General features: G+C 72.6%; 56 protein-coding genes and 2 tRNA genes (2 of these 58 running past the window's edge). 31 read left to right on the plus strand and 27 right to left on the minus strand.

All coding sequences use genetic code 11. The features are described 5' to 3' along the window. The 3 genes from ACIBST_RS19015 to ACIBST_RS19025 all read right to left on the minus strand — a co-directional run. Positions 1 to 833, minus strand: partial view of an FtsX-like permease family protein gene (locus ACIBST_RS19015; RefSeq protein WP_397173544.1) — the 5' end (the start) only. 1,480 nt of this gene lie to the left of the window's left edge; only the first 833 of its 2,313 coding nucleotides appear in the window; it begins with the start codon at positions 831 to 833; the stop codon falls past the left edge of the window. Beyond that, on the minus strand, positions 830 to 1,564 hold the full coding sequence (locus tag ACIBST_RS19020) for an ABC transporter ATP-binding protein (protein WP_397173129.1): 735 nt from the start codon (positions 1,562 to 1,564) through the stop codon (positions 830 to 832). The genes ACIBST_RS19015 and ACIBST_RS19020 overlap by 4 nt, the downstream gene beginning before the upstream one ends. Before the next feature lie 177 nt (positions 1,565 to 1,741). Further along, a complete protein-coding gene (locus ACIBST_RS19025; protein ID WP_397173131.1) occupies positions 1,742 to 3,139 on the minus strand; it encodes a glutamate decarboxylase in 1,398 nt (465 codons plus the stop codon). On the opposite strand from ACIBST_RS19025, the gene ACIBST_RS19030 reads away from it, so the two are divergent. Beyond that, entirely contained in the window at positions 3,138 to 3,620 is a 483-nt protein-coding gene (locus ACIBST_RS19030; protein WP_397173132.1) for a hypothetical protein, read from the plus strand. The genes ACIBST_RS19025 and ACIBST_RS19030 overlap by 2 nt on opposite strands. A gap of 315 nt (positions 3,621 to 3,935) precedes the next feature. Here the strand turns inward: ACIBST_RS19030 and ACIBST_RS19035 are convergent, their stop codons facing one another. Then, positions 3,936 to 4,397: a hypothetical protein gene (locus ACIBST_RS19035; protein WP_397173134.1), complete on the minus strand. Its 462-nt coding sequence runs from the start codon at positions 4,395 to 4,397 to the stop codon at positions 3,936 to 3,938. Between the two features lie 29 nt (positions 4,398 to 4,426). Beyond that, positions 4,427 to 4,996: a DinB family protein gene (locus ACIBST_RS19040; protein WP_397173135.1), complete on the minus strand. Its 570-nt coding sequence runs from the start codon at positions 4,994 to 4,996 to the stop codon at positions 4,427 to 4,429. 59 nt (positions 4,997 to 5,055) lie between these two features. On the opposite strand from ACIBST_RS19040, the gene ACIBST_RS19045 reads away from it, so the two are divergent. Continuing rightward, positions 5,056 to 6,036 (plus strand): helix-turn-helix transcriptional regulator, encoded by a 981-nt coding sequence (locus ACIBST_RS19045; protein WP_397173137.1) that lies wholly within the window; start codon positions 5,056 to 5,058, stop codon positions 6,034 to 6,036. On the opposite strand, the gene ACIBST_RS19050 is transcribed toward ACIBST_RS19045, so the two are convergent. Both ACIBST_RS19050 and ACIBST_RS19055 read right to left on the minus strand, forming a co-directional pair. Next, complete coding sequence (locus ACIBST_RS19050; protein ID WP_397173139.1) at positions 6,020 to 8,512, minus strand: bifunctional copper resistance protein CopD/cytochrome c oxidase assembly protein; 2,493 nt, start codon at positions 8,510 to 8,512, stop codon at positions 6,020 to 6,022. The two genes, ACIBST_RS19045 and ACIBST_RS19050, sit on opposite strands and share 17 nt — an antisense overlap. A gap of 174 nt (positions 8,513 to 8,686) precedes the next feature. Then, positions 8,687 to 10,303, minus strand: coding sequence for an AMP-binding protein (locus ACIBST_RS19055; RefSeq protein WP_397173140.1), 1,617 nt, complete (start codon positions 10,301 to 10,303; stop codon positions 8,687 to 8,689). 86 nt (positions 10,304 to 10,389) lie between these two features. Here ACIBST_RS19055 and ACIBST_RS19060 point away from each other — a divergent pair, with 86 nt between their 5' ends. The 3 genes from ACIBST_RS19060 to ACIBST_RS19070 all read left to right on the plus strand — a co-directional run bounded on the left by ACIBST_RS19060 (position 10,390) and on the right by ACIBST_RS19070 (position 12,445). After that, on the plus strand, positions 10,390 to 11,265 hold the full coding sequence (locus tag ACIBST_RS19060; protein ID WP_397173142.1) for a LuxR C-terminal-related transcriptional regulator: 876 nt from the start codon (positions 10,390 to 10,392) through the stop codon (positions 11,263 to 11,265). Positions 11,266 to 11,333: 68 nt separating this feature from the next. Continuing rightward, complete coding sequence (locus tag ACIBST_RS19065; protein ID WP_358289818.1) at positions 11,334 to 11,711, plus strand: DUF2255 family protein; 378 nt, start codon at positions 11,334 to 11,336, stop codon at positions 11,709 to 11,711. Positions 11,712 to 11,779: 68 nt separating this feature from the next. Continuing rightward, a complete protein-coding gene (locus tag ACIBST_RS19070; protein ID WP_397173143.1) occupies positions 11,780 to 12,445 on the plus strand; it encodes a flavin reductase family protein in 666 nt (221 codons plus the stop codon). On the opposite strand, the gene ACIBST_RS19075 is transcribed toward ACIBST_RS19070, so the two are convergent. Genes ACIBST_RS19075 through ACIBST_RS19085 form a run of 3 tightly spaced genes read right to left on the minus strand, consistent with a single transcriptional unit; the run spans position 12,442 to position 14,623 of the window. Beyond that, complete coding sequence (locus ACIBST_RS19075; protein ID WP_397173145.1) at positions 12,442 to 12,948, minus strand: NUDIX hydrolase; 507 nt, start codon at positions 12,946 to 12,948, stop codon at positions 12,442 to 12,444. The two genes, ACIBST_RS19070 and ACIBST_RS19075, sit on opposite strands and share 4 nt — an antisense overlap. Positions 12,949 to 12,957: 9 nt before the next feature. Beyond that, positions 12,958 to 13,701: an ABC transporter permease gene (locus ACIBST_RS19080; RefSeq protein WP_397173147.1), complete on the minus strand. Its 744-nt coding sequence runs from the start codon at positions 13,699 to 13,701 to the stop codon at positions 12,958 to 12,960. Next, positions 13,682 to 14,623: an ATP-binding cassette domain-containing protein gene (locus tag ACIBST_RS19085; protein ID WP_397173148.1), complete on the minus strand. Its 942-nt coding sequence runs from the start codon at positions 14,621 to 14,623 to the stop codon at positions 13,682 to 13,684. The genes ACIBST_RS19080 and ACIBST_RS19085 overlap by 20 nt, the downstream gene beginning before the upstream one ends. Before the next feature lie 251 nt (positions 14,624 to 14,874). On the opposite strand from ACIBST_RS19085, the gene ACIBST_RS19090 reads away from it, so the two are divergent. The 3 genes from ACIBST_RS19090 to ACIBST_RS19100 are packed head-to-tail and all read left to right on the plus strand — an operon-like array spanning position 14,875 to position 19,711. Further along, positions 14,875 to 15,885: a lysozyme gene (locus ACIBST_RS19090; protein WP_397173150.1), complete on the plus strand. Its 1,011-nt coding sequence runs from the start codon at positions 14,875 to 14,877 to the stop codon at positions 15,883 to 15,885. Positions 15,886 to 15,938: 53 nt separating this feature from the next. Further along, positions 15,939 to 16,469, plus strand: coding sequence for a C40 family peptidase (locus ACIBST_RS19095; RefSeq protein WP_397173152.1), 531 nt, complete (start codon positions 15,939 to 15,941; stop codon positions 16,467 to 16,469). A gap of 32 nt (positions 16,470 to 16,501) precedes the next feature. Beyond that, the gene (locus ACIBST_RS19100) at positions 16,502 to 19,711 is read left to right on the plus strand and encodes a BTAD domain-containing putative transcriptional regulator (protein WP_397173153.1); all 3,210 of its coding nucleotides are present in this window, start codon (positions 16,502 to 16,504) and stop codon (positions 19,709 to 19,711) included. 15 nt (positions 19,712 to 19,726) lie between these two features. On the opposite strand, the gene ACIBST_RS19105 is transcribed toward ACIBST_RS19100, so the two are convergent. Then, positions 19,727 to 20,362, minus strand: coding sequence for a hemerythrin domain-containing protein (locus tag ACIBST_RS19105; protein WP_397173155.1), 636 nt, complete (start codon positions 20,360 to 20,362; stop codon positions 19,727 to 19,729). 133 nt (positions 20,363 to 20,495) lie between these two features. On the opposite strand from ACIBST_RS19105, the gene ACIBST_RS19110 reads away from it, so the two are divergent. From ACIBST_RS19110 to ACIBST_RS19120, 3 genes are all read left to right on the plus strand, one after another. After that, complete coding sequence (locus ACIBST_RS19110) at positions 20,496 to 20,726, plus strand: transposase (protein ID WP_397173156.1); 231 nt, start codon at positions 20,496 to 20,498, stop codon at positions 20,724 to 20,726. A gap of 40 nt (positions 20,727 to 20,766) precedes the next feature. Beyond that, positions 20,767 to 20,839, plus strand: a tRNA-Thr gene (locus tag ACIBST_RS19115). Positions 20,840 to 20,978: 139 nt separating this feature from the next. Continuing rightward, complete coding sequence (locus ACIBST_RS19120; protein WP_397173158.1) at positions 20,979 to 21,158, plus strand: hypothetical protein; 180 nt, start codon at positions 20,979 to 20,981, stop codon at positions 21,156 to 21,158. A gap of 57 nt (positions 21,159 to 21,215) precedes the next feature. Here the strand turns inward: ACIBST_RS19120 and ACIBST_RS19125 are convergent, their stop codons facing one another. Further along, a complete protein-coding gene (locus ACIBST_RS19125; protein WP_397173160.1) occupies positions 21,216 to 21,440 on the minus strand; it encodes a hypothetical protein in 225 nt (74 codons plus the stop codon). 224 nt (positions 21,441 to 21,664) lie between these two features. Further along, the gene (locus ACIBST_RS19130; protein ID WP_397173161.1) at positions 21,665 to 22,231 is read right to left on the minus strand and encodes a hypothetical protein; all 567 of its coding nucleotides are present in this window, start codon (positions 22,229 to 22,231) and stop codon (positions 21,665 to 21,667) included. Positions 22,232 to 23,807: 1,576 nt separating this feature from the next. Here ACIBST_RS19130 and ACIBST_RS19135 point away from each other — a divergent pair. The 8 genes from ACIBST_RS19135 to ACIBST_RS19170 all read left to right on the plus strand — a co-directional run bounded on the left by ACIBST_RS19135 (position 23,808) and on the right by ACIBST_RS19170 (position 29,417). Continuing rightward, complete coding sequence (locus ACIBST_RS19135; protein ID WP_352355753.1) at positions 23,808 to 24,128, plus strand: hypothetical protein; 321 nt, start codon at positions 23,808 to 23,810, stop codon at positions 24,126 to 24,128. A gap of 527 nt (positions 24,129 to 24,655) precedes the next feature. After that, positions 24,656 to 24,729, plus strand: a tRNA-Met gene (locus ACIBST_RS19140). 71 nt (positions 24,730 to 24,800) lie between these two features. Further along, entirely contained in the window at positions 24,801 to 24,965 is a 165-nt protein-coding gene (rpmG, locus tag ACIBST_RS19145; RefSeq protein ID WP_019632658.1) for a 50S ribosomal protein L33, read from the plus strand. 340 nt (positions 24,966 to 25,305) lie between these two features. Further along, positions 25,306 to 25,755 (plus strand): MaoC family dehydratase N-terminal domain-containing protein, encoded by a 450-nt coding sequence (locus ACIBST_RS19150; RefSeq protein WP_397173163.1) that lies wholly within the window; start codon positions 25,306 to 25,308, stop codon positions 25,753 to 25,755. Between the two features lies 1 nt (position 25,756). After that, entirely contained in the window at positions 25,757 to 26,185 is a 429-nt protein-coding gene (locus ACIBST_RS19155; RefSeq protein ID WP_397173165.1) for a MaoC family dehydratase, read from the plus strand. 150 nt (positions 26,186 to 26,335) lie between these two features. Next, on the plus strand, positions 26,336 to 27,178 hold the full coding sequence (locus ACIBST_RS19160; protein ID WP_397173167.1) for a hypothetical protein: 843 nt from the start codon (positions 26,336 to 26,338) through the stop codon (positions 27,176 to 27,178). Between the two features lie 261 nt (positions 27,179 to 27,439). Beyond that, a complete protein-coding gene (locus ACIBST_RS19165; RefSeq protein ID WP_397173168.1) occupies positions 27,440 to 28,624 on the plus strand; it encodes a UDP-N-acetylmuramate dehydrogenase in 1,185 nt (394 codons plus the stop codon). Positions 28,625 to 28,850: 226 nt separating this feature from the next. Beyond that, the gene (locus ACIBST_RS19170; RefSeq protein ID WP_397173170.1) at positions 28,851 to 29,417 is read left to right on the plus strand and encodes a TMEM165/GDT1 family protein; all 567 of its coding nucleotides are present in this window, start codon (positions 28,851 to 28,853) and stop codon (positions 29,415 to 29,417) included. A gap of 46 nt (positions 29,418 to 29,463) precedes the next feature. On the opposite strand, the gene ACIBST_RS19175 is transcribed toward ACIBST_RS19170, so the two are convergent. After that, the gene (locus tag ACIBST_RS19175; protein ID WP_397173171.1) at positions 29,464 to 30,129 is read right to left on the minus strand and encodes a hypothetical protein; all 666 of its coding nucleotides are present in this window, start codon (positions 30,127 to 30,129) and stop codon (positions 29,464 to 29,466) included. Positions 30,130 to 30,158: 29 nt separating this feature from the next. After that, positions 30,159 to 31,088: a deoxyribose-phosphate aldolase gene (deoC, locus tag ACIBST_RS19180; RefSeq protein WP_397173173.1), complete on the minus strand. Its 930-nt coding sequence runs from the start codon at positions 31,086 to 31,088 to the stop codon at positions 30,159 to 30,161. 209 nt (positions 31,089 to 31,297) lie between these two features. Between deoC and ACIBST_RS19185 the strand changes: the two genes are divergently transcribed. The 4 genes from ACIBST_RS19185 (at position 31,298) to ACIBST_RS19200 (ending at position 36,933) form a co-directional block, all read left to right on the plus strand. Further along, positions 31,298 to 31,444: a hypothetical protein gene (locus tag ACIBST_RS19185; protein WP_397173174.1), complete on the plus strand. Its 147-nt coding sequence runs from the start codon at positions 31,298 to 31,300 to the stop codon at positions 31,442 to 31,444. A gap of 105 nt (positions 31,445 to 31,549) precedes the next feature. Beyond that, positions 31,550 to 34,405 (plus strand): AAA family ATPase, encoded by a 2,856-nt coding sequence (locus ACIBST_RS19190; RefSeq protein ID WP_397173176.1) that lies wholly within the window; start codon positions 31,550 to 31,552, stop codon positions 34,403 to 34,405. 84 nt (positions 34,406 to 34,489) lie between these two features. After that, entirely contained in the window at positions 34,490 to 35,908 is a 1,419-nt protein-coding gene (locus tag ACIBST_RS19195) for an aldehyde dehydrogenase family protein (RefSeq protein ID WP_364326765.1), read from the plus strand. Positions 35,909 to 36,087: 179 nt separating this feature from the next. Further along, positions 36,088 to 36,933: an aldehyde dehydrogenase family protein gene (locus tag ACIBST_RS19200; protein WP_397173178.1), complete on the plus strand. Its 846-nt coding sequence runs from the start codon at positions 36,088 to 36,090 to the stop codon at positions 36,931 to 36,933. A 12-nt stretch (positions 36,934 to 36,945) separates the two neighbouring features. Here ACIBST_RS19200 and ACIBST_RS19205 read toward each other — a convergent pair whose 3' ends face one another. From ACIBST_RS19205 to ACIBST_RS19215, 3 genes are read right to left on the minus strand one after another with little or no spacing between them, the layout of a single operon-like run. Beyond that, a complete protein-coding gene (locus ACIBST_RS19205) occupies positions 36,946 to 38,385 on the minus strand; it encodes an amidase (RefSeq protein ID WP_397173180.1) in 1,440 nt (479 codons plus the stop codon). A 19-nt stretch (positions 38,386 to 38,404) separates the two neighbouring features. Then, on the minus strand, positions 38,405 to 38,578 hold the full coding sequence (locus ACIBST_RS19210) for a hypothetical protein (protein WP_357706347.1): 174 nt from the start codon (positions 38,576 to 38,578) through the stop codon (positions 38,405 to 38,407). Beyond that, positions 38,571 to 39,401 (minus strand): SPFH domain-containing protein, encoded by an 831-nt coding sequence (locus ACIBST_RS19215; RefSeq protein WP_397173182.1) that lies wholly within the window; start codon positions 39,399 to 39,401, stop codon positions 38,571 to 38,573. Before ACIBST_RS19215 ends, ACIBST_RS19210 begins: the two co-directional genes overlap by 8 nt. A gap of 57 nt (positions 39,402 to 39,458) precedes the next feature. Between ACIBST_RS19215 and ACIBST_RS19220 the strand changes: the two genes are divergently transcribed. Continuing rightward, a complete protein-coding gene (locus ACIBST_RS19220; protein ID WP_397173183.1) occupies positions 39,459 to 40,637 on the plus strand; it encodes a pyridoxal-phosphate dependent enzyme in 1,179 nt (392 codons plus the stop codon). A 14-nt stretch (positions 40,638 to 40,651) separates the two neighbouring features. Here the strand turns inward: ACIBST_RS19220 and ACIBST_RS19225 are convergent, their stop codons facing one another. From ACIBST_RS19225 to ACIBST_RS19235, 3 genes are read right to left on the minus strand one after another with little or no spacing between them, the layout of a single operon-like run. Beyond that, positions 40,652 to 41,341, minus strand: a complete 690-nt coding sequence (locus ACIBST_RS19225; RefSeq protein ID WP_397173185.1) for a hypothetical protein — start codon at positions 41,339 to 41,341, stop codon at positions 40,652 to 40,654. Then, a complete protein-coding gene (hrpB, locus tag ACIBST_RS19230; protein ID WP_397173186.1) occupies positions 41,338 to 43,725 on the minus strand; it encodes an ATP-dependent helicase HrpB in 2,388 nt (795 codons plus the stop codon). The genes ACIBST_RS19225 and hrpB overlap by 4 nt, the downstream gene beginning before the upstream one ends. Further along, on the minus strand, positions 43,712 to 44,029 hold the full coding sequence (locus tag ACIBST_RS19235; protein WP_397173188.1) for an ArsR/SmtB family transcription factor: 318 nt from the start codon (positions 44,027 to 44,029) through the stop codon (positions 43,712 to 43,714). Before ACIBST_RS19235 ends, hrpB begins: the two co-directional genes overlap by 14 nt. 89 nt (positions 44,030 to 44,118) lie before the next feature. Between ACIBST_RS19235 and ACIBST_RS19240 the strand changes: the two genes are divergently transcribed. After that, the gene (locus ACIBST_RS19240; RefSeq protein WP_397173190.1) at positions 44,119 to 45,270 is read left to right on the plus strand and encodes an MFS transporter; all 1,152 of its coding nucleotides are present in this window, start codon (positions 44,119 to 44,121) and stop codon (positions 45,268 to 45,270) included. Here the strand turns inward: ACIBST_RS19240 and ACIBST_RS19245 are convergent. Further along, positions 45,219 to 45,833 (minus strand): TetR family transcriptional regulator, encoded by a 615-nt coding sequence (locus ACIBST_RS19245; protein WP_397173192.1) that lies wholly within the window; start codon positions 45,831 to 45,833, stop codon positions 45,219 to 45,221. The genes ACIBST_RS19240 and ACIBST_RS19245 overlap by 52 nt on opposite strands. Positions 45,834 to 45,903: 70 nt before the next feature. Here ACIBST_RS19245 and ACIBST_RS19250 point away from each other — a divergent pair, with 70 nt between their 5' ends. Beyond that, positions 45,904 to 46,869 carry a hypothetical protein gene (locus ACIBST_RS19250; RefSeq protein WP_397173193.1) on the plus strand — a complete coding sequence of 322 codons (966 nt, stop codon included), beginning with the start codon at positions 45,904 to 45,906 and terminating at the stop codon, positions 46,867 to 46,869. A gap of 80 nt (positions 46,870 to 46,949) precedes the next feature. Beyond that, positions 46,950 to 47,636 (plus strand): hypothetical protein, encoded by a 687-nt coding sequence (locus tag ACIBST_RS19255; protein ID WP_397173195.1) that lies wholly within the window; start codon positions 46,950 to 46,952, stop codon positions 47,634 to 47,636. On the opposite strand, the gene ACIBST_RS19260 is transcribed toward ACIBST_RS19255, so the two are convergent. Both ACIBST_RS19260 and ACIBST_RS19265 read right to left on the minus strand, forming a co-directional pair. Then, a complete protein-coding gene (locus ACIBST_RS19260; RefSeq protein WP_397173197.1) occupies positions 47,633 to 48,463 on the minus strand; it encodes an undecaprenyl-diphosphate phosphatase in 831 nt (276 codons plus the stop codon). The two genes, ACIBST_RS19255 and ACIBST_RS19260, sit on opposite strands and share 4 nt — an antisense overlap. A gap of 142 nt (positions 48,464 to 48,605) precedes the next feature. Continuing rightward, entirely contained in the window at positions 48,606 to 49,418 is an 813-nt protein-coding gene (locus ACIBST_RS19265; RefSeq protein ID WP_397173198.1) for an NAD(P)H-binding protein, read from the minus strand. 75 nt (positions 49,419 to 49,493) lie between these two features. Between ACIBST_RS19265 and ACIBST_RS19270 the strand changes: the two genes are divergently transcribed. The 4 genes from ACIBST_RS19270 (at position 49,494) to lipB (ending at position 51,904) form a co-directional block, all read left to right on the plus strand. After that, positions 49,494 to 50,414: an AraC family transcriptional regulator gene (locus tag ACIBST_RS19270; RefSeq protein WP_397173200.1), complete on the plus strand. Its 921-nt coding sequence runs from the start codon at positions 49,494 to 49,496 to the stop codon at positions 50,412 to 50,414. After that, positions 50,411 to 50,920, plus strand: a complete 510-nt coding sequence (locus ACIBST_RS19275) for an HAD domain-containing protein (protein ID WP_397173202.1) — start codon at positions 50,411 to 50,413, stop codon at positions 50,918 to 50,920. Before ACIBST_RS19270 ends, ACIBST_RS19275 begins: the two co-directional genes overlap by 4 nt. A 62-nt stretch (positions 50,921 to 50,982) precedes the next feature. Continuing rightward, positions 50,983 to 51,171: a PspC domain-containing protein gene (locus tag ACIBST_RS19280; RefSeq protein ID WP_352325923.1), complete on the plus strand. Its 189-nt coding sequence runs from the start codon at positions 50,983 to 50,985 to the stop codon at positions 51,169 to 51,171. A 97-nt stretch (positions 51,172 to 51,268) separates the two neighbouring features. Further along, entirely contained in the window at positions 51,269 to 51,904 is a 636-nt protein-coding gene (gene lipB / locus ACIBST_RS19285; protein WP_352355707.1) for a lipoyl(octanoyl) transferase LipB, read from the plus strand. Positions 51,905 to 51,908: 4 nt separating this feature from the next. Here lipB and ACIBST_RS19290 read toward each other — a convergent pair whose 3' ends face one another. From ACIBST_RS19290 to ACIBST_RS19300, 3 genes are all read right to left on the minus strand, one after another. Beyond that, positions 51,909 to 52,463 (minus strand): TetR/AcrR family transcriptional regulator, encoded by a 555-nt coding sequence (locus tag ACIBST_RS19290; RefSeq protein ID WP_397173204.1) that lies wholly within the window; start codon positions 52,461 to 52,463, stop codon positions 51,909 to 51,911. Beyond that, the gene (locus tag ACIBST_RS19295; protein WP_397173206.1) at positions 52,456 to 53,292 is read right to left on the minus strand and encodes an alpha/beta fold hydrolase; all 837 of its coding nucleotides are present in this window, start codon (positions 53,290 to 53,292) and stop codon (positions 52,456 to 52,458) included. The genes ACIBST_RS19290 and ACIBST_RS19295 overlap by 8 nt, the downstream gene beginning before the upstream one ends. Positions 53,293 to 53,407: 115 nt before the next feature. Next, positions 53,408 to 53,701, minus strand: the 3' end of a protein-coding gene (locus ACIBST_RS19300; RefSeq protein ID WP_397173208.1) for an amino acid permease. It continues 1,236 nt past the right edge of the window; only the last 294 of its 1,530 coding nucleotides appear in the window; the start codon falls outside the window, past its right edge — the gene reads right to left on this strand; it ends in the stop codon at positions 53,408 to 53,410.

The following is a 53,701-nucleotide window of genomic DNA, read 5'->3' on the forward strand; positions in this document are numbered from 1 at the left end:
ACCAGCTTGCGCACCTGCCGGGGGGTGGCCGCCACGGCGCGCAGCAGGGCCAGCTCGCGCTGCCGCTGCTGGATGGACAGCGCGAACGTGCCCACCACGACCAGGATCGCGACCAGCAGCGACGTGCCGGCCAGCGCGCCGCCCATGCTGATCAGCTTGACCCGCGCCTGCTCGGCGTCCAGGAACTCCAGCCTGCCGCGCTCGTCGCCCGTGTAGACCACCGCGCCCTCGGGCGCCCGGTCCAGGCCGGGGAACACGCCGACCGCGCTGACCCGGCCGGGGTGACCGGCCAGGCGGCGGGCCTCGGCGGTGCTGAAGAACACGGTGTCCTGGCTCGGCAGCGCCTGCGCGGTGACGCCCACCACGCGGTGCCCGCGCAGCTCGGCGCCCACGTCGAGGCCGGCCCGCGCGTCGACGACGACCTCGCCCGCCGACCTCGGCTCGCGTCCCTTCGCGATGGTGAACGGGGTGAGCGCGGCCGACTCCCAGCCGTGCCCGGTGAAGCCGCCGAAGGGGAACGTCACCTCGGGGACCACCTTGTCGGCCCGGATCGCCGCCACGACGGACTCGGGCAGCCAGGCGCGTTCCGTCAGGGGCTTGGCCTTGGTCTTGCTCTCGCCGTCGCCCTTGTCGACGGTCTGGCGCACGTACTGGTCGGCGGCCACGATCGCGGGGGCGCCGGCGTACCGCTCGGGGGCGACGCCGCCGCGCAGGCCGGTCTCCAGCAGCATCAGGCACGCGCACACCAGCGCGGCGGCGCACAGCAGCGCGAAGAACGCGCCCGCGAAGGCGGCCTTCCGGTGCCGCAACGTCCTCAACGCCAAGGTGATCATCGCGTCCACGCTCCCAGCCTGGTCATGCGCTCGGCCACCTTGTCGGCGGTCGGCGAGGTCATCGCGTCCACGATCCGGCCGTCGGCCAGGAACAGCACGGTGTCGGCGTAGGAGGCGGCGACCGGGTCGTGCGTCACCATCACCACCGTCTGGCCCAGGCCGTCCACCACCTCGCGCAGCAGCCGCAGCACGTCGCGGGCGGTCATCGTGTCCAGGGCGCCCGTGGGCTCGTCGCCGAACACCACCTCCGGCCTGGTGACCAGCGCCCTGGCGATGGCCACCCGCTGCTGCTGGCCGCCCGAGAGCTGCGCGGGCCGGTGCCCGGTCCGGCCCTCCAGGCCGACCCTGCGCAGGATCTCCGCCAGCCAGGCGCGGTCCACGCGGGCCTTGGCCAGGCGCAGGGGGAGTGTGATGTTCTCGACGACGTCCAGCGCCGGGATCAGGTTGAACGCCTGGAACACGAACCCGATCCGCTGCCTGCGCAGCTCGGTCAAGCCGGTCTCGTCCATGCCCGACAGTTCCGTGCCGCCGAGCCGCACCGAGCCGGACGACGGCACGTCCAGCCCGGCCGCGCAGTGCAGGAACGTGCTCTTGCCCGACCCCGAGGGGCCCATCACGGCGGTGAACGACCCTTGCGGGATGCCCACCGACACCTCACGCAGGGCCGCCACCGCGCCCTGGCCCTTGCCGTACACCTTGCTCACGGCGTCCAACCGCACCACGTCCGTCATGAGGACAAGCCTGCTGGCCTGCGCGTACGCGGACCAGAGACGCGATCACCGATCGCTCATGACGTCCTCATGATCCGGACATCTGACCACATATCCCCTGTGCGGCATGGACGGCTGCCAACGAGAAGGGCGACCCCCAGGTCGTCCTGGGGATCGCCCTTCAGCGGGACCGCCGGCTCATCTGCCGGTCGGCACTCCCGGCTGCTCGGCGGGCGTCCTCGGCCGCGGGACCCGGTTGTCGCGCAGGTACTCGACCTCGGTACGCAGGTTCGCCAGCAGCTTGGCCGCGATGTCCTGGCTGAAGCCGTTGCGGATGACGAAGCGGATGACGGCGATGTGCTCCAGGTTGGGCGGCAGGTAGTACGTCGGGGCCTGCCAGCCGTGCATCTTCAGCCGTTCGGCCAGGTCGAAGACGGTGAAGCCGTCGAAGCCCGGCGCGGTCCGGACGGCGAGCACCGGCAGTTCCGAGCCGTCGGCGATGAGCGAGAGCTCGGGCAGCTTGGCGATCTCGTCGCCGAGGTAGGTCGCCACGTCGCGGCAGGTTTGCTGGACGGCGCGGTAGCCGTCGAAGCCGAGCCGCAGGAAGTTGTAGTACTGGGCGACGACCGGCGCGCCCGAGCGGGAGAAGTTGAGCGTGAAGGTGTCGATGTTGCCGCCGAGCAGGTCGCAGGAGAGCACCAGGTCTTCGGGCAGCGCGTCGGGCTCCTGCCAGACGATCCAGCCGACGCCCGGGTACACCAGGCCGAACTTGTGCCCCGAGGTGTTGATCGACTGCACCCGAGGAAGCCGGAAGTCCCACACCCGGTCGGGCTCCAGGAACGGGGTGATGAAACCGCCCACGGCCGCGTCGACGTGCAGCGGGATCTTCAGGCCGCGCTCGGCCTCCAGCCGGTCGAGCTCGGCCGACATCTGCTCGATCGGGTCGTACTTGCCGCACTGCGTGGAGCCGAGCACGCCGACGACGCCGATGGTGTTCTCGTCGCAGAACTCCCTGAGCCGGGAGGCCGACAGCGTGTAGGCCGGCTCCTCGATCGGGATCCAGCGCGGCTCGACGTCCCAGTACTGGCAGAACTTCGGCCAGCAGGTGTGGACGGCGGTGCCCATCACGAGGTTGGGCCGGTCGACGGGCAGCCCGGCCGCCCGGCGCCGCGCGCGCCACTGGAACTTCATCGCCAGCGCGCCGAGCATGGCCGCCTCGCTGGAGCCGCCCGTGGAGCAGCCGACGCTGACGCCGTTTGGATCGTTCCACAAATGGTCGAGCATGTTGACGCAGCGCGCCTCGATGTCGGCCGTCTGCGGGTACTGGTCGTGGTCGACGATGTTGCGGTCGAGGGTCTCGGCGATGAGCTCGCGGGCCTGCGGCTCCATCCAGGTGGTGCAGAACGTGGCAAGGTTGAGCCGGGCGTTGCCGTCGAGAAGGAGCTCGTCACGGATGAGAGCCTGGGCCGCGCTGGGGTTCATCGGGCTGGCCGGCATCTTGAAGCGGGGCACGCCGCCCTCGGGCACCAGCCCGTTGTAGAGGGGGTTGACATCGAGCGCTTCCTGCCACCGGTCGGATTCGACTCGTCTGAGCATGAGCTTCACCTTCTCGATGAGTTCTGTGATGTCGAGCACTCACAGTAGGCAGGTTTTTACTGTCAGTCAACGCCTGTTTTGCCGAGAGCGAGGAGCGCCGGTGTTCGTGCGGTTCCAGAGCCCCACCCCGAACGGCCGCGGGACGTACCCGGGCGTGTTCGGGCTGGTCAACAACCTCGCCGAACAGGGTCTCCTCTCGGATGAGGAGGAGGCCTTCAGGCGCGAGAACAACGCCTGGTACGAGGCCAACTTCACCGACCCGACGACCGTGGATCCCGACGTCTACCGGCGTGACGTCAACCCGGCGGCGGCGGCGTGGTTCAAGGCGTCGGCCGGTCGGCACGTCGAGCGGGTGCCGGGGTATCTGGCGATCCTCGCCGCGCACGATGTGGAGTGTGTACGCCTCGAATCGGCGGATCCCGGAAGGATCATCTACGAAGACGACGATCAGGTGGTCGCCGTCCCTTGGGTGAGCGGCTAGGGCGACTTTCAAGGGCATGGCGGCGTGCGGCATGGTCTGGGCGGCCCGATCGGGGCTTATGACGGGGTGCACCTGGATCTCACCCGGCTGACCGACCCGCCGATGCACGCCCTGCGGGACCGGGTCGACGTGCGCACGGCCAAGACCGACCAGCGCCCGGCCGACGTGCTGCTGATCCCTCCGGACGCGCACGTCGCCTGGCTGGCCGGCCCGGACGCGCACGTCGCCTGGCCGGCCGGCCCGGACGCGCACGTCGCCTGGGCGGCCGGGCCGGACGAACCGGCCGGCACGGCGGCCCGGGGGCCATGCGGGCGCTCAGTCGAACCAGACGACCAGGCGCACGCCATCGGCCCCGAACCGGCGCGCCAGCGCCCGCATCACCCCGAAGACGGGCGCCCACCCGGTCCCCGGCCCCAGCACGTCGAGGCGGGTCATAGGGGCGGACCCGGTCGCGGGGCGTGCCGTCAGGTCCACGTCGCGCAGTTCCGCCCAGGAGACCCAGGTGCACCCGTGCACGGCGGGGTCGAGGCGGGCGGTGTCCTCGTAGTCGGCGCGGACCGGTCCCGACACGTCGTCCGGCAGCCCGCGACCGGCCGCGACCGGCGGCCACCCCAGCCGGTCGCGGATGCCGAACAGGCAGGAGAACGACTCGTGGTCCCGGCCGTCGTAGAGCGGATACAGGGGGATGGACACGGCCGTCCAGGGGTCGCCGTCGAACCAGTCCTCGTGCGCGAGCGGGTGACGGGCCTCGATGAAGCCGTAGATGTCGGTGCTCATGGGGAGAGGGTAGGAAACGACGTCTGGGGTCAGGGGCGGTGGGCGTGGAGGTGGAGGTCGCGCAGCAGGCAGACCTCCGACAGGTGATGGATGAGCTCGCGGTTGACGTGCAGGACCAGGTCGGCCATCGGGGCCTCAGGGAAGGGCTCCCCGTCGCCCATGGGGGCTCGCAGGCCGTCCTCGCCGAGGTCGCGCACGCCCGCCAGCCACCGCTCGGCCTCCGTGTCGAGCTGGTCGAGCGCCGCCGCCGCGCCGCCGGCGTACTCCCAGGTCTCGTACGAGGCCGGCGGCCCCCCGAAGTGCACCGCGTTGCGGGCGGCCAGCACGCCGACGATGACGTGGCCGAGCCGCCAGGCGATCGTGGTGAAGGGCGGGGGCGCCGGCTGGGGGAAGGCGAAGTCGATCGTGTGGCCGCCCGCGCCGGCCTGCACGGGCGCCGTGGAGGTGCCGCGCGGCCGTACGCTCCAGGCGTCCGGCACCGGTGACCAGAAGTACTCCTCGTCGGTCAGGCCGTCGAGCCGGGCCCGGAGCTGGTGGTTCCAGTGGAACTCCCACTGCTCGCGCAACGCGCGGTTCCAGTCGAGTGTGTGTGCGTCCATGGAGACACGATCACCCCATCGGCGGACAGGATCGGTCCGCTTTCTGGCAAGGTGGCGGCATGGACGAGGCGGGCGGCGCGGAGCGGGGCACGACCGAGCGGGTGCTGACCCTGCTCGGCCTGTTGCAGCAGCGTCAGGTCTGGACCGGCCCCGAGCTGGCCGGACGGCTCGGCGTCACCTCGCGCACGGTCCGCCGTGACGTGGAACGGCTGCGCGCGCTCGGCTACCAGGTGCACGCCGGCCAGGGCATCGGCGGCGGCTACCGGCTCGGGCCCGGCCAGGACCTGCCGCCGCTGCTGCTCGACGACGAGGAGGCCATCGCCACCGCCGTGTCGCTGCTCGCCGGGGCCGACAGCGCGGTCGCGGGCGCGGGCGAGGCCGCGATCCGGGCGCTGGCCAAGCTCGACGCGGTGCTGCCCGCCCGGCTCCGGCACGAGGTGCGCGCGCTGTCCGGGGTGGTGGAGTCGTTCGGCGGAGGGCGCGCGCCGGTCGATCCCGAGGTGCTCATGACGCTGGCCAGGGCCTGCCGGGACGAGGTCGAGGCCGGCTTCGACTACCCGTCAGGAGGGCAGGTGGGACGGCGGCGGGTGGAGCCGTACCGGCTGGTGACCTCCGACCGGCGCTGGTACCTGCTCGCCTACGACCTCGACCGGGACGGCTGGCGCAGCTTCCGGGTGGACCGGATGGCCGGGGTGGCCGCGCGCACCTTCCGGTTCCGGCCGCGCCCGGCGCCGGACGCGGCGGCGTACGTGCAGGAGGGCGTGGCGAGCCGGGCCTACCCGCACCAGGCGCGCTTCCTCCTGCACGCCCCGGCCGCCACGGTGCGCGCGCAGGTCCCCGCGTCGGCGGCCGTCGTGCGGGAGCGGGGGAGCGACCGGTGCGAGCTGGTCAGCGGCTCGGGCAGCCTCGACTACGTGCTCATGCACGTGGTCGCGCTGGGCCACGACTTCGAGGTGCTCGACCCGCCGGAGCTGGGGGAACGCTGCCGCGAGCTGGCCCGCAGGCTGTCGTCGGCCGGGGCGGTCAGGCCGTCGGGGTGACGGGGGCGGTGTCGAGGGTGAAGGTCTCGACGATCTCGGTGCAGGTGCCGTGCTCGCCCATCACGCACAGCGCGAGGGCCTGGTAGGTGGTGGTGAAGGCCGACGGCGTGCCGAGGAGGCCCAGGTCGAGCGGGTGGTCGCGGTGCTGGAGCCGGGTGAGGGTGATGTGCGGGCGGAACAGGTCGCCGATCTCGTCGTAGCCGTAGAGGTCGAGGTTGGCGCGGGCCGTGGGCGGCGCGGTGAGCCGGTGGTCGGCCAGCACGCGGCCGACCGGGTCGCGGTGGCGCAGGCCCGTGCGCAACGGGTTGAGCGCGGCGACGACGTCCTCCTGGAGGCGGGTGATCGCGTCCGTCTTCCGGTAGAACAGCTCGACCATGCCCTGCTCGTTGGCGGCGAAGGACTCGCCCTCAAGGAGCGTCGCGGGGGTGCGGCGGCCGAGGTCGCGCAGCAGCGCGACGGCCTTTTCGAGCTGGTCGGGGGTGAAATTGGCCATGTAGAGCGAGATGTGCGGGTAGAGGCCGTCCTCGCGCAGGACGAACTCGGTCGCGGTGGCCTCCGCGCAACGCCGGCTCAGCCGTACGGCCTCGGCGTTGACGTCGTGCGGCGGCAGCAGGACAACGTCGTAGACCGGGAGATCGCCCATAGGGGATGAGTGTAGGACGGACCGGGGCCGCCGCGCGCGGGCGGCCTGCCGCCGCAGCGCCAGGCGTACGGCCGGGAACGCGTAGGCGGCCAGCGGCGCCAGCAGGAACACCGCCCCGGCCACGCGCTGGTCGGCCAGCGGGTCGGGCACCCCGGGCGGGGCCGCCAGGGCGAACCACTCAGCCGCGACGGCCGGGCCCGCCAGCAGGTACGTCCCCAGCCCCAGGTACGCGACGGCGGCCACCGCCAGCACCCGGACCCGCGCGGCCCACGGGAACGGCCTGGGCAGCGGGTCGAGGTCGAGCACCGCCCAGGCGACCAGCAGGCCGGCCCCGGCGGACACGGCCATGGTGAGCAGGTGGGGCGCGTACCCGGCGAGCGACCAGGGCAGCCACGGCGTGCCGTACAGCAGCAGGAGCAGCACCGGGACGGCGGCCGTCACCAGCGCGGGACGGGTGAGACGGCGGCCGGGGGCGCGGTCGCCGAGCGGGCCGTACTGGGAGCCGGGGCCGGTGGCCCGCGCGGCCAGGGTGAGCGGCGCGCCCGCGCACAGCAGGAGCGGCGCGACGACGGCGAGCACGACGTGCTGCACGGCCTGCGCCGACGCCATCGCCCGCGCGTACCCGCCCACGCCGCCGAACAGCGCGACCGCGGCCAGGGCCAGCCCGGCGTGCCAGGACAGCGTGCGCAGGACCGGCCAGCCGGGCACCCGGCGCAGACCGGCCAGGTAACCGGCGGCGGGCAACGCCAGCAGCAGCAGGACGAGCGGGTCGAAGCGCACCTCGCTGAGCAGCGCGCCGGGCGAGAAGGGCGCGAGCGCGTACTCCAGGACGGGATGGTCGTGCCCGCCGCCCGCGCCGGGCGGCGGCGGGGTGCGCGAGAGGCCGACGGCCAGCCCGGTCGCCGCCACCATCACGATCACCTCGCCCGCGGCCAGCCGGACGAACGTGCCCCGCACCCCCCTGTCGGCCACGCCGGCCACGGTACGCAGCCGGTGCCGCCGGCCGAACCAGGCCAGCACCGCAAGTGCGGCGGCCTTGGCCAGCAGCAGCAGGCCGTACCGGCTCAGCCACAGATCGGACACGGTGTCGAGGCGCACCCACGCGCTGACCACGCCGGAGAGGGCGACGGCGGCGAAGCAGCACAGCGCGATCGTGCTGAACCGGGGCAGCACGACCCGCAGGTCGGCCGAGCGCCGGAAGTGCAGCAGCACCGCGGCCAGGCCGCCCACCCACACCGACACCCCCAGCAGGTGGGCCATCAGCGCGGACACGGCGATGTCGTGGTCGGCCGCCGAGGCCGCATGGCCCACGTAGGCGGGCGGCAGCAGCCCGAACGCCGCCACGGCCAGCGGCGCCCAGGCGGGCAGCCGGCGCACGAGCGTGGCCACCGCCACCGCGAACGTCGTGACCAGCACCACCAGGAGCGCCTGCGTCTGCGGGAGCGAGGTGCCGAAGTCGAGCATGCCGGGCTCGGCGAGCAGGATCTGCACCGGCATCGGGATGAAGCTGGACAGGGTGAACACGTAACCGGCCAGGGCGGCGACCGCCCACCCCAGCGCCCACCAGCCCGCCGCGCGCAGGCACCGCGCCGACTCCGGCGAGCCGGCCGGGGCGAGCACGGACGCCGCCAGCAACGTCCCGACGCACGCCACCGCGCACAGGTCGAGGGCCAGGCGGGCCAGCGGCAGCCCCCAGTCGGTGACCGGACCGGCGGTGGGCAGCCCGAAGACCTCCACCGTGCCGGCGCCGCCGCCGAAGCGCAGCACCGCGACCAGCACCAGGACGCCCACGCCGACCGCGAACACGGCGTAGGTCCGGGCAGAAGCTCTCATGCCGACCCGCCACGTCGTCGGAGGCCAGGAACCCGGCCGCGCCGCCCGTGCCGTTCGCGGCGGGCGCGGTCCCCACATGCTCCCACAGGGCCCTCGGCCGGGCCAGGCGCGAGCGACGTCTGCTTCCAGCGCACACGCGGAGGTACGCGCCCGCGCCGCCCGCGGTTCAGCGGGTCACGGGTGGAGCCCCAGGAGGGTGACGGCCTGTTCGCGCATCTCGACCTTGCGGATCTTGCCCGTGACCGTCATCGGGAACCCGTTGACCAGGTGCACGTAGCGGGGCACCTTGTAGTGGGCCAGGCGGCCGGCGCAGAAGCTCCTGATCGCCTCGGCGGTCAGCGGCTCGGTGTCGGGGCGCATGACGATCCAGGCCATCAGCTCCTCGCCGTACTTCTCGTCCGGGACGCCGATCACCTGGACGTCGGCGATGTCGGGATGGGTGTAGAGGTACTCCTCGACCTCGCGCGGATAGACGTTCTCGCCGCCGCGGATGACCATGTCCTTGATCCGGCCGACGATGTTGACGTAGCCCTCGGCGTCCATGGTGGCCAGGTCGCCGGTGTGCATCCAGCGGGCCTCGTCGATCGACTCGGCCGTCTTGTCCGGCTCGTTCCAGTAGCCGAGCATCACCGAGTAGCCGCGGGTGCACAGCTCGCCCGGCTCGCCCCGGGGCACCGCGAGCCCGGTCTCCGGGTGCACGATCTTCACCTCCAGGTGCGGCATCACCTGGCCGACCGTCTCGGTGCGCCGGACCAGCCCGTCGTCGCGGCGGGTCATCGTCGACACGGGGGACGTCTCGGTCATGCCGTAGCAGATCGCCACCTCGCTCATGTGCATCTCACCGATCACCCGCTTCATCACCTCGACCGGGCACGGCGAGCCCGCCATGATGCCGGTGCGCAGCGACGACAGGTCGAAGTCGGCGAAGCGCGGATGGCCCAGCTCGGCGATGAACATCGTCGGCACGCCGTACAGGGAGGTGCACCGCTCGGCCTCCACGGCCCGCAGCGTGGCCTCGGCGTCGAAGCCGGGCGCGGGCAGCACCACGCAGGCGCCGTGCGAGGTCGCGCCCAGGTTGCCCATGACCATGCCGAAGCAGTGGTAGAGCGGCACCGGCAGGCAGACCCGGTCGTCCTCGGTGTAGCCGACGCCCTCGCCGACGAAGTAGCCGTTGTTGAGGATGTTGTGGTGCGACAGCGTCGCGCCCTTGGGGAAGCCGGTCGTGCCCGAGGTGTACTGGATGTTGATCGGGTCGTCGAAGGACAGCGTGGCCGCCCGTGCGCGCAGTGCGGCGGGGTCGGCGCGGCGGCCTGTCTCGACCAGCTCGTCCCAGCCGGGCTCGCCGATGAACACCACCTGCGTGAAGCCGATCTCGGCGAGCATCGCGCGGTAGTCGCTCGTCTTGTGCTCGACGGCGCTGACCAGCAGCCGCATGCCCGACTGGCGGATGACGTAGTCCAGCTCGTGGGCGCGGTAGGCCGGGTTGATGTTGACCAGGATCGCGCCGATCTTGGCGGTGGCGTACTGCGTCAGCACCCATTCGGCGCAGTTGGGGGCCCAGATGCCGACCCGGTCGCCCTTGGCGATGCCCCTGGCCAGCAGGCCGAGCGCCACCTCGTTCACCGCGGCGTCGAACTCGGCGTACGTCCAGCGCCGCCCGCTCGCCATCTCGACCAGCGCCTCGCGGCCGGCGTACCGGGCCGCGGCGCGTTCCAGGTTCTCCCCGATCGTCTCGCCGAGCAGGGGGAGCGCGGAGACGCCGGACGCGTAGGAGAGCAGTGAGTCACCCATGCCCGAAGCATCCGCCAGGGCGGTGCGGCACGCTACCCCCGTTCAGGGGTAGCCGCGGGACGCCGGCCGCGTGCCATGCTGGTGACATGGCGGTGACACATCTTCCGTCGAGTGCCCTGGCCCCGCAGGCCGCCGTGCTCCTGCGGGCCGCCCTCACCCGGATGCGGCAGGTCGTCGGGCTGCCCGTCCTGTTCGGCGGGGCGGTCTCGGCCCCGGGCGGCGCCGTGCGGCTCACCGAGCTGGCGGGGGTCCGCACCGACGTGCTGCGCGGCCTCGCCATCCACACCGGCAGCGGCCTGGGCGGCCGGGTCCTGGTCACCGCCCGGCCGGGCAGCGTCGAGGACTACGTCACCGACGCCCGCATCAGCCACGAATACGACAGACCGGTGGCGGCGGAGGGCCTGCGGGCGATCGCGGCCGTCCCCGTCGTGGTGGGCGAGACGGTCTACGGGCTGCTCTACGGCGGCGTCCGCGAGCCGCTGCCGCTCGGCACCCGCGTCCTCGACGGCATGAACCAGATCGCCGCCCGGCTCGGCGTCGAGCTGGCCGTACGCGCGGAGGTGGAGCGGCGGGTGGCCGCCCTGGAGACGGCCGCGATCACCGGCGCCGCCCGCGAACGGCCCGCCGGCCCCGAATGGGAGCAACTGCGCGAGGCGCACGCCGAGCTGCGCTCGATCGCCCAGGAGGTCGCCGACCCGGTGCTGCGCGAGCGGCTGCAGGGCGTCTGCGACCGGCTGACCTCGCCGAACGACGCTCCCGTCCCGGCCAACCCGCTCTCGCCGCGGGAGCTCGACGTGCTCTCCCTGGTCGCGGTCGGCTGCGGCAACGCCGAGGTCGGCCGGCGGCTCGATCTGAAGCCGGAGACGGTCAAGAGCTACCTGCGCAGCGCGATGCGCAAGCTCGGCACCCACACCCGCATGGAGAGCGTGGTCTCGGCCAGGCGCGCCGGCTACCTCCCCTGACCGGCGGATTTACCAACTACGGACGATGGCCGCCGGCGCGGCCGACCGGTTCCGGGTAGGCCCCCACCATGACTGCTTGGACGAACGACGAGCTCGACCGGATCGCCGCCGCCGAGGAGCTGCAGATCGCGTCCCTGCGCGGCGACGGCGAGCTGCGCCGCCCGGTGACGATCTGGGTCGTCCGCCTCGGCGACGACCTGTACGTCCGGGCCGTGAACGGGCGGGACGGCACCTGGTTCCGCGGCGCCCAGGAGCGCGGGCGCGGCCGGATCCAGGCCGGGGGCGTCGACAAGGGCGTCACGTTCGCCGACGCCGACCAGGAGCTCAACGACCGGATCGACGCCGCGTACCGGGCCAAGTACCGCCACTACCCGGAGAGCATCGTGGACTCGGTGGTCAGCGGGCAGGCGCGGGCCGCCACGATCAGGCTCGTGCCGCGCTCCTGACCGGCCCGGCAACGAGAGGTCCGAAGGCCGCCAGCGCCCGGCACTCACCGGCGGCGACAGTGGGACGCATGAACACTGTCGTGGAGCAGCACGTCCGCATTGAACCCAACATCCTGTACTTCGGCACCCCCGTCGTCCTGATCTCCACCGTGAACGAGGACGGCACCCCCAACCTCGCCCCCATGTCGTCGGCCTTCTGGCTGGGCTGGCGCGGCATGCTGGGCCTGGGGGCCGGGTCGAAGACGTCCCAGAACCTGCTGCGGACCGGTGAAGGCGTGCTCAACCTGCCGTCCGACGCCCTGGCCCCGCAGGTGGACCGGCTGGCGCTGACCACCGGCAGCGACCCGGTGCCCGAGCGCAAGCACCGGCGCGGCTACCGGTTCGTGCCGGACAAGTTCCAGCGCGCGGGGCTCACCGCCGTCCCGTCGGAGACGGTGGCCGCGCCCCGGGTGGCCGAGTGCCCGGTCGCCATGGAGGTCGTGGTGGAGGAGACGCATCCGGTCGGCGACGGCGGGGTGCTCGCGTTCGAGGTGCGGGTGCAGCGGGTCTGGGTGCACGAGGACATCCGGATGAAGGGCACCGACGACCACATCGACCCCGACGCCTGGCGTCCGCTCATCATGAGCTTCCAGAAGCTGTACGGCCTGGGCCCCCAGGTGCACCCGTCCACCCTGGCGAGCATCCCGGAGCGGCATTACCGCAGCGCCGACCTCGAACGCGCGCGCACCCTCTAGAGGCGCTCCAGCAGCGGCAGCCAGGTGCGGTCGGCGCACAGCTCCATGATCCGCGCCCGGGGCAGCCACTCCGCGCCCGTGCTCTCCGACCCCGCCGGCGGCGCGGTCGCGGCGCCGGGCGCCGCCAGCCGCGCCCGGAACATCGCCATGTACGTCAGCGGCGCGTAGCGGTAACCGGCGGGAGCCGGGCGCAGCAGCTCGACGCGCTGCCAGGCGAACACCGACAGGGCCGGCGGCTCCAGGAGCAGGCCGGTCTCCTCCTGGAGCTCCCGGACCGCGGCCTCGGTGGCGTTCTCACCGGCCTCCAGGTGGCCGCCCGGCACGTCCCAGCCGCGTCCGGGCCGGTCGACGCAGGTGAGCAGGGTCCTGCCGATGCTGTCGGTGACGAACGCGAACGCCGAGGTCGTGCCGTCGGCGGGCGGGAGGTCGGAGGAGAGGATCACGTCGAGGCGGTGCTCGACGGGGATCCACGGCACGGTGCTGGAGGCCATCACACGGGTCATGCCTCCATTTCACCCGCCCTTGCGCATGGCCCGGTTGCCGAGGTACAGGCCGATCGCGGCGACCAGGCAGGCCGACGCGGTGCCGTACAGGACGGAGGGGTTCGCCAGGTCGCCGGAGAACAGCGCGCGCTGGCCCTCGACGATGTACGTGACCGGGTTGGCCGTGCCGACGGCGCGCAGCCATCCGGGCGCGGTGTCCAGGGGCAGCAGCACCCCCGACAGCAGCAGCAGGGGGAACAGGATCGACTGGCTGACGACGTAGAACAGCGTCCCGCTCGGCGCCGACCGGATGGCCAGGACGAACGAGAGCGCCCCCAGCCCCACCCCGAACACGGTGAGCTGCGCCAGCCCCGCCAGCACGCCCGCCGGATGCAGCTCGAACCCCAGCGGGACGGCCAGCACGATGATCAGCACGGCCTGGGCCAGCAGCACCACCATCGCCTTCATCGCCCGGCCGACCAGCATCGCCGTCCGGTTCAGCGGCGTGACCAGCATGCGTTCCAGCGAGCCGCCGATCAGCTCGACCAGCAGCGTGTAACCGGCCGACATCGGCCCGGTCAGGCACATCATGACCAGGATGCCCGGCACGAACCACTGCCACGACGAGCCCACCGCGCCGTCCAGCAGCGCGCCGAACAGGAACAGGAACAGCAGCGGCTGGCCCATCTCGAACAGCAGCGCGACCGGCTCGCGCAGGACCGGCCGGAACTCGCGGGTGAAGACGGTGGCGGTGTCACGCAGGAAGGTCGTCATCGGTGAGGCTTCTCCCGGTGAGGGTGAGGAACACGTCGTCAAGGGTGGGGCGCGCGGTCTCGGCGGCGGTCACCTTGATCCCGGCCGCGTCGAGCGCCCGCAGGCAGCCGGGGAGCGCGGCGGGCGCGTTCGCCACCCGCACGCGCACGGTGAGGCCCTCGGCGTGGCCGCCGGTCAGCTCGGCGGCCCTGGCGGCGTCCTGTGCGGTGCCGGTGGTGACCGTGACGGTGTCGCCGGCCAGGTCGTTCTTGAGCTGCTCGGCCGTGCCGTCGGCGATGATCGAGCCGTTGTCGATGATCATCACCCGTTCGGCCATGTTGTCGGCCTCCTCCAGGTAATGGGTGGTGAGGAAGATCGTGGTGCCGTACGCCTCGCGCAGGCGCAGGATGTGCCGCCAGATGTCGGCGCGGCTCTTCGGGTCGAGGCCGGTCGAGGGCTCGTCGAGGAAGAGCAGGTCGGGGCGGTGGATCAGGCCGAGCGCGATGTCCAGTCGGCGGCGCTGGCCGCCGGAGAGCGTGCCGGGCCTGCGGCCCGCCAGGTCCTCCAGGTCGAGCAGGCGCATCAGCTCGCCGGCCCGCGCGACGGCGTCGGAGACGGTCAGGCCGTAGCAGCGGCCCTGCGTGACGAGCTCGTCCCGGACGCGGAAGCTCTCGCCCGCGCTGTTCCTCTGGCCGACGTAGCCGATGCGGGAGCGCACGCCGGCCGGGTCGCGGGTGACGTCGTGGCCGGCGACGACGGCGGTGCCGGAGGTGGGCGGGAGCAGGGTCGTGAGCAGGCGGAGGGTGGTGGACTTGCCTGCGCCGTTGGGGCCGAGGAAGGCGACGAGCCGGCCGGGTTCGACGTCGAGGTCGATGCCGCGCACGGCTTCGACGGTCTCCTTCTTCATCTTGAACACTCGGGTGAGGGCCCGGGTGTGGATCATGGGTGGTGCCTCCTGGGCATGGCGAAGAAGCCCCTGGTCAGGGGCCCTTTCGGGGATCGCTTCAGTCTGAGCCGAGTGGTGTCGATTTGGCAAACGCGAATGTGACGTTCATATACGGCTCTGACCTGCGGAAACGCCGTTCGGAGAGGTGGGCGCCGAACGCGGATTTGCGGGCCTCGACATGGGGTTTCGCGTTTTTTCACGGAAAGACGTGACATTTCCGTGCTTGCGGCGTAAGTGGCGACTCCGCGATGATCTCGGGCGTGAAACGCTTGTGGTTAATTGCGGTAATTGCCGCTGTCGGCATGACAGGGGTCGCGGAGGCGGCCGACGGGGTTCCCGGTGTCGACGTCAGCAACTGGACGGGCGACGTGGACTGGGCGAGCGTGGCCTCCGGCGGCGGCAAGTTCGCGTTCGTGCAGGCCACCGAGGGCACGAACTACCGCAACCCACGGTTCGACGCGCAGTTCGGCGGGGCCGCGACGGCCGGGCTCGTGCGCGGCGCGTATCACTTTGCGCAACCGCATGAATCCGACGGGACAGCGCAAGCCGACTATTTCCTTCAGAACGGCGGAAACTGGACCAGCGACGGTCAAACGCTGCCCGGTGTCCTCGATATCGAGGACAACCCGTACAAGGACAAGAACGGCAAGAACAACTGTTACGACCTGTCCGCCGAGGACATGGTCACCTGGATCAAGGACTTCACCAGGAAGTACCGGCAGCAGACCGGCCGGGACGCGATCATCTACACCACCACGAGCTGGTGGCAGACCTGCACCGGCAACTCGGGCGCGTTCAAGGCCAATCCGCTCTGGCTGGCCCGCTGGGGGAGCGACCCCGGCGAGCTGCCGAAGAGCTGGAAGCGGCACACGTTCTGGCAGTCGGCGGAGAAGGGCTCGCTGGCCGGCGGCCAGAACTCCTTCAACGGCTCGGAGTCCCAGCTGCGGTCGCTGGCCAACCCGCCCGCCCGGGTGTCGGTCTCCGGCCTGGTCAAGGGCAGGAAGCTCTACCGGGTCACGATCTCGAACACCGGCCCGCACCCCGTCGAGGACCTCGTGGTCTCCGGGCGCGCGTACGGCGGCCAGAAGGTGGTCAAGGCCCCCGGCTGCAAGTTCAGCGGCACGGCGGTGCGCTGTGTGGTCGGCAAGCTGGAGCGGGGCCAGAAGGCCGCCTTCACCTTCACCACCAGGCCGAAGCCGAAGGGCCGGGTCGGGATGCTCGTCGAGGTAGGAACGGTCACACTTGACCTCAAGAGGTGAAATATCGCGATAGGTAGGATAAAACCCGGGATCTCGGCTTAAGGGAGAAACGGGTGGCGCGGCGGCGGCTGGTCCTGGTGGTGACCGTCCTGGTCGTCCTGCTGGCGGGCGCGGCGTCGATGCCGTTGTCGACGTTCGTGCCGTCCAGGATCGTGCGCATCGCGTACGAGATCGAGCGGTACGACATCACGGACTCGTGGGGCGGCGGCCACGGCGAGCGGCCCGGCCCCACGAAGGGCACCTGCCTGGGCTACAGCGGCCGGATCAAGCCCTGCCCGGCCGCGCGCACCCGCGGCCTCGACTGCTCCGGCCTGGCCCGATGGGTGTACGCCCTGGCCAACGGGAGGGACGTGCTCGGCCCCGGCAACACCGACGACCACGTACGCAGGATGCGACCCGTCGAGCGGGCCTTGCCGGGCGACTTAGTCTTCTTCGGAAAAATCACGAAAAATAAGATCAAGACGCATCATGTGGGCATCTATCTGGGTCGTGGGAAGATGATGAACGCACCTGAGACGGGGGCTTCGGTGCGTATTGACGATATCGGGCGAAGATCTGACTTCGCGGGCTTCTACCGGTACTGAAAGCGGGCGCTACCGGTACTGAAAAGGGTGCCATGCTCCAGTTACACCTCCTTGGACCGCTCCACGCCACCATGGACGGCCGCCGGCTCGATCTCGGCTCCGCCCGGCAGCGCGCCGTGCTCGCCCGCCTGGTCGCCGCCGACGGCCAGGTCGTCTCGACCGACCGGTTCATCGAGGACCTGTGGCAGGGACAGCCGCCGCCCAAGGCGCTGGCCGCGCTCCAGGTCTACGTCTCGAACCTGCGCCGCGTCCTCGAACCCGACCGGCCGCCGCGCGCACCCGCCGGAGTGATCGTCAGCGCCCCGCCCGGCTACCGGCTCTGCCTGCCCGACGAAGCCGTGGACGCCTGGCGGCTGCCCGGCCTCATCGACGCGGCCGGCGCGGCACTCAAGCGGGGCGCGGGCACCGTCGCCCACGACCTGCTCGACCAGGCGCTCGGCCTGTGGACGGGCCCCGCCTACGCCGAGTTCACCGAGGAGTGGGCCGCGCCCGAGGCGGCCAGGATGGCCGAGCTCAGGCTCGTCGCCGTCGAGTACCGCGCCGAGGCCGCGCTGCTGATGGGCCGGCACGCCGAGGCCGTGCCGGAGCTGCGCGGCCACGCCGACGCCCACCCGCTGCGCGAGAACGCCGTCCGCCTGCTGGCCCTGGCCCTGTACCGGTCCGGCAGCCAGGCGGAGGCGCTGGCCGTGCTGCGCCACGCTCGCGAGAACCTGGCCGAGGAGCTCGGCGTCGATCCGGGCCCGGCCCTGCGCGCGCTCGAACAGGACATCCTTCGCCAATCCGAGTCCCTGCACGCGCCCGAGGTCGTCGAGCACGTCCAGGAACGGCCCGTGGCCGCGCAGGAGCCCTCGATCGTGGGCAGGGCCCGCGAGCTGGCCGCGCTGCGGGAGGAGGCCGTGCGGCCGCTTCGTCGCACGGTCTGGCTGGGCGGCGAGCCGGGCGCGGGCAAGAGCGCGCTGGCCGAGGCGTTCGCGGCCGAGCTGGCCGAGCGCGGGTGGCGGGTCGCGTTCGGACGCTGCCCTGAGATCGACGGTGACGCGCCGCCCGCCTGGGCGTGGAGCGAGATCGTCCGGCAGCTCGCCGCCGTACGGCCGCCCGCCGCCGCCGACGCGGCCCGCCTGGCCCCCCTCCTGAACGACGGCGTCGCCATCCAGAACCAGTTCCAGCTCGCCAGGGCCGTGGCCGGCTACCTGGCGGGCTGCGCGCCGCTGCTCGTGGTGCTCGAAGACGTCCACCGGGCCGACGGCGAGACCCTGCACCTGCTGCGGCACCTGGACCCCGCCGCGCGGATCCTGGTCGTCGCCACCTACCGCCCGGCCGAGACCACCGAGGACCTGTCCGCCACCCTGGCCGCGCTCGCCACCGGCAGCAGGCACGTCGAGCTCGCCGGGCTCGACGAGGCCGCCGTCGCCACGCTGCTCGAACGCCACTCCCAGCGCGCCGGCCTCGACCCCGCCACCGTCCGCACGGTCCTGGAGCGCACGCTCGGCAACCCGCTGTTCGTCTGCGAGATCGCCCGCCTGCTGGCCTCCGAGGGGCCGCAGGCCGCCGAGGCGCTGCCGCCCGGCGTGCGCGACCTCATCCGCCGCCGCATCACCCGCCTGCCCGCGACCGCCCAGACCGTGCTGCGCAACGCCGCCGTCGTCGGCAGGGACGCCGACGTGGACGTCCTGATCGCGCTGCACGACGGCGACGAGGACACCGTCTTCGACGGCCTGGAGGCCGGCGTCATGACGGGCCTGCTGGCCGAGCCGGGACCGGGCCGCGTCAGGTTCACGCACGTCCTGGTCAGGCAGGCGCTGTACGAGGACACCGCGCGGATCCGCCGGACCAGGCTGCACGGGCGCGTGGTGTCGGTGCTGGAGCGGCTGCGGCCGAACGACGTGGCCGCCCTGGCCCACCACGCGCTGGAGGCCGCCGCGCCGGACGCCGTGCGGTACGCCAGGGCGGCGGCCGTCCAGGCGTCCGGCCTGCACGCGCACCGCGAGGCGGCGGCGCTGTGGCGCGCCGCGCTGGAGTTCGCCACCGACGACGCGACCCGGCTCGACCTGCTGTGCGGACTGGTGTCGGCGCTGGGCCACGCGGGCGACGTGCTGGGCGCGCTGGCCGCCAGGACGCGTGCCGTCGAGCTGGCCGCGCCACGCGGCGCGCTCGCCCGCGCGCTGACCTCCTACGAGGCCCCCGTGGTCTGGACGATCCAGGTGGACTCCCTCTACAACAGGGACTTCATGGAGGCCGTGGAGCGCGAGCTGGCCGCCGGTCCCGACGACGAGACGCGCTGCCGCCTGCTGGCCGCGCTCGTGTTCGAGCTGGAGGGGCACGACGACGACCGCGTGGACGCCGCCGGCGCCGAGGCCGTGGCCCTGGCCCGCCGCCTCGGCCGTCCCGACCTGCTCTGCCTGGCGCTCAACGCCCGCTACTTCGCCGTGCTCAGCCCCGAACGGCGGGACGAGCTGGAGGCCGTCGGCGCCGAGCTGCTGGAGCTGGGCCGCACCCACCGGCTCGTCGGCTACCTCACCCTGGGCCACTGCGCGCTGCTCATGGCCGCACTCGGACGCACCGACCTGGAGGCGGCCAGGCGGCACGCCGACAGCGGCGTGGCGGTGTCCACCAGCGGCCAGCTCGGCATGTCGCTGGCCATCCTGACGCTGTTCGGCGCGCTGCGGAAACTGGTCGAGGGCGAGTTCGACGAGGCGGAGGCCGTCTACACCGGGCTCACCGAGCAGATGGCCGAGCGCGGCGGCGTCAACGCGCGGGCCATGGGCGCTCTGTGCAGGTTCGCCGTCCGGATGGCCCGTGGGAACGTCCGCGACTCCCTCGACGAGCTGGCCGCCATCCGGGAACGCGTGAACAGCGACACCGTGCACGAGATCTACGCCGGGGCGCTGGCGGCCGCGGGCGAGCTCGACGCGGCCCGGCGGGTGTGGCGGCCCGAGTCGTGGTTGCCGCGCAACTACTACTGGCTGATGTGGCAGGCGCTGCGCGGCCAGACCGCCGTCGCCCTGGAGGACCGCGAGGTGGCCGCACGCTCCTACCGCGTCCTGCTGCCGTGGGCGGACGAGCTGGCCGGGATGAGCAGCGGGTCGATCACGCTCGGGCCGGTCGCGCTGGTGCTCGGAGACCTGGCCGAGCTGCTCGGGCTGCCGGCCGACGGCCACTACGCGCAGGCTCTGAGGGTCGCCGAGCGCGTCGGCTCGCCCCACTGGGCGCAGGCGGCCCGCCGCCGCCGGGCGCGCCGCTGAGCGGTCCCGGGAGGCTCACGGCGTGCCGAAGATCAGGGCCTGGCGGCGCCGGTGGCCGCGTCCCATGAGCGCGAGCAGCACGACGAGCACCGGCCCGGCCAGGCGCCGCAGCTCGGCCAGCTCCTCCGGCCGGGCGTACTGGGCGATCCGCGGCAGGTCGAAGCTGGCGTCCCCGCCTTTCCTGACCTCGGTCTCGACCTTCTGCCAGTCCGCCTCCGAGACGTACTTGGCGACGACCGGGAAGATCAGCCGCTCCTCCTCCTCGATGTGCTCGTCCAGCAGGTCGGCGAGCGCGGCCATGGACTTGGCCATCCGCCGGGCCGCCTGCCCGTCGGAGCCGAGCTGGGCGGCGGCCGCCGTGATCTCCTCCAGCAGCGGGTCGAGCGCCGCGTGGTCGTCGGTCAGGTCGCTCAGGTCCACCTCGGCGCCCGCCGAGCGCACGATGACCGGCCACAACACGTTGTCCTCGGCCTGGTGATGGTGGTGGATGCCCGCGCACAGCTTGGCGGTGAACGTCGCGATCGCCCGCAGCCGCTCCTGGCCGGCCTGCTGCTCGCCGGCGGCGATCGCGCTCATCACCTCGGCCAGCCGGCGGGTGTCCGCCCGCATGGCCCGGTGCGTGATGCGGAAGCCGAGCATGTTGGGTGCCATTTCGGTGCTCCTTCTGTCCGTTTGGCACCAGCGTGCGACGCCGCTCTTAGACACCTCTTGGTGCCGACTTGGCATGGCGGTAACGCCTGTGGCGGACGGAAATTGAGAGACCCGGCGGCTAGGGTGTGCCGCTATGGACAGGCGATGGGTCGGCCTCGACGGCGTCGAGGTCGTGCCGGCGGTGCGGGCGGGCCGGCAGGTGCTGCGGGTGCGCAGGAACGGGTGGCTGGTGGCCGACTGCCGTTCGGTGGCGGAGGTGGCCGCGCACGTCGACCTGGCCGATCTGTGCGAGGTGATCGATCTCGGCGCGCGCCGCGGATCCGGCGGCGCGGTGGAGGTCCGTACGAGTTCGCATCATGGCTGAGTGCCGTGTATGGTTACACCTGTCCGCAGCGAGCGGACAGGCCCCTATAGCTCAGTCGGCAGAGCGTCTCCATGGTAAGGAGAAGGTCAACGGTTCGATTCCGTTTGGGGGCTCTTGTAATGAGCAGGTTCGACGCCCGGCCAAGGTGACTTGGGGCCGGGCGTTTCTCGTTGTGCGGGTTGGATGGCGCTTGTCCCGGGGCTTCAGTCAGCCCCAAGAGGGCTCCAAGCACGGGCGTGTTCCATGATGGTCATGAGAAACCTGTTCGCGGCCCGTGGTGTGCGCCGGGCGCTGGCTCTGACCCTGCTCTCCGTCTCGACCGTGCTGACGATCAGCGTGGCGAGCAGCCCCGCCTATGCGTGGAACCCGGCGAACGACGGCTGGTACAAATGCCAGATCGACGGCAAATGGATGTGGTGCAAGGACCTGTAGGTCCTGCGGGCTCTTCGGTGTCGTACGGCTCCTACGTGCGGCTCTTAGGTACGGCCCCTACGCTCTGCTCTTCCGGCTGCTCTTCCGGGACGCGAAGGCGTGGAGGTCGACCACCTCGACCAGGTCGGCGAGGTCCACGTGGCGGACGATCTGGGCGATGGCGCCGTAGTAGCCGAGGAGGTAGCGGCGGCCGTTCACGGTCTGGGTGACCTTGATGCGCTGCCTCGCGCCGAGGGTGATGATCTCGACGAGGATGCCGCGGGGGCCGTGCCAGCGTGTCACGCCACAACTCTACGCAAAACGGACAAAAGCATAGAATGTGGACCGTCGGGCAGTAGGCCGGTGAGGGTTGGTTGCCCACACCCGAAAGCTCCGGACGCGGGGAAGCGTCCGGAGCTTTCGCATGCCCTGCGTTGCCGCTCGTGTGCGCGGCATCGTCTTTCGCGGGCGGGGCCTTGCTTTCGTGTGCGCGGCGTTGTGGCGTTGCGCGGGTTCGACGCTCGGCGCTACGCGGTCTCGTCCAGGGGTGGGTAGGCGAAGTGGCGGGTGTCGGCGAAGGTCTGCGGGCCGGTGAGCCGGTAGCCGTGGGCGGCCTCGCTGGTGGTGTGGTACGGCCCCACGTCCACGGTGTCGGCGATCGACCACACGCCCCTCACCTGCTGCTTGACGACGTAGAGGAACTCGTTGAAGTCGAGTGAGGAGGAGACGAAGGTGTTGACCACGGTCAGCGAACGGCGTCCCGCGGTCAGAGCCAGCGGCAGGTCCACGGACTGGTCCCGCCAGCGGTAGGTGTTCTCGACGGGCAGGGGGTGCCACACGCCGGCGGGGGCGCCGTTCACGGTGATGGCGGCCTGCTGCATGGAGATGCCGGCGTCCAGGCGGCGGATCAGCCGTACGCCGGTGTTGGCGGGGTCCACGGTCACCGTGAACCGGCTCGATCCTCCATGGCCGAAGGCGCGCCCGTCGTCCGAGACCGGCCGTCCGAGCGCGAAGGGCTGTGCATGCCGCGGCGCCACCCACAACCCGACCACCACCCCAACCCCGACCGCCCCGACGACGACCAAAACCCCCATCCCAACCCCCCTCCACCGCCCCCAACTCGTCCCACCCGACGCCCCCACCCGTCCGGCAGTGCCCCCCACCCCACTCGCAGGGGCCACCACCCCACCCGCAGGGGCCACCACCCCACTCGCCGGTGTCGCAACCCCGCCCGCGGGTGCTACCACCCCGCCTGCCGGAGACGCCGCCCCGCCTGCCGTGACGACCACCCCACCCGCCGGAGTCGCTGCCCCACTTGCCGGTACGCCTGGCCCGCCGCCGACCGGGGAAGCGTCGGCGGGAAGGCCATCGACCAGGGAAGCGACACCGGCGGGGAGCCCGCTGGCGGCGGGAACACCGCTTACGGGCAGGGCGGCGCCGAATTCGCCCAGAGGCGGCCCGCCACCAGAACTCCCCTCATCGGGAAGCCGGTCGGCCGGAAGCGCGCCGCCGGAGGGAGCGCCCATCGGGGAAGCGCCGAAGGCAACACCCCCGCCGGACAAACCATCGGAAACCCCATCTTCCGCACCCCCACCGACGGGGATCCCACTCACCCAAAGACCACCTCCCGGAGCCCCACCCGCTGAAGGCCCCTCGCCAGGCCGCCCCTCACCCGACCGACTCCCACCCATCAGCCCTTCGCTTGGCCGCCCCCCGCCCGGAAGGCCCTCAACCATCAGCCCTCCGCCGGGCAGCCCTCCGCCGGGCAGCCCTCCGCCGGGCAGCCCTGCGCCGGGCAGCCCCCCGCTTGGGAGATCACCAACCGGAAGTGCGCTGCCCGGAAGTGCGTCGGTGGGGAGACCGTCGGCCGGAAGTGCGGCGACCGGGGGACCTGCGACTGGGCGGTCCTTGACCTGGGGGCCATCGACGGGAAGACCGCCGCCGGCCTCGGCGCGGCCGTCAACGGGCACGGCGTCAGGCTGGCTCAGACCCGGAGAAGACGCGGCACCCGGCTGAGGCAGCCCCCCGAGGGGACCGTCATGCGGATGGACGGAGGCGAGGTCAGGAACCCCGAAATCCTCGAAGGACGGAACGCCGGGAGACAGCGCCGTCCGGGCGAGCAGGAAACCGGACGGGGGCATGCGATTGATCCGTACGCGCTCCCAGGCCCGTTCCCACTCCGGCACCCGATGCTCGGGCACCCCGCAAGCCCGCAGGAACGTCACCATCACCGCCTTCTTCGGAAACCGCCGTCCGGCCAGCATGTCCGCACAGGTCGCCCGAGGGAGCCGGGGCCCGCCCGCCCTGTCCGCCCGCGCCTGGAGCTCCCGCAGCGACACGTCCGCCCGCGCGAACTGCTCGGCGAGGAGCCTCACCAGACCCTCGTGACAGCTCACCGACTCCACGCCGGGTTCCGCGCCTTCCTGGTCCTCGCCCATCGCCCCTCTCCCCGACCGGCCGCCTTCTGTCCGACAGTGTACGAACGATGACCGTACGTGTCCGGGGGGATTTCAGGGACGTCCGAGCCCGGCTCGCGGGTGGACGACTCCGGCCGAGTCTGTCCGCCCTGCTGTTGGACACCGGCGCTCGGTCGCTTTCCTGGCATTCGAGCGCAGACCAGCGCCGAAACCCCGAGCAGCACAAGCAGAACGAGCAGAAGAGGAAGACGACATGAACAGGAAACTGGCACTCGCCGCCGGTGTCGCCGCTGTCCTTTCCGGGCTTGTCATCCCGTCCGCCCCCGCCTCGGCCGGCAGCCTCCAGTGCAACAGCGGCCGGGCCCCGGAGGACGGCTACGTCGGCCGCGCCGACTGCCACAACCCGACCGGCCAGACCTGGGTGTATCGCGCCGTGATCACCTGCGGCTGGAGCCCGGACGTCGTCGGCCCGTGGGTCACGCTCGGGCCCGGCGCCTCGGGCAGGTCCGAGGGCAAATGCGCAAGCTGGGGCAGCGGCGTCGGCGCCGTAGGCGTGGACGAACGCCAGGCATGAGACCCCCACGTCCGCCCAGGGCTGTCTGCCCAGGGCTGTCCGCTCTGACAGCTTTGCCACTGCGTTGGCTTTGACTGCGCGACACCTTCGGGTGGGCGCAGGGTCCGCTGCGGGCCCTCTCTGCCGCTGCGTCGGCGTCCGCCGCGGACACCCCTCCAACACCCGCGCGGGGTTCGTCCCGCGCGGGGAGGCGCGCCGCCGGCGTTCGCCGGGGGCACGCCCGTTCGCCGTACGGACGGGCGTCGCCGGCGGCCGCCGGGAGGGCCTTCCGACCAGCGCGTGGACGGACGTCGCCGGTGCGCGTCCGCTGCTGCGTGCCTGGTCCGGGGGTTCGCGTCGGCAAAGGGGGGCTGCTAGTGTGGCGGTGGCCTCCGCGGGTGATTCCCCAGGCGAGACCCAGGTGGCATGATCGGATTTCGGTTGTCGGAGGTTCCTGGGGCATACTGGTAGCACCCCACCCGATCAGGTGAGTTACTAATGTGCTCCCAGCTTCGGGTATCCTCTACGGGCCGGGAGTTTCCGGCCAAGGCGGAGTAGCTCAGTCAGGCAGAGCAAACGGCTCATAATCGTTGTGTCGCCGGTTCAAGTCCGGCCTCCGCTACTACCCAATCCCAGGTCGGTCGGCCTGGGTACGGGTGTGTCCATGTCCCGAACGTAGAAAGGCACTCCCAAGTGGCTGCCACCGACGTTAGGCCGAAGATCACGCTGGCCTGCCAGGAGTGCAAGCACCGCAACTACATCACGCGGAAGAACCGGCGCAACGACCCGGATCGGCTTGAGCTGAAGAAGTACTGCCCGAACTGCCGCTGCCACCGCGCGCACCGCGAAACCCGCTAGCGGTACTTCTGCCTCCATATCGCACAACCGGCGTCCCGGACGGGGCGCCGGTTTGTCGTGTTCTCACTGCTTTGAGGCGCCTTTCTAGGCGCTGACCCCGGCTCCAACCTCGGCCCCGGCTTCAATCCCGGCCTCCGCTCCAACCTCGGCCCCGGCTTCAATCCCGGCCTCCGCTCCAATCCCGGCCCCGGCCCCGGCTCCGACCTCGGCCCCAGCTCTGGCCCAGACCCGACCCCGGCCGGGCCCCGGCAAAAAGCACGCCATGAGCGGCGACAGCCGAACCTTGTTCTGTTACCGTCTGCCTCAGCAGCGCTCGTTGAAGACATACGAGGGAGCACTGATGGCCTTGAACCGTGACTTCGTGGGCAGGACCTACCCATCCGCCGCCCCGTACGAGGTCAGCCGGGTGAAGATCAAGGAGTTCGCGGCGGCGATCGGCGACAACAACCCGGTCTACCGCGACAGGGAGGCCGCCAGGGCCGCCGGATACCCCGACGTGATCGCGCCGCCCACGTTCCCCATCGTGTTCAGCCTGCAGGCGGGCGGCGAGGCGCTGGTCGACCCCGAGCTGGGCCTGAACCTGGCGATGGTGGTCCACGGCGAGCAGCGGTTCGAGTACGTCCGGCCAGTCTGCGCGGGCGACGAGCTGGTCACCACCGCGACGATCACCGACATCAGGAGCGTCGGGCGCAACGAGCTGCTGACGATCAGGAGCGACGTGACGACGGTCGCCGGAGAGCCGGTCTGCACGACCTACAACACGATCGTCGAGCGCGGAGGGGCGGGCTGAGATGGCGGCCACGGTGAGGTACGACGAGGTCGAGGTCGGGCAGGAGCTCCCGGTCGTGGACTACAACGTCCGGCGGCTGAACCTGGTCATGTACGCCGGCGCCTCCGGCGACTTCAACCAGATCCACTGGAACGAGCGCTTCGCCCGGACGGTCGGACTGCCCGACGTGATCGCGCACGGCATGTTCACGATGGCGCAGGCGGGCCGGTTCGTCACGGACTGGGCGGGCGATCCGGGCGCCGTGCTGGATTTCGGCGTGCGGTTCTCGTCGATGGTGATCGTGCCCGACGACGACCAGGGCGCGACGATCTCGGTCAGCGGGGTCGTCGAGGAGAAGCTGGAGGACAAGCGGGTGGTCGTCGGGCTGACGGCCAAGGCGGGCGACGCGAGGGTCCTGTCGAAGGCGCGTGCGGTGGTACAGCTCTCCTGATCCCGTGATATGTCGGGCGGGTCGCGGGTAGCGCGTGTTGGTATGAGTGAAGTTGCGCGACAGGTCTGGCCCACCGTCCGTTCCATCCCCGTGTCGTCCGTGACCGATGCCAAGCCCCCTGCTCACCTGCGTCCCGCGTCCCCTGAACAGGTGGGGGGCAGCAGCGGCACCGGACGGGACACCACGGGCGGCTCGGCCACCGGCGTCGGCACGGGCCGCGCCCGGCCCAGGGGCGCGGGCGCGCACGGGAACCCCGCCGCCGCGCTGGGTTTCTCCGGCGACCCCGGCCAGCACGGCGACCCCGACGACACGATGCTGCACGCCCAGCGGGTCTGGGACGGCACCCTCGCCACGAACCGCATGGACGACCTGGGCGTCAACACCGAACGCCAGCGCGTCGAGACCAAGGACGTGTCGGTCTCCGCCGGGCTGCTGGTGGACGGCCGGCCCGGGGAGGTGCTGGAGTGCGTCCAGTCGGTGATCGAGCACACCCGCGCCCGGATCCTGGCCCTCGACCTGGGGAACGTCGACGGTGCGGGAGACGTCCTGGACGAGCTGGCCGCACGGTATCCGGAGCGGATCGTGGTGTGGCACGTCGCCGAGACCTCGCGGGCGGCCGGGGGCACGGCGGGGTGGGGGGAGAGCCGTACCAAGCTGTTGCGGCTGGACGAGTCCGAGGTGCACGTGCTGATGGAGACCTCGCTCGCGCTGACGGGGGACGCCTTGACGCCGCTGGTGGCGGCCATCGTGGAAGGGGCGGTGGCGGCGGGGTGGCAGGCGGCCGAGGCCGAGGAGCCCGGCCGGGTGGGGGCGTTGCGCTGTGACCTGATGGCGGTGCGCAGGGCGGCGGCGCTGGGGGCGTTCCCCGAGGGTGCGGAGCGCGGCGAGGAGGCCGATCTGGAGTTCTCGCGGGCGCTCGAGGGCGGGCTGGTGGTGCCCGAGGGCCCGCTCCCGGTCCACCGGCTCGGCTCCGCCCACCCCCTCCACAGCTGACTCCCGCCTCGGCCCGTCCTCTGGGGGGCCGATCGGCAGCGTCGCCGCGGGCGGAGGCGCGGGCGCTGCCTGGGCGGGGCTCGGGCTCGGGCGTGTGCACGGGTGAGCGGGCGTCCAGCCCGGGGCGGAGGAAGCGTCGGGCGCTGTTGTCGGAGGGCTGGTTTCCGGCGGAGGTGGGCGTCGGGGGTGGGGGCGGTTGTAGGGAGCTGCGGAGTTCGGGGCGGTGTTGTGGGGGCTGGGGGGCTCATAAGCTTGGGGGCCATGGAGATGCTCGCGTCGCACACCACCCTGGGCCTGGGCGGCCCCGCCCGCGACTTCGCCGAGGCTGTCACGGCGGAGCAGCTCGTGTCCCTCGTCGCCGAGGCCGACATGAACGGGGTGCCGACCCTGGTGCTCGGCGGCGGCAGCAACGTGGTGATCGGTGACGAGGGCTTCGACGGCCTGGTCGTCAAGGTGGCCACCGAGGGCGTGACGGTCTCCAGGGACGGCGAGCAGGTGCTGCTCACGGTCGAGGCCGGCCAGGACTGGGATCCGCTGGTCGAGCGGGCCGTGGCCGAGGGGTGGTCCGGCATCGAGTGCATGTCCGGCATCCCGGGCCTGGTGGGCTCGACGCCGATCCAGAACGTCGGCGCGTACGGCCAGGAGGTGGCGCAGACCATCAGGTGCGTGCGGGCCTACGACCGGCTCACCCGGCAGGTGGTCGACCTGGAGGCGCGCCAGTGCGGGTTCTCCTACCGCGACAGCGCGTTCAAGCGGGACCTGTCGCGGCACGTGGTGCTCGCGGTGACGTACGCACTGGATGTGTCGGACATGTCCGGCCCGGTGGCCTACCAGGAGCTGGCCGGGCGGCTCGGGGTGGAGCTCGGCGGCCGCGTGCCCCTCGGGCTGGCCCGTGAGGCCGTCCTGGGGCTGCGGCGGGGCAAGGGCATGGTCTTCGACCCGGCGGCCGACCCCGACAGCCGCAGCGCGGGCTCGTTCTTCACCAACCCGATCCTGACCGCCGAGGAGGCCGCCGAGCTGGCCGGACGCGCTCCCGGGCACCCCCGCTGGGACATGCCCGACGGCCGCGTCAAGGTGCCGGCCGCCTGGCTGATCGAGCAGGCGGGCTTCCCCAAGGGCTACGAGCGCGGCCCGGTGCGCATCTCCACCAAGCACACGCTGGCCCTCACCAACCCCGCGGGCGCCGCCTCCACGGCCGACCTGCTGGGGCTGGCCGTGGAGGTGCGCGACGGGGTGCGGGAGAAGTTCGGCGTGACGCTGGTCAACGAGCCGGTGCTGGTCGGCTGCACACTGACGGCCGAGCCGGTGTCCGAGCCGGTGTCCGAGCCGGTGTCCGAGCCGGTGTCCGAGCCGGTGTCCGAGCCGGTGTCCGAGCCGGTGTCCGAGCCGGTGTCTGAGCCGGTGTCTGAGCCGGTGTCCGAGCCGGGGGGCCGACCGGCGGAATGACGGCTCCACGTGGGCTGTTATGGTGTGTTGGTAATTCCGAAGGGGAGTAGTCCCAATCGTGTGATCGACATACTGGCGCGTGATCGCGCCCGGTCACACGGGCCTTGACGGGCGGACGAGACCTTCGGCCTGGCAGTCATGGACAAAGACGCTGCCGGGCCGAAAGTCGTGCCCGAAGATCCCCCCGGGTGCCTGCTTCCGGTCTGGTCGCGGGGAAGAGGACCGGTTGGAAGCGTTCTGGATCAGTCTCGCGGTCATTTTCGTGGCCGAGCTCGGTGACAAGAGCCAGCTCATGGCGATGACGTTCGCCACCCGTTTCAAGCCTTGGCCCGTGCTCGCGGGCATCACCATCGCCACCACCGTCGTGCACCTGCTGAGCGTGGCCGTGGGCGGGCTGGTCGGGAAGGCGCTGCCGACGACGGCCATCTCGATCGTGGCCGGCATCGCGTTCCTCGGGTTCGCCCTGTGGACGTTGCGCGGCGACGAGCTGACCAAGGAGGAAGAGGACAAGGCGCGCCGGACGACCAGGAACGTCCTGGTCGCGGTGACCGTGGCGTTCTTCCTGAGCGAGCTGGGCGACAAGACGATGCTCGCCACGATCACCCTGGCCACGCAGCACGGCTGGGTCGGCACGTGGATCGGCTCGACCGTGGGCATGGTCGCCGCCGACGCCCTGGCCATCCTGGTGGGCCGCCTGCTCGGCAAGCACCTGCCCGAGAAGGTCATCCGGTACGGCGCCGCCGCCGCGTTCGCGGTCTTCGGCATCGTCCTGCTGGTCGAGGCGCTGATCTAGACGCGCGGTCGAGGTGCTGATCCAGAAGCCTGGTCGAGGCGCTGATCTAGACGCGCGGCAGTCGTCCGTGGATGTCGGCGAGCAGGCCGAGGACGGGCTCGCGGGTCTCCCGGGCGAAGGCGGCCTCCACCGCCCGGGACGCGGGCCCGTCGCCGAGCCAGGCGAGGACCTGAGAGTGGGCGGGGGCGTCGCGATCCCAGAAGGCGTTGGTCAGCCGCCGCCCGGCCAGGTCGTCGGTGACGAAGTCGCGCAGGTGGGCGATCGCCGCCTCGCTCTCCAGCCCGGCCCAGGCGTCGAGGAAGGGCGCCAGGTCGACGCCGGTGGCGGCGACGGCGCACAACACCGTCCCGGCCGGCGGGCGGGACGGATGGCGGCGCAGCGTGCCGAGCCACCACTCGTGCAGGAACGCGGTGACCGCCGCGCGCTCGTCGTCCGGCCAGTCGTGCCAGCCGGCGACGGCGAGCTTGCCGAGGACGATCTCCGGGTCGGGGTAGGAGAACGCGTCGGCGGCCGCGCATTCGAGCAGGCGCGGCAGGAAGTAGCGGAAGGCGGGGACGTCCCCCCACGTGGTGAGCGCCTTGGCCGCGTAACGGGCCAGCGAGCCCGCCTCGATCGCCGGGACAGGGCCGGACAGCAGGCACGCCTGCTCGCCCGGCTCGACGCAGTGGGGGCAGCCGGGCACGCTCGCGGGCCTCGCGACGGCTCCGAACACCTCGTAGAGCCGCCCGAGGGCCGTCGCCGTCAGTCGAGGGTGAAGTAGTCGGGGCCGGCGTAACGGCCGGTGGCGAGCTTCTGGCGCTGCATGAGCAGGTCGTTGAGCAGCGAGGACGCGCCCAGCCTGAACCAGTCGGGGGAGAGCCAGTCGTCGCCCGCCGTCTCGTTGACCAGCACCAGGTTCTTGATGGCGTCTTTGGTCGTGCGGATGCCGCCGGCCGGCTTCACGCCCACCTGGCGGCCGGTGGTGTCGCGGAAGTCGCGCACCGCCTCCAGCATGATCAGGGTCACCGGCAGCGTGGCCGCGGGGGACACCTTGCCGGTGGAGGTCTTGATGAAGTCGGCGCCCGCGATCATGGCCAGCCAGGACGCCCGGCGCACGTTGTCGTAGGTCGCCAGCTCGCCCGTCTCCAGGATCACCTTCAGGTGCGCGGCGCCGCAGGCGGCCTTGACCGCGACGATCTCGTCGTGCACCTTCATGTAGTCGCCGGACAGGAACGCGCCGCGGTCGATCACCATGTCGATCTCGTCGGCGCCCGCGGCCACGGCCAGCGCGGTGTCGCTCACCTTGACCTCCAGCGAGGAGCGCCCGCTGGGGAACGCGGTGGCGACCGAGGCCACCTTGACCCCCGACCCGGTCACCGCCCGGACGGCCACCTCCACCATGTCGGGATAGACGCAGACCGCCGCCACCTTGGGGGCGCCGCCGCCCGGGTGCACGGCCTTGGTGCACATGGCCCGCACCTTGCCCGCCGTGTCGGCGCCTTCGAGCGTCGTCAGGTCGACCATGGAGATGGCCAGGTCGATGGCCTGGGCCTTGGCCGTGGTCTTGATGGAACGGGTGCCGAGCATGGCCGCCCGCTGGTCGGCGCCCACCCGGTCGACTCCGGGAAGGCCGTGCAGGAAGGCGCGCAGCGTCGCGTGGGACGAGGCGACGTCCGCGAGCGAGGTAGTCACAGTTGACACCTTCACAGCATCGCCGACCAGGGCCACTACCTCCAAACCGGACGGACGGGAACGCCGCCTAAGGCGGGGCGGGCCCTGCCCTAGGTATGTCCGGCCCCGCGTACGCCGGCAGATAGGTCATCCACCCGATGTGGCAGGCCGGGCCTTAGGCCGAACATTGAAGATGTCAGGGAAAAGCAGCAAATGTTCAGGAGAACACGATGAACCCCGAACTCGAGTACGAGCTCATGAAGTCCCACGCCAGCGAGCTCCGGCAGGCCGCCGCCGAGCACCGCCGAGTACGCGAGGCCATGAAGGGAAACAAGGCCGAGCGTCGCTCGGTCTTCGGCAAGCGCCGTTCGTCATGACCGCCCCCAGAGTGCCCGGCCGCGTCGTCAGTAGTGGCGGCCGGGCCTCTGAACCCCCCTAAACCCCGTCGAAACTGATTGATAGGGCATGGCATGCTGAACGACATGCTGGGACGTTCGGTGAGTCCCGTCTTCGTCGGGCGGGCGGAGGAGCTCGCCGCTCTCGCAGAGAGCTTCGACGAGGCACGTAAGGGCACGGTGACGGCCGTGCTCATGGGCGGGGAGGCTGGGGTCGGCAAGAGCCGGCTCGTGCAGCGCTTCGCCGAGACCTGCGCGGCCGACGGCGCGCAGGTGCTGGTCGGCGGCTGTGTGGAGCTGTCGGCCGAGGGTCTTGCCTACGCGCCCTTCACCGCCGCGCTCAGGCAGCTCGTCAGGGAGCAGGGCCCCGCCGCGGTGGCCGCGCTGCTGCCCGAGGGCGCCCAGCGGGACCTGGCCAGGCTGCTGCCGGAGTTCGGCGAGCCCAGCGGCGACGGGGAGACCGAAACGGGCCGCGCCCGCCTCTTCGAGCAGTTCCTCACCCTTCTCGAACGCCTCGCGGACAGCCGCCCCACGGTCCTCGTCATCGAGGACATCCACTGGGCCGACCGCTCCAGCCGCGACCTGATCGCGTTCCTCAGCCGTAACCTGCACGCGCCGCAGGTGCTCATCGTCATGACCTACCGCTCCGACGACCTGCACCGGCAGCATCCGCTCCGCCCCGTGCTGGCCGAGCTCGGCCGGGTGAACGGCGTCCACCGCCTGGACCTGCCCCGCCTGTCGCGCGACGAGGTGGCCGCGCAGATGGCCGGCATCCTCGGCGCCGCGCCGGAATATGTGAAGGTCCAGAAAGTATACGAACGCAGCGAGGGCATCCCGCTGTTCGTGGAGGCGCTGCTCGACGGCGGCGAGGACTGCACGTTCCCCGAGTCGATGCAGGACCTCATCCTCAGCGCCGTCGAACGGCTGCCCGAGGACACCCAGCGCGTCCTGCGCATGGCCGCGGCCGGCGGCAACCGGGTCGGCCACGCGCTGCTGGCCGCCGTCAGCGGGCTGTCCGAGATCGAGCTTGAGGCGGCTCTGCGTCCCGCCATCGCCGGGAACGTGCTGCAGATCGCCGACAACCGCGCCTACGTCTTCCGGCACGCGCTGATCCAGGAGGCCGTGCACGAGGAGCTGCTGCCGGGCGAGCACCAGCGCCTGCACTCCCGGTACGCCGAGGAGATCTCCAAGGACCGCTCGCTCGTCCCGCCCGGCCGCGCCGCCGTCGAGCTGGCCCACCACTGGTACGGCGCCCGCAACGACCTCTGGGCCCTGGTGTCGGCCTGGGAGGCCGCGCAGAAGTCGTTCAAGGCGTACGCCTACACCGAGGCCGTGCCGCTGCTGGAACGCGTGCTCATGCTCTGGGACCGGGTCCCCGACGCCGCCCGGCGCATCGGCGTCGACCACACCGCCGTGCTCGAACGCGCCTCCGAGGCCGCGAACGCCGGCGGCGAGGTGGACAAGGGCGTGAAGTTCGTCAAGGCCGCCCTCGCCGAGCTGGACGAGACCAAGGAGCCGGGCCGGGTGGCCCAGCTCATCGTGCGGCAGGCGTCGTTCAAGGCGTCCAAGGGGCAGATGGGCGTGATCGAGCTGCTCCGGCACGCCCTGCGGCTGGTGCCCGACCCCGGCCCGGTGCGCGCGGAGGTCGTCATGCCGCTGAGCAGGCAGCTCATGCTCCGTGGCCAGGTGGCCGAGGGCGAGGAGCTGATCCACGAGGGCCTCGACCTGGTCAGGCGGTCCGGCGACAAGTGCCTCGAAGGCGACCTGCTGATGAACCTGGCGCTCGGCCACTCGATGAGAGGCGAGCTCGACCGGGTCATCGCCGTCAACGAGCAGGCGAGGGGCATCGGCAAGGCCGAGGGCTCGGGCCGCATCATCATCAGGGCGATCGGCAACAACATCGACTCCCTCATCGACATGGGCCGCGCCGAGGAGGCCCTGCGCCTGTCGGAGGAGGGCTGGGAGTACGCCAAGAAGTACGGCAGGCTGCGCGGCAGCGGGCTGTTCATCCTCAACAACTGGGCCGAGGCGCTGGAGTCGCTCGGCCGCTGGGACGAGGCGCTCGACCTCGTGGACAGCGCGCTCAACTACGGGCCCGTCCTGCGCACCCAGTACGCGCTGCTGCGCGTCCGGGCCGACATCGGGCTGGCCAGGGGCGACCTGCAGCGCGTCGAGGGCATCCTGTCGGAGATCGGCGTGCTGAAGGACCGCCCCGAGGACTTCGTCCAGGACGTGATCAGCAACGCGCGCCTGCACATCGGCTGGCACCTGCTCAAGGGCGAGCCGTGGGCGGCGCTGGCGGTGGCCGAGCGGGCGCTGTCGCATCCGAGGCTGCCGAGCAAGGCCATGCTGGGCTGGCGGCTGCTGTCCCTGCTGCGCACGGTCTGCGACGCGGCGGAGGACCTCGAACCCGGCCGCACCGCCGCGGTACGGGCGCACGCCGCGGAAGTGGCGGCCGAGCTGACGATCAGCGGGCCGGTGGCGGAGGCGTACCGGCTGTCCTACAGCGGTGACTTCGACGCCTCGGCGGCGGCGTGGGAGCGGCTGATGCGTCCGCACAACCAGGCCAAGGCCCTGCTGCGGGCGGCCGGCGTCGCGGCCAGGAGCGGCGACAGGGAGGGCGCGGCGTCCAGGCTCCGGCAGGCGCGTCCGCTCGCCGCCGCGCTGCGCGCCACCCCGCTCGCCGAGGAGATCGAGGCGCTGTCGCGCCGCGTGGGCGGCGGCCCGCAGGCCCAGGAGACGCCGTCGGAGCTGCTGACGCCGCGCGAGCTGGAGGTGCTGCGCCTGGTGACCCAGGGCCGCACCAATCGCGACATCGCCGCCGAACTGTTCATCTCGGCGAAAACCGTCAGCGTGCACGTCTCGAACATCCTGGCCAAGCTGGGTGTCACCACGCGCGGAGAGGCCGCCGCGGCGGCGCACCGGCTGTCACTCCTGTCCTAGGAGCTCCGTGCCCCTCTGAGCACTCGGACCGACCGTCTACGCTGGCAAGGTGATGTCCCTATACCTCACCCTGGCGTGATGGCGATGTTCGACTACGCACCCGCGCCAGAGTCGCGCGACATTGTCGATCTCAAGCCGTCGTACGGGTTGTTCATCAACGGTGAGTTCGTGGACGGCTCCGGCTCCCCCTTCAAGACGGTCAACCCGGCGACGGAGGAGAAGCTGGCGGAAGTCGCCTCGGCCTCCTCCGACGACGTCGACCGGGCCGTGCAGGCGGCGCGCAAGGCGTTCGGCGTGTGGAGCGCCCTGCCGGGCGCCGAGCGGGCCAAGTACCTGTTCCGCATCGCGCGCCTGATCCAGGAGCGGGCCCGCGAGCTGGCCGTCCTGGAGTCCCTCGACAACGGCAAGCCCATCCGCGAGTCGCGCGACGTCGACCTGCCGCTGGTCGCGGCCCACTTCTTCTACTACGCGGGCTGGGCCGACAAGCTGGCCTACGCCGGGTTCGGTACCAAGCCGCTCGGCGTGGCCGGGCAGGTCATCCCGTGGAACTTCCCACTGCTCATGCTGGCCTGGAAGATCGCTCCCGCGCTGGCCTGCGGCAACACGGTGGTGCTCAAGCCCGCCGAGACGACCCCGCTGACCGCGCTGCTGTTCGCGGAGATCTGTCAGCAGGCCGAGCTGCCGCCCGGCGTGGTCAACATCGTGACCGGCGCCGGCGACACCGGCGCCGCCCTGGTGGCCCACCCCGACGTGAACAAGGTGGCCTTCACCGGCTCGACCGAGGTCGGCCGGATCATCGCCCGCGCGGTCGCGGGCACCGACAAGAAGCTCACCCTGGAGCTCGGCGGCAAGGCCGCGAACATCGTGTTCGAGGACGCCGCCGTCGACCAGGCGGTCGAGGGCATCGTCAACGGCATCTTCTTCAACCAGGGCCACGTCTGCTGCGCGGGCTCGCGGCTGCTGGTGCAGGAGTCCGTCCACGACGAGCTGCTGGAGTCGCTCAAGCGGCGGCTCGGCACGCTGCGGCTCGGCGACCCGCTCGACAAGAACACCGACATCGGCGCGATCAACTCGGCCGAGCAGCTCGCCAAGATCCGCGAGCTGTCCGAGGCCGGGGCCGACGAGGGCGCCGAGCGCTGGTCGCCCGCGTGCGAGCTGCCCGAGCGGGGCTACTGGTTCCCGCCCACCCTGTTCACCGGGGTCGCCCAGTCCCACCGGATCGCCCGGGAGGAGATCTTCGGGCCGGTGCTGTCCGTGCTGACCTTCCGCACCCCGGCCGAGGCCGTGGAGAAGGCCAACAACACCCCGTACGGGCTGTCGGCCGGGGTCTGGACCGAGAAGGGCTCGCGCATCCTGTGGATGGCCGACCGGCTGCGGGCCGGGGTCGTCTGGGCCAACACGTTCAACAAGTTCGACCCCACCTCGCCGTTCGGCGGCTACAAGGAGTCGGGGTACGGGCGTGAGGGCGGGCTCGCGGGGCTGGAGGCCTACCTTGACGTGTGATCATCGCCGTGCCGGGCGGTCCGGGCGGCGCGCCCAGGCCACCCGCGGGCACGCCTTCGCCCGCGCCGGCCGCCCCGTACGCGTCGGCTGGTACGCCCACCGCTGCGGCGTCAGCAGGTGCGGCCAGGTGTTCGCCCCGGTCCAGACGTCGCAGGAGTCCACGTGGAGAGGTCGGGGCGATGAGTAGGTTGTCCGTCAGAAAGACCTACAAGCTGTACATCGGCGGGGCCTTCCCGCGCTCGGAGAGTGGGAGGTCCTATCCCGTGACCTCGCCCAAGGGCGACTTCCTCGCCAACGCCTCGCGCGCCTCGCGCAAGGACGCGCGCGACGCCGTGGTGGCCGCGCGCAAGGCGTTCCCCGGCTGGTCCGGCGCGACCCCCTACAACCGGGGGCAGATCCTCTACCGCGTCGCCGAGATGCTGGAGGGGCGGCGCGGGCAGTTCGCCGAGGAGCTGGGCCTGGGCAAGAAGGCCGCCCTGGAGTCGGTGGACGCGGCGGTCGACCGGCTGGTCTGGTACGCGGGCTGGTCCGACAAGATCACGGCGGTGCGCGGGTCGGCGAACCCGGTGGCGGGGCCGTACTTCAACCTGTCCTCGCCGGAGCCGACCGGGGTCGTGGCCGTGGTCGCGCCCGCCGATCCGCTGCTCGGGCTGGTGTCCGTGGTCGCGCCGGTGATCGTCACCGGCAACACGTGCGTCGTGGTGGCCTCCGAGCCCGCGCCGCTCGCCTCGATCACGCTGGCCGAGGTGCTGGCCACGTCCGACCTGCCGGGCGGGGTGGTCAACATCCTGACCGGCCGCCAGGCCGAGCTGGCGCCCTGGCTGGCCGCGCACATGGACGTCAACGCCCTCGACCTCACCGGGGTCGAGGACGCCGACCTGGCGCTGCGCTGCGAGCAGGAGGCGGCCGAGAACCTCAAGCGCGTGCTGCGTCCCGTGCGCGAGGACTGGACGGCCGACCCGGGGCTCGGGCGGATGACGCGGTTCCTGGAGACCAAGACCGTCTGGCACCCGGCAGGCGTCTAGGAGAACGGGCGGTCAGGAGAAGCCGGGCGGGCGTAGCGGCGGGTGGGCCGCCTGGAGCTGGGCGGCCAGGGCCAGTAGGTGCGGCTCGCCGCCCGGCGGCGCCACGAGCTGCACGCCGATCGGCAGCGCGCTGGAGTGCGTGGCGACCGGCACGGCCATCGCGGGCCAGCCGCACAGGTTCCACGGGCCCGTGGTGGGCGCGTACCTGACGTTGGCCAGCAGGTTGGGCAGGAGGCCGCGCCCGCCCCAGCGGTCGGCGCGCGGCGGCAGAGCGGCGAGCGCCGGCGTGATCATCACGTCGGCGTCGCCGAACCAGGTGTCGGCGCCGTAGCCGCTCCAGCGTTCGCAGCCGCGCCGGCCGTCCAGGCCGATCCTGGTGAGCACGCGGCCGGCGCGGGCCAGCGCGCGGGTACGGCGTTCCAGGTCGTGCGGATCGAGACCGTCCGCCGCGGCGGCGGCCCGGCCGAGCCAGGTGGCCACCCCGGCGGGGCCGAGCCAGGCGGGCAGGCGGTGCGGATGCTCGACCACGGTGTGCCCGGCGTGCCGCAACGTCTCGGCGGCCGCTCGCACCGCCGCCTGGAACTCCCGGTCCACGGGCAGGCCCGGCGGCAGCGGCTGGGGGGCGTAGGCCACCCGCAGGTCGAACGGCTCGGGGCTGTCCTGCGGCGGTTGCGGCTCCCACACCTCGTCGTCGTCGGCCCAGACCGAGCGCAGCATGCGCGGCTTCGGCTCGACCCGGCGGCCGGTACGCCACGCCTCGGCCAGCGCCGGGTCGGCGGCCAGGACGGACAGCGCGAGCGACAGGTCGGCGGCGGTCGTGGCCAGCGGGCCGTTCTCGGTGAGCCCGTCCCAGTCGTCGGCGGGCGGCGGGACCAGGCCCGTGCCCGGCTTGACGGCCAGCACGCCGCAGCAGGCGCCCGGGATGCGCAGCGACCCCATGCCGTCGTTGCCGAGCGCGATCGGCACCATCCCGGCCGCCACCGCCGCCGCGCTGCCCGAGGACGAGCCGCCGGCGGTGCGGGCGAGGTTCCAGGGGTTGCGCACGACGCCGTACGGGCTGTCGCCGAACCCGACCAGCCCCAGCTCCGGCAGGTTGGTCAGCCCGACCACCACCGCGCCCGCCGCGCGCAGGCGGGCCACGGCCGGATGGTCCTCCCGGGCGGGCGCGCCGGACGTGGCCGCCGAGCCGCCGCGGGTGGGCTCGCCGGCCACCTCCAGGTTGTCCTTGACCGCCACCGGCACCCCGGCGAGCGGCAGGTCGGCCAGGTCGCGGCGGGCGTCCACGGCCCGCGCCTCGTCCATCGCCTGCTTCCTGACCAGCCGGAAGGCGCCGACCCGGGAATCCCGCTCGGAGATGCGGTGAAGATGCTCCTCCAGGACGGCTGTGGCCGTGACGTCGCCGCGCCGGACGGCCGCCGCGATCTCGATGGCGGTCCTGCCTGCCCACAACATGTCTAGAGTGTGCAGGTTTTCACTCTTCCTTGCGAGAGCTCCTGCCCGGCTCCCGCCCGGCCTCCTTCAGCGCCAGCCGCAGCGCGAACTCGATCTGCGCGTTGATGCTGCGCAGATCGTCGGCCGCCCACTTGGCGATGGCGTCGTAGACGGCCGGGTCGAGGCGGAGCAGGAGCTTCTTGCGCTCAGGCATACAGACTGCCGGCGTTCACCACCGGCTGGGTCGCCCGGTCGCCGCACAGGACGACCAGGAGGTTGGAGACCATCTGGGCCTTGCGCTCCTCGTCGAGCTCCACGACCCCCTCGGCCGCCAGCCGGTCGAGCGCGAGCTGGACCATGCCGACCGCGCCCTCGACGATCCTGGTGCGGGCGGCCACCACCTGGCTGGCCTGCTGGCGCACCAGCATGGCCTGGGCGATCTCCGGCGCGTAGGCCAGGTGGGTGATGCGGGCCTCAAGGATCTCGATGCCGGCCAGCTCGGTGCGCTCGCGCAGCTCGGCGGTCAGCTCGCCGGCGACCTCGGCGCCGTCGCGCAGGCTGGTGCGCTCGGGCTCGTGCGAGTCGTACGGGTGGGTGGTCGCGAGGTGGCGCACGGCGGCCTCGGACTGGATCGCGATGTACTCCTCGTAGTCGTCGACGGAGAAGGCGGCCTTGGCCGTGTCGGTGACCTTGTAGACCACCACCGCGGCGATCTCGACCGGGTTGCCGTCGGCGTCGTTGACCTTGAGCTTGGCGGTCTCGAAGTTGCGCACCCGGAGGCTGATGCGGCGCTTGGTGGTGAACGGCGTCACCCACTGCAGCCCCGCCACGTTGACCGTGCCGACGTAACGGCCGAGGAACTGGACCACCTTGGCCTCGTTGGGGTTGACCACGGTGAAGCCGGAGGCCACGAGCACGAAGAGCACGATCCAGGCTATGCCGAGCGTCTCGATCGAGACCAGCGCCGCGCCGCCGCCCAGCAGGAGGAGGACAAGCAGGACGAGGAATCCGTTGACCCGGAAAGCACGACGTTCCATCGCGACTCCTTGCTATCGAAGTGATATCACCATGATAGCCATATAAGCTCCATGCGCGTGAACGGATCTTCGCTTGCCATCCGCCAGCGCTCGCTGGGCGACCCTTCGATCGAGTTCCCGCTGTCCCCGCCGCTCACGAGGGGCTGCCCGCGCACCAGCACCGCCGAGATCGCCTACCCGGTCGAGGTCGTCTACGACTACGCGGGCGTCGACAAGGGCCTGTTCGACCAGGAGCCGGGGGCGGACATCGCGCGGTGGTCGCCGCTGCTGCCGTCCCTGGAGGCGCCGACGCTGGGCGAGGGCGGGACGCCGCTGCTGGAGTTCGACGGGATCTACCTCAAGGACGAGTCCCAGAACCCGACCTGGTCGCACAAGGACCGGCTCAACCGGGTGGCGGTCAGCGCGGCGCTCGCTGAGGGAGCGGCCGGGGTGGTGGTGGCCTCGTCCGGCAACCACGGGGCCTCGGCCGCCGCGTACGCCGCCCGCGCCGGGCTGCCCGCCATCGTGCTGGCCTCGGCGGACTCGCCGGCCGGCGTCCAGGCGTTCGTGCGGGCGTACGGGGCCAAGGTGTTCTCCGTGCCGGCGGAGGAGCGGTGGCCGCTGCTGCGGGAGGTCGTGGACCGGCTGGGCTACCACCCGGTCAGCAACCAGACCGTGACCCACACCGGCCACCCGTACGGCCCCGAGGGGTACAAGACGATCGCGTACGAGCTGTTCCTGCAGCTCGGACGGGTGCCCGCGGCGGTCTTCGCGCCCACCGGGTACGCCGAGCTGCTGTTCGGGACGTGGAAGGGCTTCACCGAGCTGCGGCTGCTCGGGCTGACCGGGGACGTGCCGCGGATGTTCTCCTGCGAGCCGGCCGCGGGCGGCCCCAACGCGCGGGCCCTGGCCGAGGGCTCACCGGCGGCGGTCGTCGAGCTGGGGGCCAGCCGGGCGTACGGGATCGCCGGGTCGGTCGGGGGCCACCGGGGCGTGCTGGCGGTCCGCGACAGCGGCGGCGCGGCGGTGCTCGTGACGGACGACCAGATGCGCGCCGCCCAGCGGGACCTGGCGCGGCAGGGCGTCTGGCAGGAGCTGTCGGGGGCGGCGGGCCTGGCGGGCTACCGGAAGCTGCGCCGGGACTTCGACGGGCCGGTGGTGTGCGTGGGCACGTCGAGCGGGTTCAAGGACATGGGCGTCGGCGAGGAGGTCCATCCGGTGCGCGCCGGCCTGACGGTGGCCGACCTGACGGGCTGACCGCGCCCGGTCTGTCAGGGCTTGAGCAGGATGCGGAGGGGGCCGAGGGTGGCGAAGCCGTGCGCGAGGGCGGCCGACGGGTCGCTCTCGTAGCCGACCAGCGGGCGGCCGGGGAACAGCTCGGCCGCCATCGCCACCGTGCCCTCCCAGGCGGCGGACTCGTCGCAGCCCGAGGCGAAGACGTTCGAGACGCCCGTCACCGGGCCGCTCGCGTTGAGCGCCGCGCCGCAGACCACGTCGCCGCCGATGCGGCCGCACACCAGCCGCACCTGCGGCTCGTCGAGCAGCGCGGGCGGGAACAGGCCGGGCGCGCCGCCGGAGAAGCACGCCTGCGCCCATTCGGCCAGCGCCCTGGGGTCGGTGGCCGTCTCCCACACGATCGGATCGCCGGTGGCCGCCCTGAGGGGACGCGCGGGCGCGCCGGGCGCGGGCCGGGCGATCCACTGGGCGGTGAACAGCACGTCGAAGCCCGGCAGGTCGAGCGTGCCGAAGCTGTCCTTGACCGAGGCGCCCGAGCCCGCGTCGATGTGGCCGAGCACGTCGGCCGGCCCGGCGTCGGGGGAGAGCGTGACGGCGTCGGGGTACAGGACGGGCGTCCTGGCCGGGTTGGTCCAGGCGAGCGGCCCGAAGACGCCGGGACGGCCGTGCGCCCGGCACATCGTGTCGCACCAGGCGGCGTTGTCGCGTACGGCTTCGTCGATCACGTTCTGCTCCGGTTGACGCGGCGGGTCGGCGGCGCGGTGAGCGGATCCTCCGGCCATGGGTGCTTAGGGTAGCGGCCCCGCATCTCGGCCCGTACGGACCGGTAGCCCTCGCGCCAGAACGAGGCCAGGTCGGCGGTCACCGCCACCGGACGGCCCGCCGGGGAGAGCAGGTGGACCAGCAGGGGGACGCCGGCGATCCGCGGCGTCTCCTCCCAGCCGAACAGCTCCTGGAGCTTCACCGCCAGCACCGGCTGCTCGCCGGAGTAGTCGATCCTGATCTGCGACCCGCTGGGCACCTCGACGCGTTCGGGGGCCACGTTCTCCAGGCGTTCGCTCCACGGGATCAGGCGGCGCAGGGCGGCGGCCACGTCGATGCGTTCGAGGTCGGCGCGGCGGCGGGCCCTGGACAGCTCCGGCTCCAGCCACTGGTCGGCCAGGGCGATCAGGTCGTCGGTGGCGGGCCACGGGGGGCCGATCGCGCGGTGGGCGAAGGTCAGGCGGTCCTTGAGGTCCTTCGCCTGCCGCGTCCAGGTCAGCAGGTCTTCGGTGCGCAGGCCGTGCAGGATGGCGGGGCGCACGTCGGCGTCCTTGAGCGGGGTGGCCGACAGCTCGATCGCGCCCAGGCGCTCGACCACGCGGGCGGACACGTCGCCGCGCCGCTCGCCCGGCGGCACCCGCCAGGCGACCTCCTCCTCGACCGTGACCGGCAGGGCCAGCCTGGCGATCTCCTCGTCGATCACCACGGCCTGGCGCACGCGGGCCGAGGCCGAGCCCGTGGGCCGGTCGGCGACGGCGATCGCCAGCCACGGCGCGGTGGACAGCCTGGAGCCGTCGGCGAGCTGGGCCTGCGTGCCCGACGCCATGAGATAGCCGCCGCCGCGCCGCCGCGCCACCCGTTCCGGGAACGCCAGCGCCACCGCCATCCCGGCCAGCGCGTCGTCACCCACCTCCCGCACGTCCGGCCCCTGGCCGGCGGCGCGGGCCAGGCGCCTGGTCTCCTGACGCCAGCGGGCCGCGAAGCCGGTGCCGCCCCTGCGGGCCGCACGCCAGACCTCGGCGAGGTCGTCGCCCGCGTCCCTGGGCAGTTGCTCCGACAGCAGCGCGACCACCTCGGCGGCCCGCGGGCCGAGGTCGAGCAGCGCCCTGGCCAGGCGGGGGTGCACGCCGGCGAGCGCCATGCGCCGCCCGCGACCGGTCACCCGGCCGGCCTCCAGCGCGCCCAGCGCCTCAAGGGTGCGGACGGCGGCCGCCATCGCGGCGGGCGGCGGCCGGTCGAGGAGGGCCAGGCCGGTCGCCTCCGCCTCGCCCCAGCAGGCCGCCTGGAGGGCGAACCCGGTCAGGTCGGCCAGCGCGATCTCCGGCCGCGCGTGGTCGGCCAGGCGTTCGTGCTCGGCCGCCGTCCAGCAGCGGTACACGGCCCCGGGGGCCTCCCGCCCGGCGCGGCCGGCGCGTTGGTCGGCGGACGCCTTCGAGACCCGGACCGTGGTGAGCGAGCCGAGCCCCCTGGCGTGGTCGGTACGGGGTTCGCGGGCCAGCCCCGAGTCCACCACCACGCGGACGCCCGGCACCGTCAGGCTCGACTCGGCCACCGACGTGGCCAGCACGACCCGGCGGCCGGCCCCGGGCGACAGGACGGCGTCCTGGACGCGGGCCGGCGCCTGGCCGTGCACCTGGAGCACGTCGAGGTCGCCCAGCAGCCCCGCGACCCGGGCGATCTCCCCCACGCCGGGCAGGAAGCACAGCACGTCGCCGTCGCGCTCGGCGTACGCCCGCCGGACGACCGAGGCCACGTGCGACAGCAGCGCCGGATCGACGCGCAGGCCGTGGGGCGGCGCGATCGGACGCTCCGGCGGCGCCCACACGGTCTCCACGGGATGGGCCGTCCCCGAGGCGGCCACCACGGGCCCGCCGATCAGCAGGGACCAGGGGGCCGCGTCGGCGGTGGCCGAGGTGGCCAGCAGTCGCAGGTCGGGACGGAGGGTCTCGCGCACGTCGAGCAGGAACGCCAGGGCGGTGTCGGCGTCGAGATGGCGTTCGTGGCACTCGTCGAGCACGACCGCGTCGACCCCGGCCAGCTCCTGGTCGCGCTGGAGCCGCTGGAGCAGCACGCCGGTGGTGACGACCTCGACCATGGGGTTCGCGCCCGTGTGCCGCTCGCCGCGGATCGTGTAGCTGACGCCCATGCGCCGGGCCGCCGCGCGCACGGCCAGCCGCCGGGGCTCGGCGACCAGCACCCGCAACCCGGCCTCGGCCAGCGCCAGGGGCACGACCGTGGTCTTGCCGGTGCCGGGCGGCGCGGTGAGCACCGCCGTGCCGTGGCGCTCCAGCGTGGCCAGCAGCTCGGGGAGCGCGTCGTGGATCGGCAGCCGGTCAGGCGGGGGCATGCGAGGCCGACAGCACGGAGTCGAGCAGGCCGGGGAAACGCTCGTCGAGGTCGCCGCGGCGCAGGCTGATGTACTTGAGCCGGCCCTCCTGCTTGGAGACGATCACGCCGGCCTCGCGCAGCGAGCGGTAGTGGTGGGACGCCGTCGACTTGTGGACGCCGAGATCGTCGCCCGCGGCGGTGCACGTCATCTCGCCGAGGGTGGCCAGGCGGACCACGATCTCCAGCCGGACGGGGTCGGCGAGCGCGCGCAGGACCTCGGTGAGCTGGATGTCCTCCTTGGCGGGGTGCGGTAGCAGGCGCATGGTGGAACCCTACCTCGCTCTGATTGTTTGACAACTATCCAACTGTAATGACAGTTTGATGTCCGTCCAACTAATTGGCTGGAGGTTCCATGAGTTCCCGGCTCTATCCCCTTGCTGCCGGAAATTTCGCCATCGGTACTGGCATGTTCGTCACCGCCGGGCTGCTCACCCCCATCTCCGCGGACCTCGGGATCTCCACGTCCGCCGCCGGGCAGCTCATGACCGTGTTCGCCCTGGCGTACGCGGTGCTGTCCCCGTTGCTGGCCGCGCTCACCGCCCGCCTGTCGCGCAAGCGGCTGCTGCTGCTGGCGCTGGCCGTGTTCGTCGCGGGCAACGTGCTGACGGCGCTGGCTCCGACGTACCCGCTGGTCATGGCCACGCGGGTGGTGGCCGCGGCCGGCGCGGCGATGTTCACCCCGACCGCCTCCGGCGTGGCCAACGCGCTGACCTCGCCCGACCGGCGCGGGCGGGCGCTGGCGCTGGTGATGGGCGGGCTGACCGTCTCCTCGGCCGTCGGCGTGCCGCTGGGCACCTGGCTGGGCTCGGTCTCGGGCTGGCGGGCGACGTTGTGGCTGGTCGTCGGGCTCGGCGTGCTCGGCTTCGCCGGGGTGGCGGCGCTCGTGCCGGACGTCAGGGTCGCCGTGTCGGGACGGCTCGGCGAGCGGTTCGCGCCGCTGGCCGACCGGCGGGTGCTGGTGGTGCTGGTCACCCAGCTGCTGATGTTCGGCGCCGGGTTCACCGCCTACACCTACATCGGGTCGCTGTTCGACCTGCCGCTGCCGGCCGTGCTGTGGGCGTGGGGGCTCGGCGGCATCGTGGGCAACCAGCTCGGCGGACGCCTCACCGACGCCTACGGGCCGCGCAGGATGGTGCTGATCGGCCTGGCCGCCTCCACGGTCTTCATGGCCCTGATCCCCGTCGCGAACCTGGCCCTGCCCATCGCGCTGGTCTGGGCGTTCCTGTGGGGCGCGCTCGGCTGGCTGGTCGCGCCGGCCCAGCAGTTCAGGACGGTCTCCGCGGTGCCGGGCAACGTGCCGATCGGGCTCGGCCTGCTGTCGTCGGCCCAGTACGTCGGCCTGTTCGCGGCCGGCATCGCGGGCGGCGTGGCCCTGGACGCCTACGGCAGGGCCGGGGTGGTCGTGCTGGCCACCGGGCTCGGCGTGGCGGCGCTGCTGTTCACCCTGGCGACCTACCCGCGGGCGGCGGCGACCTCGTCGAGCGAGAGCGTGCCCGTCAGGTAACGCTGGACGTTGGGCGCGGTCAGCGCCGCGACCTGGCCGGCGGGCAGCGAGGCCAGCGGGTCGAGCCTGAGCAGGTAGCGGATCATGGCCAGGCCGAGCAGCTGCGAGGCCGCCAGCAGCGCGCGGACCTCGGGATGCCCGCCGGGCAGCCGGCGGGCGATCGGGGCGAGCAGCTCCCGGCCCAGCAGCTCCTTCAGCAGCGCGGCCGTCGCCGGGGTGGCGGCGGCCGCGTGCAGCACGGCCGAGAGTCGCGGGCCGTGCCGGGGGTCCTCCCACAACTCCAGGTAGCGGGTCACCAGGCGCTCGCCGATGCCGGACGCGTCGCCGTCGAGGGCGCCGACCATCAGCGCGACCGGCATGCTGGCCTTGATCGCGGCCTCGAACAGGCCGTCCTTGCTGCCGAAGAAGTGCATCACCAGCGCCGGATCGACGCCCGCGGCCCGCGCCACGGCCCTGATCGTGGTGCCGCCGTAGCCGTGGGCGGCGAAGGACTCCATCGCCGCCTCCAGGATCTCCTGCCTGGTCTGCGGGTTTCCCGGTCGTCTTCCGCGTTCCTCGGCCATGGGGCTATTCAACCACGTGGAATTCATCTACCCTCAAATTCAACATCGATGAACTCATCAGGTGGTGAAAATGCGCAGGATCATTGGCCTCGTGGTCGGGGTCGCGCTGCTGGGGATGGTGTTCGCCGGGTCGTTCCTCGGGGCCTTCCACGCGCCGGAACCGCACGGCGTGCCCGTCGCCGTCGTCGCGCCCGCCGAGCAGGTGCGGCAGCTCCAGAGCGGCATCGACGGGCGGCGGCCGGGGGCGTTCACGCTGAGCCCGTACGGGTCCGCCGCGGCCGCGCGGGCCGCGCTGCTGGAGCGCGAGGCGGACGCCGTGCTCGTGCCGGGGGAGGGCAGGCTGGTGGTGGCGAGCGCGGGCGGCCGCACCGGCGCCACGGTGATCACCGCCGCCTTCCAGGGGGCCGCGCAGGCGCAGGGCCGCGCCCTGACGGTCGAGGACGCCGTCCCGCTGCCGCCCGGTGACGCCGGCGGCATCTCCGGCATGTTCTACGTGCTCAGCGTGCTCCTCCCGGGGATCGCGCTGGCCGTCCTGCTCGCCCGGGTCGCGCCGGGCCTGGGCGCGGCGGCGCGGACGGGCGTCCTGGCCGTGGGCTCGCTGGTGGCGGGCACGGCCGTCGCGTGGCTGGCCGACGTGGTGTTCGGCGCGCTGCCGGGCAGCTTCGTCCCGCTGGTGGCGGTCTCGGCGGGCATCGCGCTGGCGGTCGGCCTGGTGGTCGCCGGGCTGGTCAAGGTCATCGGCACGCCGGGGGTGGGGGTGGCGGCGCTGCTGTTCGTCCCGATCGGGCTTCCGGCCAGCGGCGGGCCGCTCGGCGCCCGTTACATCCCCGAGTGGTACGCCGCCGTCGGCCGCGTCCTGCCCGTGGGCCCGGCCGCCGAGGCGGTGCGCAACACGGTGTTCTTCGGCGGGGCCGCCCTGTGGACGCCGATCGGGGTGCTGGCCCTGTGGGCGCTGCTCGGCCTGGTCCTGCTCGCCCTGCCCGGACGCCGGGCGCAGGCGGCCCCCGCCGCCCCGCGCACGCCGGTGGCCGTCTGATCTTCTCCGCCTCGGAGGTGACCTCCGGTCGCTCCGCAGGCGGACGACGGGTGGCGGCGGCGGCACGTACCGTCGCCGCCATGTTCAGGAACCAGGTGACCTTCCGCCGCGTCGCGGCGGGCACGTTGCTCATCGCGGCCCCGCTCCTGCAGCTCGTGGCCGTCGTCATCGACCCCGGCACGTGGGGCGACTCCCGCGAGGCGGTCAGCTACGGCGACAACCCCGCGCTGGCCCAGGCCGAGTCGGCGCTCTACCACTGGAGCTGGATGCTCATGGGCCTGGCGGCCATCGGCCTGGTGCACCTCACCAGGCGCAGGGCCACCGTGCTCGGCCACATCGCCGGGGCCGCGACGGCCATCGGCTACATCTCGACGTCGGCCCTGCTGATGATCGACCCCGTCGAGTGGTGGCTGGGCCGGCACAACCCGCCGGAGCAGGCGCAGAAGATCCTCGACGAGATGCTGAACCTGCCCGGCGTGATCTTCGGCTTCCAGATGCCGTGGATGTTCTTCGCCGTGCTGGGCCTGCCGTTGCTGGCCGTCGCCGTGTGGCGGGCCGGGTTCGTCGGCTGGTGGGTGCCGCTGCTCGTCTTCGTCGGGTACGTCGTCTCCTTCCCCATCGAGTACGGCCCCGTGACCGTGCTGTTCTGGGCCCTGCCCGTCGCCGGCCTCGGCTGGACCGGCCTGAAGGTGCTGCGCATGGGCGACGAGGCCTGGGCGGCCTACTACCCCTCGCCCGCCCTCGACCGGACGGGCGTGCCGGTCTAGGCCTGGGCCGGGATCCAGCCCAGGGTGACCGCCAGGATGACCAGGAAGCCCAGCACGATGCGGTAGATCACGAACGCGGTGAAACGGTGGGTGCTGATGTACTTCAGGAACCAGGCCACCGCCGCGTAGCCGACGGCGAACGAGATCAGCGTCGCCAGGATGGTGGGCCCCCACGCGGGGGCCTGCCCCTCGCCGATGTCCTTCAGCTCGAACGCCCCCGAGGCCAGCACGGCGGGGATGGCCAGCAGGAACGAGTATTTGGCGGCGTCCTCGCGGCGGTAGTCGAGCAGCAGGCCCGCGGTGATCGTGCCGCCCGAGCGGGAGACGCCCGGGATGAGGGCCAGCGCCTGCGCGAAGCCGTAGACGATGGCGTGGGTGAAGCTGAGGTGCTTCTCCAGCGTGAGCTTGTTGCGCGCGGTGCGGTCGGCGAACCACAGGATGCAGCCGAAGACGATCAGCGTCGTGCCCACCAGGCGCAGGTCGCGGAAGACGGTCTCGATCTGGTCCTTGAACACCAGGCCCAGCACGCCGATCGGGAGAGTGCCGACGATGACGTACCAGCCCATGCGGGCCGCCCAGTGGCCGCGCAGCTCCCGGTCCCACAACGAGCGGACCCAGGTGGAGACGATCTCCCACAGCTCCTTGCGGAAGTAGATGAGCACCGCGGCCTCGGTGCCGAGCTGGATGACCGCCGTGAAGGCCGCCCCCGGGTCCTGCCAGCCGAAGAAGGCCGAGACCACACGGATGTGGGCGCTGGAGGAGATCGGCAGGAACTCCGTGAGCCCCTGGATGAGCCCCAGCACCACCGCTTCGAGCCAGCCGATCACGACTACACCTTCCGGTTACGGGAGTGACCAGGGTGAGGTTAGCGGAAACGGGGGCCGCGCAGTTGCCCGCCCAGCAGGTTGAGCGGGCCGGGGGAGAGCCGGCCCGCTCCCGGGTCCGGCCACGCCACGACGGGGCCCGCGCTCAGCGTGCGGCCCACGCCGCGGCGTTGGCCCTGGCGTAGTCGGCGAAGTCGCGGGCCGGACGGCCCAGCGCCTCCCGGACGCCGTCCGCCAGGCGGGCGTTGCGGCCGTCGAGCACCTCGGTGAACAGCCCGGTCAGGCCCTCGGCCTCCCCGATCGGCACGCCCGCCGCCACCGCCCCGGCCACGTACTCCTCCGGCGTGACCTGGACGGAGGTGATCGTGCGGCCCGTGGCCTTCGACAGCTCGGCCGCCGCGTCGGCGAACGTCAGCAGCCTCGGGCCGGTCAGCTCGTACAGGCGGCCCGCGTGGCCGTCCTCGGTGAGCGCGGCCACGGCCACGTCGGCGATGTCGTCGGCGTCCACGAACGGCTCGGGCACGTCGGCCACCGGGATCGCCAGCACGCCGTCGAGCACCTGGTCGAGCAGGAAGCCCTCGCTGAAGTTCTGCATGAACCAGCCGCAGCGCACGATCGTCCAGCCGAGGCCGGACTCCCGCACGGTCCGCTCGCTCGCCTCCGCGCCCGGCTCGCCCCGGCCCGACAGCAGCACCAGCCGTCGCACCCCGGCCTGCGCGGCGAGCCGGGTGAGCTCCCGGACGTCCTCGTACGCGCCGGGCAACGCCAGGTCGGGGTAGTAGGACACGTACACGGACTCGACGCCGTCGAGCGCGGCGGCCCAGGTGGAGCGGTCCGCCCAGTCGAAGGACGGCGTGGCCGAGCGGGAGCCGATCCGCACGGGAAGGCCGAGAGAGGTGAGCCGGTCAGCGACACGGCGGCCGGTCTTGCCGGTTCCGCCCAGAACCAAAATCGTCATGCATCCAGTAAGCCGTCATACCCATAAGACTCTCCATGGTTGAGAAGCGCGATGCCATATGCGATCGTCTAGCCCATGGATCAGCTCGCGGCATTGCTCGACGGACCGAGAGCGCGGAGCGCCTTCCTGCTCCGGTCCATCCTCGACCCGCCGTGGTCGATGCGCATCCAGGACGAGGCCCCGCTCACGCTGGTGGCCCTGGTGTCGGGTGAGGCGTGGGTGCTGCCGGACAAGGGCGAGCCGGCCCGCCTCGAACCCGGGCAGGTGGCCATCCTGCGGGGGCCGGAGCCGTACGTGGTGGCCGACGCCCCCGGCACCGCGCCGCAGATCGTCATCCACCCCGGCCAGCGCTGCACCACCGTCGACGGCGAGTCGCTCTACCAGTCGATGGACCTCGGCGTGCGCACCTGGGGCAACGACCCGGCGGGCGGCACCGTGCTGATCACCGGCACGTACACGCTGGAGGGCGAGGTCAGCAGGCGCCTGCTCGACGCGCTGCCCCAGCTCCTCGTGCAGCCCGGCGGGCCGGTCATCGCGCTGCTCGGCGCCGAGATCGTCAAGGACGACCCGGGCCAGTCCGCGGTCCTCGACCGGCTGCTCGACCTGCTGCTGATCGCCGTGCTGCGGTCGTGGTTCGCCACGCACGAGGCGCCCGCCTGGTACCGCGCGATGGGCGACCCGATCGTGGGCAGGGCGATGCGGATGTTGCACAACAACCCCGCCCACCCCTGGACGGTCGCCGCCCTCGCCACCGAGGTGGGGGTCTCCAGGGCGGCGCTGGCCAGGCGGTTCACCGACCTGGTGGGGGAGCCGCCGATGTCCTTCCTCACCGACTGGCGGCTCGCCCTCGCCGCCGACCTGCTGCGCGAGCCCGACGCCACGATCGGCTCGGTGGCCAGGAAGGTCGGCTACGGCAGCCCGTTCGCGCTGAGCGCGGCCTTCAAGCGCGTACGCGGCGTCAGCCCCCAGGCGCACCGGGCCGGGGCGGCGAGGTGAAGCCCCTGCTGCTGCTCGACGTCGACGGCGTGCTCAACCCGATGGGCCGCCCCACACCCGACTTCCGGCGCTACCGCTGCACGATCGGCACCGAGGTCTACACCGTGCACCTCAACCCCCGCCACGGCCGCCGCCTCCTCGACCTGGCCCTGACCACGGGCGCCGAGCTGGTCTGGGCCACCACCTGGGAGCAGCACGCCAACGAGTGGATCTCCCCCAGGATCGGCCTGCCCACGCTGCCGGTCGTCACCATGGGCCCCGAGCGGACCAGGACCGAGCACGGCGAGATGTTCAAGACGCCGCACGTCGCCGCGTACGCCGGGCGGCGGCCGTTCGTGTGGTTCGACGACCAGGTGTGGGCGCAGGACGAGCAGTACCTCAGGGTGCATCAGGGTCTGGAGAATTTCCTGTTGATCCACGTCGATCCCAGGCATGGACTGACCAGGGAACATCTGGGCATGGCTCATGAGTGGCTGACCCTTACAGGGTTTTCTCAGGGTCCCTAGCGGGATAGCGGCGGCGCTGCTGTCCGTTTTACCGGTAGGTCATCACGACACGGAGGAACAGCATGTACCGCTCAAGGGAGCACAGGATTCTGGCCGGCGTCTGCGGCGGGCTCGCCGACAAGATGGGCCTGCCCCCGACCCTCGTCCGCATCCTCTGGCTGCTGCTGTCGCTCATCCCCGGGCCGCTGTGGGTGGTCTACGTCGCCATGTGGATCCTCGTCCCGGAGGAGCCGAGGGGCTACTCCCACTGACGCGTGACCGGCGGGCCGCACCGGCGGCCCGCGGCCGCCGGGCCACCGCGCCCGGGGTGCGTGCGCCGGTGTCCGGGAGGCGTCCTATCCTCGAAGGATGAGGGCAAGGCCGCTGACACTTCTCCAGGACGATCTGGTCGACTACGACACGGCGATGGAGCGCATGACCGACCTCGTCGGGCAGCGCCAGCGGGACGAACGGCCGGACACGCTCTGGCTGCTCAGCCACCCGCCCGTCTACACCGTCGGCCGGCGCACCCCCGCCGAGCACCTGCCCGACCCCGCGCGCGGCATCCCCGTGCTGGAGACCGGGCGCGGCGGGCAGCTCACCTACCACGGCCCCGGCCAGCTCGTGGGCTATCTCATCGTCAAGCTCGGCGAGGACGAGGGCATCGTCGACTACGTGCGCGAGGTCGAGCTGCGCCTGGTCGAGGCCCTCGGCAAGCTCGGCCTGCCCGCCGAGCGGCGGGACACCCCGCCGGGCTCGGAGCTGCTGACCGGCGTCTGGACGTCCGCGACCGGCCGCAAGATCATCTCGATCGGCATGCGCCAGAGCAGGGGCGTCACCAGCCACGGGTTCGCCCTCAACGTCGACGGCGACCTCACGCCCTGGAACTGGGCGGTGGCCTGCGGCATGCCCGACGTGGACATGACCTCGCTCAAGCGCGAGCTGGGCGACATCACCATGCAGGACGTGCGGCCCGCCGTGGCCGCCGCCTTCGAGGCGTCCTGACCGCTCAGCGGGGAGTGGCCAGCCCGGCCACGACCATGTGCTTGAGCAGGTCGTAGCTGTCGTCGAGCAGCTCGGGCAGGCCGAACCCGCCCGACGCCTCCAGCACCGCGAACCCGTGCGCCGCCGCGCGCAGGCAGCGGGCCGCGTGGATCGCGCCGGAGCCGTCCAGCCCGTAGCCGCGCAGCGCCGCGAGCACGATGCCGACCAGGCGCTCGCCCGCCGCCTGCGTGCCGGGGTTCGGCTGCTGGATGACCACCGCGTAGCGGTGCGGGTGGCGGGTGACGTAGGCGCGCCAGGCGTCCATGAGCGCGCCGACGGCCTCCTCGCCCGAACGGCCCAGCACCGCCTGGCCCAGCGCGTCGGAGATCTCGTCGGTGATCCGCACCGACAGCAGCTCGCGCAGCTCGGCCAGGTTGCGCACGTGCTTGTACAGCGACGGCGTCGCGACCCCGGCGCGGGCCGCCAGGGCCGAGAGCGTCAGGGCTTCCGGGCCGCCCTCGTCCACCACGCGCACCGCCAGGTCGACGACCGTGTCCTGGGACAACGCCGCCCTAGGCATGGACGCGCTCCTTGACGAACGACGTCACCGCGGCGGCCACCTGCGCCGGGAACTGGGCGTGCGGGTAGTGGCCTGCGCCCTCGATCATGGCGATCCGGCCGCGCCCGGCGGGCATGGCCGCCACGATCCCCTCCGCCTCGGCGCGCGGGTCGGCCCAGTCGGGGTCGAGCGTGCCCATCACGACCAGGACGTCGCGGGTCAGGTCGGGGAGCCGCGCGCCGGCGTCGGTGGGGGCGGCCTGGCCCATCCTGGCGACCGCGGCCATCCGGCCGGGCCGGCGCAGGTCGGCTTCGAGCGCCGCGACGTACTCGGCGTGGTCGGCGGGCTTGACGCCGGGCATGGCGTGGTCGAAGTACTTCTTCCACAGCCCGACGCTGCGCAGGATCGCCGCGCCGAGCAGCAGCATGACGCCCTTGCGGTGGCGGGCGTCGCGCAGCAGGCCGCCGGCGTCGAGCCGCTGCGCCCGGGTGAACGGGCCGAGCTCCACCACGGCGCTGACCAGCTCGGGCGCCTGCGCGGCGGCGATCGTGGCGGCCCCGCCCGCGAACGAGTGGCCCACCAGGACCGCCGGGCCGCCCAGGTGGCGGACCAGCGCGAGGAGGTCGCCCGCGACGTCGGTGCGGGTGTGGGAGGGCCATTCGGCGCTGGACTCGCCGTGGCCGCGCAGGTCTGTGGTCGCCACCCGGAAACCCGCCGCCACGAGCTCCGGCGCCAGGAACCTGAAGGCCCGCCGCCCGTCGCCCATGCCGTGCGCCAGCAGCACCAGCGGCCCTTCGCCGGTCACGTCATAGGCGAGCTGCCCGCCCTCGACCTTCAGGAACTCGGTCATGTCCAACCCTTCGGCTAACTCTTATAGCCCTAAAGCTAAAGCCTTTAGCCAAGAGGTGTCAAGCGCCGGAAAGACGGCGGGCACGGCCGGACCGGCCGTGCCCGCCTGGTGGAAGTCAGGAGATCGGCGCCTCGTCGATCGTGCGGCGCGGGCCGGTGAACCAGTGCCTGGCCGACAGGCTCCACCACAGCCAGATGCCGATCAGCACGACGCCGACCGCGATCGGCGCGTAGTTGACCGACGTCCAGGTGAAGTCCTTGTTGCCCGGGACGCCGGCCGGGGAGAACGGCATGACGAAGTAGACCGACACGATGACGATCTCGACGCAGGCGATCCAGCCCAGCACCCGGTACTTGCGGCCGAGCGTCCACGGGCCGGGACGGAAGGCGTCGCCCATGCGCAGGCGCAG

The organism is Nonomuraea sp. NPDC049684, from assembly GCF_044465345.1.
Lineage (GTDB): Bacteria > Actinomycetota > Actinomycetes > Streptosporangiales > Streptosporangiaceae > Nonomuraea.

Coding starts and splice junctions, on each gene's coding strand:
- ACIBST_RS19020 (WP_397173129.1), bottom strand. CDS start 1,564: ATGACGGACGTGGTGCGGTTGGACGCCGTGAGCAAGGTGTACGGCAAG.
- ACIBST_RS19030 (WP_397173132.1), top strand. CDS start 3,138: ATGAGCTTCACCTTCTCGATGAGTTCTGTGATGTCGAGCACTCACAGT.
- ACIBST_RS19025 (WP_397173131.1), bottom strand. CDS start 3,139: ATGCTCAGACGAGTCGAATCCGACCGGTGGCAGGAAGCGCTCGATGTC.
- ACIBST_RS19035 (WP_397173134.1), bottom strand. CDS start 4,397: ATGAGCACCGACATCTACGGCTTCATCGAGGCCCGTCACCCGCTCGCG.
- ACIBST_RS19040 (WP_397173135.1), bottom strand. CDS start 4,996: ATGGACGCACACACACTCGACTGGAACCGCGCGTTGCGCGAGCAGTGG.
- ACIBST_RS19045 (WP_397173137.1), top strand. CDS start 5,056: ATGGACGAGGCGGGCGGCGCGGAGCGGGGCACGACCGAGCGGGTGCTG.
- ACIBST_RS19050 (WP_397173139.1), bottom strand. CDS start 8,512: ATGAGAGCTTCTGCCCGGACCTACGCCGTGTTCGCGGTCGGCGTGGGC.
- ACIBST_RS19055 (WP_397173140.1), bottom strand. CDS start 10,303: ATGGGTGACTCACTGCTCTCCTACGCGTCCGGCGTCTCCGCGCTCCCC.
- ACIBST_RS19060 (WP_397173142.1), top strand. CDS start 10,390: ATGGCGGTGACACATCTTCCGTCGAGTGCCCTGGCCCCGCAGGCCGCC.
- ACIBST_RS19065 (WP_358289818.1), top strand. CDS start 11,334: ATGACTGCTTGGACGAACGACGAGCTCGACCGGATCGCCGCCGCCGAG.
- ACIBST_RS19070 (WP_397173143.1), top strand. CDS start 11,780: ATGAACACTGTCGTGGAGCAGCACGTCCGCATTGAACCCAACATCCTG.
- ACIBST_RS19075 (WP_397173145.1), bottom strand. CDS start 12,948: ATGACCCGTGTGATGGCCTCCAGCACCGTGCCGTGGATCCCCGTCGAG.
- ACIBST_RS19080 (WP_397173147.1), bottom strand. CDS start 13,701: ATGACGACCTTCCTGCGTGACACCGCCACCGTCTTCACCCGCGAGTTC.
- ACIBST_RS19085 (WP_397173148.1), bottom strand. CDS start 14,623: ATGATCCACACCCGGGCCCTCACCCGAGTGTTCAAGATGAAGAAGGAG.
- ACIBST_RS19090 (WP_397173150.1), top strand. CDS start 14,875: ATGATCTCGGGCGTGAAACGCTTGTGGTTAATTGCGGTAATTGCCGCT.
- ACIBST_RS19100 (WP_397173153.1), top strand. CDS start 16,502: ATGCTCCAGTTACACCTCCTTGGACCGCTCCACGCCACCATGGACGGC.
- ACIBST_RS19105 (WP_397173155.1), bottom strand. CDS start 20,362: ATGGCACCCAACATGCTCGGCTTCCGCATCACGCACCGGGCCATGCGG.
- ACIBST_RS19110 (WP_397173156.1), top strand. CDS start 20,496: ATGGACAGGCGATGGGTCGGCCTCGACGGCGTCGAGGTCGTGCCGGCG.
- ACIBST_RS19120 (WP_397173158.1), top strand. CDS start 20,979: ATGAGAAACCTGTTCGCGGCCCGTGGTGTGCGCCGGGCGCTGGCTCTG.
- ACIBST_RS19130 (WP_397173161.1), bottom strand. CDS start 22,231: ATGGGGGTTTTGGTCGTCGTCGGGGCGGTCGGGGTTGGGGTGGTGGTC.
- ACIBST_RS19135 (WP_352355753.1), top strand. CDS start 23,808: ATGAACAGGAAACTGGCACTCGCCGCCGGTGTCGCCGCTGTCCTTTCC.
- ACIBST_RS19150 (WP_397173163.1), top strand. CDS start 25,306: ATGGCCTTGAACCGTGACTTCGTGGGCAGGACCTACCCATCCGCCGCC.
- ACIBST_RS19155 (WP_397173165.1), top strand. CDS start 25,757: ATGGCGGCCACGGTGAGGTACGACGAGGTCGAGGTCGGGCAGGAGCTC.
- ACIBST_RS19165 (WP_397173168.1), top strand. CDS start 27,440: ATGGAGATGCTCGCGTCGCACACCACCCTGGGCCTGGGCGGCCCCGCC.
- ACIBST_RS19185 (WP_397173174.1), top strand. CDS start 31,298: ATGAACCCCGAACTCGAGTACGAGCTCATGAAGTCCCACGCCAGCGAG.
- ACIBST_RS19190 (WP_397173176.1), top strand. CDS start 31,550: ATGCTGGGACGTTCGGTGAGTCCCGTCTTCGTCGGGCGGGCGGAGGAG.
- ACIBST_RS19195 (WP_364326765.1), top strand. CDS start 34,490: ATGTTCGACTACGCACCCGCGCCAGAGTCGCGCGACATTGTCGATCTC.
- ACIBST_RS19200 (WP_397173178.1), top strand. CDS start 36,088: ATGAGTAGGTTGTCCGTCAGAAAGACCTACAAGCTGTACATCGGCGGG.
- ACIBST_RS19205 (WP_397173180.1), bottom strand. CDS start 38,385: ATGTTGTGGGCAGGCAGGACCGCCATCGAGATCGCGGCGGCCGTCCGG.
- ACIBST_RS19210 (WP_357706347.1), bottom strand. CDS start 38,578: ATGCCTGAGCGCAAGAAGCTCCTGCTCCGCCTCGACCCGGCCGTCTAC.
- ACIBST_RS19215 (WP_397173182.1), bottom strand. CDS start 39,401: ATGGAACGTCGTGCTTTCCGGGTCAACGGATTCCTCGTCCTGCTTGTC.
- hrpB (WP_397173186.1), bottom strand. CDS start 43,725: ATGCCCCCGCCTGACCGGCTGCCGATCCACGACGCGCTCCCCGAGCTG.
- ACIBST_RS19235 (WP_397173188.1), bottom strand. CDS start 44,029: ATGCGCCTGCTACCGCACCCCGCCAAGGAGGACATCCAGCTCACCGAG.
- ACIBST_RS19240 (WP_397173190.1), top strand. CDS start 44,119: ATGAGTTCCCGGCTCTATCCCCTTGCTGCCGGAAATTTCGCCATCGGT.
- ACIBST_RS19245 (WP_397173192.1), bottom strand. CDS start 45,833: ATGGCCGAGGAACGCGGAAGACGACCGGGAAACCCGCAGACCAGGCAG.
- ACIBST_RS19250 (WP_397173193.1), top strand. CDS start 45,904: ATGCGCAGGATCATTGGCCTCGTGGTCGGGGTCGCGCTGCTGGGGATG.
- ACIBST_RS19255 (WP_397173195.1), top strand. CDS start 46,950: ATGTTCAGGAACCAGGTGACCTTCCGCCGCGTCGCGGCGGGCACGTTG.
- ACIBST_RS19265 (WP_397173198.1), bottom strand. CDS start 49,418: ATGACGATTTTGGTTCTGGGCGGAACCGGCAAGACCGGCCGCCGTGTC.
- ACIBST_RS19270 (WP_397173200.1), top strand. CDS start 49,494: ATGGATCAGCTCGCGGCATTGCTCGACGGACCGAGAGCGCGGAGCGCC.
- ACIBST_RS19280 (WP_352325923.1), top strand. CDS start 50,983: ATGTACCGCTCAAGGGAGCACAGGATTCTGGCCGGCGTCTGCGGCGGG.
- lipB (WP_352355707.1), top strand. CDS start 51,269: ATGAGGGCAAGGCCGCTGACACTTCTCCAGGACGATCTGGTCGACTAC.
- ACIBST_RS19290 (WP_397173204.1), bottom strand. CDS start 52,463: ATGCCTAGGGCGGCGTTGTCCCAGGACACGGTCGTCGACCTGGCGGTG.
- ACIBST_RS19295 (WP_397173206.1), bottom strand. CDS start 53,292: ATGACCGAGTTCCTGAAGGTCGAGGGCGGGCAGCTCGCCTATGACGTG.